Source organism: Streptomyces sp. CB01635, from assembly GCF_002803065.1.
Taxonomy (GTDB): Bacteria; Actinomycetota; Actinomycetes; order Streptomycetales; family Streptomycetaceae; genus Streptomyces.
This window is the reverse complement of the sequence record NZ_NNBL01000002.1, coordinates 342141-399811: the sequence shown is the minus strand read 5'-3', so window position 1 is coordinate 399811 and position 57671 is coordinate 342141. Positions and strand designations below refer to the sequence as shown.

Annotated in this window: 51 protein-coding genes (2 of these 51 cut by a window edge); 39 read left to right on the top strand and 12 right to left on the bottom strand. The window is 71.9% G+C overall.

Annotated features, from left to right (window positions below):
* Together CG723_RS05805 and CG723_RS05800 are read left to right on the top strand one after the other, a co-directional pair.
* Positions 1-450, top strand: the 3' portion of a protein-coding gene (locus tag CG723_RS05805) for a class I SAM-dependent methyltransferase (RefSeq protein WP_100592143.1). Its footprint begins 258 nt before the window's first position; 450 of the gene's 708 nt are visible here — the last part of the coding sequence; the start codon falls outside the window, past its left edge; the stop codon is at positions 448-450.
* A gap of 180 nt (positions 451-630) precedes the next feature.
* The gene (locus CG723_RS05800; RefSeq protein WP_442802530.1) at positions 631-1674 is read left to right on the top strand and encodes a S1C family serine protease; all 1044 of its coding nucleotides are present in this window, start codon (positions 631-633) and stop codon (positions 1672-1674) included.
* 90 nt (positions 1675-1764) lie between these two features.
* Here the strand turns inward: CG723_RS05800 and CG723_RS05795 are convergent, their stop codons facing one another.
* Positions 1765-1983 carry a hypothetical protein gene (locus CG723_RS05795; protein ID WP_100592141.1) on the bottom strand — a complete coding sequence of 73 codons (219 nt, stop codon included), beginning with the start codon at positions 1981-1983 and terminating at the stop codon, positions 1765-1767.
* A 100-nt stretch (positions 1984-2083) separates the two neighbouring features.
* Here CG723_RS05795 and CG723_RS05790 point away from each other — a divergent pair, with 100 nt between their 5' ends.
* Complete coding sequence (locus CG723_RS05790) at positions 2084-3286, top strand: bifunctional adenosylcobinamide kinase/adenosylcobinamide-phosphate guanylyltransferase (protein WP_100592140.1); 1203 nt, start codon at positions 2084-2086, stop codon at positions 3284-3286.
* A gap of 36 nt (positions 3287-3322) precedes the next feature.
* Here CG723_RS05790 and CG723_RS05785 read toward each other — a convergent pair whose 3' ends face one another.
* Positions 3323-4423: a class I SAM-dependent methyltransferase gene (locus tag CG723_RS05785; protein WP_100592139.1), complete on the bottom strand. Its 1101-nt coding sequence runs from the start codon at positions 4421-4423 to the stop codon at positions 3323-3325.
* A 183-nt stretch (positions 4424-4606) separates the two neighbouring features.
* Between CG723_RS05785 and cobT the strand changes: the two genes are divergently transcribed.
* From cobT to CG723_RS46070, 3 genes are all read left to right on the top strand, one after another.
* Positions 4607-5722, top strand: coding sequence for a nicotinate-nucleotide--dimethylbenzimidazole phosphoribosyltransferase (cobT, locus tag CG723_RS05780; protein ID WP_100592138.1), 1116 nt, complete (start codon positions 4607-4609; stop codon positions 5720-5722).
* Positions 5723-5844: 122 nt separating this feature from the next.
* On the top strand, positions 5845-7644 hold the full coding sequence (locus CG723_RS05775) for a phosphatidylglycerol lysyltransferase domain-containing protein (RefSeq protein WP_100592137.1): 1800 nt from the start codon (positions 5845-5847) through the stop codon (positions 7642-7644).
* Entirely contained in the window at positions 7641-8342 is a 702-nt protein-coding gene (locus CG723_RS46070; RefSeq protein WP_159032392.1) for a hypothetical protein, read from the top strand. Before CG723_RS05775 ends, CG723_RS46070 begins: the two co-directional genes overlap by 4 nt.
* Here CG723_RS46070 and CG723_RS05765 read toward each other — a convergent pair.
* The gene (locus CG723_RS05765; RefSeq protein ID WP_100592136.1) at positions 8291-9046 is read right to left on the bottom strand and encodes a hypothetical protein; all 756 of its coding nucleotides are present in this window, start codon (positions 9044-9046) and stop codon (positions 8291-8293) included. The two genes, CG723_RS46070 and CG723_RS05765, sit on opposite strands and share 52 nt — an antisense overlap.
* A gap of 67 nt (positions 9047-9113) precedes the next feature.
* On the opposite strand from CG723_RS05765, the gene CG723_RS05760 reads away from it, so the two are divergent.
* The 9 genes from CG723_RS05760 to CG723_RS05720 all read left to right on the top strand — a co-directional run bounded on the left by CG723_RS05760 (position 9114) and on the right by CG723_RS05720 (position 21377).
* Positions 9114-9896, top strand: a complete 783-nt coding sequence (locus tag CG723_RS05760; protein ID WP_100592135.1) for an adenosylcobinamide-GDP ribazoletransferase — start codon at positions 9114-9116, stop codon at positions 9894-9896.
* Between the two features lie 126 nt (positions 9897-10022).
* Entirely contained in the window at positions 10023-11558 is a 1536-nt protein-coding gene (locus CG723_RS05755) for a leucyl aminopeptidase (protein ID WP_100592134.1), read from the top strand.
* A 282-nt stretch (positions 11559-11840) separates the two neighbouring features.
* The gene (gene lpdA, locus CG723_RS05750; protein ID WP_100592133.1) at positions 11841-13229 is read left to right on the top strand and encodes a dihydrolipoyl dehydrogenase; all 1389 of its coding nucleotides are present in this window, start codon (positions 11841-11843) and stop codon (positions 13227-13229) included.
* 132 nt (positions 13230-13361) lie between these two features.
* Positions 13362-15110 carry a 2-oxoglutarate dehydrogenase, E2 component, dihydrolipoamide succinyltransferase gene (gene sucB, locus CG723_RS05745; protein ID WP_100592132.1) on the top strand — a complete coding sequence of 583 codons (1749 nt, stop codon included), beginning with the start codon at positions 13362-13364 and terminating at the stop codon, positions 15108-15110.
* Positions 15111-15276: 166 nt separating this feature from the next.
* A complete protein-coding gene (locus tag CG723_RS05740; protein ID WP_100592131.1) occupies positions 15277-15900 on the top strand; it encodes a GntR family transcriptional regulator in 624 nt (207 codons plus the stop codon).
* Positions 15901-16183: 283 nt separating this feature from the next.
* On the top strand, positions 16184-18883 hold the full coding sequence (aceE, locus tag CG723_RS05735; protein WP_100592130.1) for a pyruvate dehydrogenase (acetyl-transferring), homodimeric type: 2700 nt from the start codon (positions 16184-16186) through the stop codon (positions 18881-18883).
* A 111-nt stretch (positions 18884-18994) separates the two neighbouring features.
* Complete coding sequence (locus tag CG723_RS05730; RefSeq protein WP_100592129.1) at positions 18995-19753, top strand: VOC family protein; 759 nt, start codon at positions 18995-18997, stop codon at positions 19751-19753.
* 20 nt (positions 19754-19773) lie between these two features.
* Positions 19774-20754 (top strand): helix-turn-helix transcriptional regulator, encoded by a 981-nt coding sequence (locus tag CG723_RS05725; RefSeq protein WP_100592128.1) that lies wholly within the window; start codon positions 19774-19776, stop codon positions 20752-20754.
* A 104-nt stretch (positions 20755-20858) separates the two neighbouring features.
* A complete protein-coding gene (locus CG723_RS05720; protein ID WP_100592127.1) occupies positions 20859-21377 on the top strand; it encodes a DUF4240 domain-containing protein in 519 nt (172 codons plus the stop codon).
* 49 nt (positions 21378-21426) lie between these two features.
* Here CG723_RS05720 and CG723_RS05715 read toward each other — a convergent pair whose 3' ends face one another.
* Positions 21427-22350, bottom strand: a complete 924-nt coding sequence (locus CG723_RS05715; protein WP_100592126.1) for a TIGR01777 family oxidoreductase — start codon at positions 22348-22350, stop codon at positions 21427-21429.
* 63 nt (positions 22351-22413) lie between these two features.
* On the opposite strand from CG723_RS05715, the gene CG723_RS05710 reads away from it, so the two are divergent.
* Together CG723_RS05710 and CG723_RS05705 are read left to right on the top strand one after the other, a co-directional pair.
* Positions 22414-22902: a GNAT family N-acetyltransferase gene (locus tag CG723_RS05710; protein WP_100592125.1), complete on the top strand. Its 489-nt coding sequence runs from the start codon at positions 22414-22416 to the stop codon at positions 22900-22902.
* Positions 22903-22993: 91 nt separating this feature from the next.
* The gene (locus CG723_RS05705; RefSeq protein ID WP_234374161.1) at positions 22994-24112 is read left to right on the top strand and encodes a PP2C family protein-serine/threonine phosphatase; all 1119 of its coding nucleotides are present in this window, start codon (positions 22994-22996) and stop codon (positions 24110-24112) included.
* A 6-nt stretch (positions 24113-24118) separates the two neighbouring features.
* Here the strand turns inward: CG723_RS05705 and CG723_RS05700 are convergent, their stop codons facing one another.
* Positions 24119-24787 carry a TetR/AcrR family transcriptional regulator gene (locus CG723_RS05700; RefSeq protein ID WP_100592123.1) on the bottom strand — a complete coding sequence of 223 codons (669 nt, stop codon included), beginning with the start codon at positions 24785-24787 and terminating at the stop codon, positions 24119-24121.
* Between the two features lie 115 nt (positions 24788-24902).
* Between CG723_RS05700 and CG723_RS05695 the strand changes: the two genes are divergently transcribed.
* From CG723_RS05695 to CG723_RS05675, 5 genes are all read left to right on the top strand, one after another.
* Positions 24903-25706 carry an SDR family NAD(P)-dependent oxidoreductase gene (locus CG723_RS05695; RefSeq protein ID WP_100592122.1) on the top strand — a complete coding sequence of 268 codons (804 nt, stop codon included), beginning with the start codon at positions 24903-24905 and terminating at the stop codon, positions 25704-25706.
* 99 nt (positions 25707-25805) lie between these two features.
* On the top strand, positions 25806-26660 hold the full coding sequence (locus CG723_RS05690) for a peptidoglycan recognition protein family protein (RefSeq protein ID WP_234374160.1): 855 nt from the start codon (positions 25806-25808) through the stop codon (positions 26658-26660).
* Positions 26661-26920: 260 nt separating this feature from the next.
* Positions 26921-28270 (top strand): NAD(P)/FAD-dependent oxidoreductase, encoded by a 1350-nt coding sequence (locus CG723_RS05685; protein ID WP_100592121.1) that lies wholly within the window; start codon positions 26921-26923, stop codon positions 28268-28270.
* Between the two features lie 324 nt (positions 28271-28594).
* Entirely contained in the window at positions 28595-30766 is a 2172-nt protein-coding gene (locus CG723_RS05680) for a family 20 glycosylhydrolase (protein ID WP_234374159.1), read from the top strand.
* On the top strand, positions 30763-33021 hold the full coding sequence (locus tag CG723_RS05675) for an alpha-L-fucosidase (RefSeq protein ID WP_100592119.1): 2259 nt from the start codon (positions 30763-30765) through the stop codon (positions 33019-33021). The genes CG723_RS05680 and CG723_RS05675 overlap by 4 nt, the downstream gene beginning before the upstream one ends.
* A 42-nt stretch (positions 33022-33063) precedes the next feature.
* On the opposite strand, the gene CG723_RS05670 is transcribed toward CG723_RS05675, so the two are convergent.
* The gene (locus tag CG723_RS05670; RefSeq protein WP_100592118.1) at positions 33064-34554 is read right to left on the bottom strand and encodes a regulator; all 1491 of its coding nucleotides are present in this window, start codon (positions 34552-34554) and stop codon (positions 33064-33066) included.
* A 432-nt stretch (positions 34555-34986) separates the two neighbouring features.
* Here CG723_RS05670 and lipB point away from each other — a divergent pair, with 432 nt between their 5' ends.
* From lipB to CG723_RS05650, 4 genes are all read left to right on the top strand, one after another.
* Positions 34987-35838: a lipoyl(octanoyl) transferase LipB gene (lipB, locus tag CG723_RS05665; RefSeq protein ID WP_100592117.1), complete on the top strand. Its 852-nt coding sequence runs from the start codon at positions 34987-34989 to the stop codon at positions 35836-35838.
* A gap of 106 nt (positions 35839-35944) precedes the next feature.
* Entirely contained in the window at positions 35945-36910 is a 966-nt protein-coding gene (locus CG723_RS05660; protein ID WP_100592116.1) for a lipoyl synthase, read from the top strand.
* 259 nt (positions 36911-37169) lie between these two features.
* A complete protein-coding gene (locus CG723_RS05655) occupies positions 37170-37373 on the top strand; it encodes an SCO2195 family GlnR-regulated protein (RefSeq protein WP_100592115.1) in 204 nt (67 codons plus the stop codon).
* 30 nt (positions 37374-37403) lie between these two features.
* Positions 37404-38105: a DUF4191 domain-containing protein gene (locus CG723_RS05650; protein WP_100592114.1), complete on the top strand. Its 702-nt coding sequence runs from the start codon at positions 37404-37406 to the stop codon at positions 38103-38105.
* Positions 38106-38190: 85 nt separating this feature from the next.
* Here the strand turns inward: CG723_RS05650 and CG723_RS05645 are convergent, their stop codons facing one another.
* On the bottom strand, positions 38191-38661 hold the full coding sequence (locus tag CG723_RS05645) for an RDD family protein (RefSeq protein ID WP_100592113.1): 471 nt from the start codon (positions 38659-38661) through the stop codon (positions 38191-38193).
* Positions 38662-38850: 189 nt separating this feature from the next.
* On the opposite strand from CG723_RS05645, the gene glnA reads away from it, so the two are divergent.
* On the top strand, positions 38851-40260 hold the full coding sequence (glnA, locus tag CG723_RS05640; protein WP_100592112.1) for a type I glutamate--ammonia ligase: 1410 nt from the start codon (positions 38851-38853) through the stop codon (positions 40258-40260).
* Between the two features lie 256 nt (positions 40261-40516).
* On the opposite strand, the gene CG723_RS46065 is transcribed toward glnA, so the two are convergent.
* A complete protein-coding gene (locus CG723_RS46065) occupies positions 40517-40840 on the bottom strand; it encodes a hypothetical protein (RefSeq protein ID WP_159032391.1) in 324 nt (107 codons plus the stop codon).
* Between the two features lie 113 nt (positions 40841-40953).
* Between CG723_RS46065 and CG723_RS05635 the strand changes: the two genes are divergently transcribed.
* Positions 40954-41478 (top strand): DUF1269 domain-containing protein, encoded by a 525-nt coding sequence (locus CG723_RS05635; protein ID WP_100592111.1) that lies wholly within the window; start codon positions 40954-40956, stop codon positions 41476-41478.
* 65 nt (positions 41479-41543) lie between these two features.
* On the opposite strand, the gene CG723_RS05630 is transcribed toward CG723_RS05635, so the two are convergent.
* Both CG723_RS05630 and CG723_RS05625 read right to left on the bottom strand, forming a co-directional pair.
* A complete protein-coding gene (locus CG723_RS05630; protein WP_100592110.1) occupies positions 41544-42884 on the bottom strand; it encodes a DUF2252 domain-containing protein in 1341 nt (446 codons plus the stop codon).
* Between the two features lie 37 nt (positions 42885-42921).
* A complete protein-coding gene (locus CG723_RS05625; protein WP_199841664.1) occupies positions 42922-43404 on the bottom strand; it encodes an FxLYD domain-containing protein in 483 nt (160 codons plus the stop codon).
* Positions 43405-43514: 110 nt separating this feature from the next.
* Between CG723_RS05625 and CG723_RS05620 the strand changes: the two genes are divergently transcribed.
* A complete protein-coding gene (locus CG723_RS05620; RefSeq protein ID WP_100592109.1) occupies positions 43515-44750 on the top strand; it encodes a winged helix DNA-binding domain-containing protein in 1236 nt (411 codons plus the stop codon).
* Positions 44751-44812: 62 nt separating this feature from the next.
* Here CG723_RS05620 and CG723_RS05615 read toward each other — a convergent pair whose 3' ends face one another.
* Entirely contained in the window at positions 44813-45091 is a 279-nt protein-coding gene (locus CG723_RS05615; RefSeq protein ID WP_100592108.1) for a hypothetical protein, read from the bottom strand.
* 133 nt (positions 45092-45224) lie between these two features.
* Here CG723_RS05615 and CG723_RS05610 point away from each other — a divergent pair, with 133 nt between their 5' ends.
* The 8 genes from CG723_RS05610 to CG723_RS05575 all read left to right on the top strand — a co-directional run bounded on the left by CG723_RS05610 (position 45225) and on the right by CG723_RS05575 (position 53469).
* Positions 45225-45587: an arsenate reductase family protein gene (locus CG723_RS05610; protein ID WP_100592107.1), complete on the top strand. Its 363-nt coding sequence runs from the start codon at positions 45225-45227 to the stop codon at positions 45585-45587.
* Positions 45588-45730: 143 nt separating this feature from the next.
* A complete protein-coding gene (locus tag CG723_RS05605) occupies positions 45731-46468 on the top strand; it encodes a hypothetical protein (protein WP_100592106.1) in 738 nt (245 codons plus the stop codon).
* A 235-nt stretch (positions 46469-46703) separates the two neighbouring features.
* The gene (glnII, locus tag CG723_RS05600) at positions 46704-47735 is read left to right on the top strand and encodes a glutamine synthetase (protein ID WP_100592105.1); all 1032 of its coding nucleotides are present in this window, start codon (positions 46704-46706) and stop codon (positions 47733-47735) included.
* A 381-nt stretch (positions 47736-48116) separates the two neighbouring features.
* Positions 48117-48734, top strand: a complete 618-nt coding sequence (locus CG723_RS05595) for a winged helix-turn-helix domain-containing protein (RefSeq protein WP_100592104.1) — start codon at positions 48117-48119, stop codon at positions 48732-48734.
* Between the two features lie 102 nt (positions 48735-48836).
* On the top strand, positions 48837-49835 hold the full coding sequence (locus CG723_RS05590) for an NAD-dependent epimerase/dehydratase family protein (protein WP_100592103.1): 999 nt from the start codon (positions 48837-48839) through the stop codon (positions 49833-49835).
* Between the two features lie 122 nt (positions 49836-49957).
* On the top strand, positions 49958-51247 hold the full coding sequence (locus CG723_RS05585; protein ID WP_100592102.1) for a sensor histidine kinase: 1290 nt from the start codon (positions 49958-49960) through the stop codon (positions 51245-51247).
* Positions 51232-51882 carry a response regulator transcription factor gene (locus tag CG723_RS05580; protein ID WP_100592101.1) on the top strand — a complete coding sequence of 217 codons (651 nt, stop codon included), beginning with the start codon at positions 51232-51234 and terminating at the stop codon, positions 51880-51882. The genes CG723_RS05585 and CG723_RS05580 overlap by 16 nt, the downstream gene beginning before the upstream one ends.
* 66 nt (positions 51883-51948) lie before the next feature.
* Positions 51949-53469 (top strand): DUF1996 domain-containing protein, encoded by a 1521-nt coding sequence (locus tag CG723_RS05575; RefSeq protein WP_100592100.1) that lies wholly within the window; start codon positions 51949-51951, stop codon positions 53467-53469.
* A 49-nt stretch (positions 53470-53518) separates the two neighbouring features.
* Here CG723_RS05575 and CG723_RS05570 read toward each other — a convergent pair whose 3' ends face one another.
* Positions 53519-53962: a hypothetical protein gene (locus tag CG723_RS05570; RefSeq protein ID WP_384263701.1), complete on the bottom strand. Its 444-nt coding sequence runs from the start codon at positions 53960-53962 to the stop codon at positions 53519-53521.
* Between the two features lie 114 nt (positions 53963-54076).
* On the opposite strand from CG723_RS05570, the gene CG723_RS05565 reads away from it, so the two are divergent.
* Positions 54077-57181 (top strand): alpha-N-acetylglucosaminidase, encoded by a 3105-nt coding sequence (locus tag CG723_RS05565; RefSeq protein WP_100592099.1) that lies wholly within the window; start codon positions 54077-54079, stop codon positions 57179-57181.
* A 76-nt stretch (positions 57182-57257) separates the two neighbouring features.
* A protein-coding gene (locus tag CG723_RS05560; protein WP_100592098.1) for a tyrosine-protein phosphatase crosses the window boundary here: on the top strand, positions 57258-57671 show its 5' portion. The gene runs 387 nt beyond the window's last position; 414 of the gene's 801 nt are visible here — the first part of the coding sequence; its start codon is at positions 57258-57260; the stop codon falls past the right edge of the window.

Here is a 57671-nt window from a genome sequence, read left to right as displayed (position 1 = left end):
GGCAGCTTCGACGTGGTGCTGTGCCACGGGGTCCTGATGTACGTAGAGGACCCCGACGCGCTGCTCGCGGGCCTGGCGCGGATGCTGGCCCCCGGTGGCCTGCTCTCGCTCCTCGTGCGCAACGGTGACGCGCTCGCCATGCGGCCCGGCCTCGCCGGGGACTGGCAGGCGGCGCTCGGCTCCTTCGACACGGCCTCGTACCGCAACCGGCTCGGGCTCGACGTGCGGGCCGACCGGCTCGGCGCGCTGACCGCCACGCTGGCCGGGATCGGGGCTCCGCTGCACGCCTGGTACGGGGTGCGGGTCTTCACGGACACGGCGGGGGACGACGTGCCCGTGCCGCCGCCCGGCGAGTTCCACACGCTGCTCGCGGCGGAGGAGCGGGCGGGCCGCACGGAGCCGTACCGCCGGGTGGCGGCGCTGCTGCACCTGTGCGGTGTGCGCGGCTGACGGCCCCGTCGCGCCCCCTGTTCGGCGGCCCACCGCAGGCAGGAACAACGGGACGACGGTGACAATCCGGGCATGGATCCTTTCCGTGCCCGTTCCCGTGCCCGCTCTCTTTCCGGTTCCCGTACGCGTGCCCGTCCCACTCGTAGCGGGCGTGCCCGCGTTCTGCGGCTCGCGCTGCCGCTGACCGCCGTCGTCTGCTCGCTGGCCCTGGTCGGCGGCTGCTCCGGGGACGACTCCGCCGGCCCGTCCGACCCGTCGACGAAGCCGTCCGCCACCACGGAGCAGGCCGCGCTCGCCTCCGGCAACGCTCTGCAGGCCGACTACCAGAAGGTGATCAAGGACGTCCTGCCGTCCGTCGTCCAGATCCAGGCCTCGTCCGAGCAGGGCTCCGGGATCGTCTACGACGACAAGGGCCACGTCGTCACCAACGCGCACGTGGTCGGCGACGAGAAGACGTTCAAGGTGACCACGTCCAACAGCGAGACCGAGCTGACCGCGACGCTCGTCTACGCCTACCCCGAGCAGGACCTCGCCGTCATCAAGCTGGACAAGGTGGCCGAGGGGCTCAAGCCGGCGAGGTTCGCGGACTCGTCCAAGGTCGAGGTCGGCCAGATCACCCTGGCGATGGGCTCGCCGCTCGGCCTCTCCTCCAGCGTCACCCAGGGCATCGTCTCGGCGACCGGGCGGACCGTCAGCGAGAACCGCGAGGCCGGCGGGACCGGCGCCACCATCGGGAACATGGTGCAGACGTCCGCGGCGATCAACCCGGGCAACAGCGGCGGCGCCCTCGTCAATCTCGACGGGCAGGTCGTCGGCATCCCGACGCTCGCCGCGACGGACCCCAACATGAGCGGCGGCGCGGCGCCCGGCATCGGGTTCGCGATCCCCTCGTCCATGGTCTCGACGGTCGCCGACCAGGTCATCAAGAAGGGCAAGGTCACGGACTCGGGGCGGGCCGCGCTCGGCATCACGGGCCGTACGGTGCTCGGCAGCTCCTACCAGCCGGACGGGGTCGCCGTCGTGGACGTCGACGACGGCGGGGCCGCGCAGAAGGCCGGGATCCAGTCCGGGGACGTCATCACCCAGGTCGGCGACACAGACGTCAACACGATGGTGTCGCTCGCGGAGGAACTCGCCGCCGACAAGCCCGGCGACAAGGTCTCGGTCGCGTACCTGAGGAACGGGGCCGCTATGACGGCCGAGGTCACGCTCGGCGAGATGTAGGACGGACCTGTCGGGACACGGCGGAAGACAGAAGGGCGGCGACCCGTGCGGGTCGCCGCCCTTCTCGGCGTTGCAAAAGGAGCTGCGGACCTACGCCGGCGCGTCCTCCGCGTGCAGGCCCATCGGGCCGTAGATCACCGCGTCGTCCTCGAAGAGGGTGACCTGGTCGGCGCCGCCTTCCGCGAGGGCCTTCCAGTACTCGCCGATCCACGACTCCGCGTCGCCCTGAGTCGTGAACTCCTCGGGCTGCACCGCCGGCTGGACCTCCGTCCCGTCCGACTTCTCGAACCTCCACGTCCACGCCGCCATGTCAGCCTCCAGGGAGTCAACGGACCAGCTCACAGTCTCACTACTGCCCGGAAGCCTAGCCGGGCGAGCGCCACTCGCGGTGGCGCGGGAGGATCTTCCCGTGGAACTCACTCTGCTCGGCACCGGCGCCCCCACCGGACTGCCCCGCCCGGACTGCCCCTGCGCGGCCTGCGCCACCGCCCTCGGGCCGGTTGGCGCGCGTGCCGCGACCGCGCTCCTGATCGACGGCACGCTGCTGCTCGACCTCACGCCGGGGGCGGCGTTCGCCGCCGCCCGCTCGGGGCACAGCCTCAGCGGTGTACGGCAGGTGCTGCTCTCGCATCCGCACGACGGGCCCCCCGTCGAGGTGCCTGCGGGGCTCGTGTCACCGGTCCGGGTGCCGGACGGGAGCGAGCTGGCGCTGCTGACCGGGCACCGGGTGCGGGCCCTGCCGACGGACTCGCCGGGGACGGGCTACGAGGTGACCGGACCGGACGGCGAGCGGCTGCTGTACCTGCCGCCGGGCGCGGCGCCCGCGGGCTTCGAGGAGGCCGAGCGGCCGTACGAGATGGTGCTCGCCGACATCGTGGACCGCCCCGACGCGGCGGCGAGGCTGCGGGCCGTGGGCGCGATCGGCGCGACGACCGATGTGCTCGCGGTCCACATCGACCACGACGTGCCGCCGGGGCCCGAGCTGACGCGCCGTCTCGCGGCGGCGGGCGCGCGGGCCGTGCCGGACGGGACGACGCTCGTCGTGGGGGCGTACGAGGACGTGCCGGACGTGCCGCGCAGGACGCTGGTCCTCGGCGGGGCCAGGTCGGGGAAGTCGGTCGAGGCCGAGCGGCGCCTGGAGGCGTTCCCGGGCGTGCTGTACGTGGCGACGGGCGGCACGCGGGGCGGGGACACCGAGTGGTCGCAGCGGGTGGCGCTGCACCGTGAGCGGCGCCCGGGCTCCTGGAACACGACGGAGACCTGCGACCTCGTGCCGCTCCTCGCGCAGGACGGACCTCCGCTGCTCATCGACTGCCTGTCGCTGTGGCTGACGTACGCCATGGACGAGGTGCAGGCCTGGGACGACGCGGAGTGGGCGGGCGGCGGGGAGCGGGCGCTGCGGGAGAAGGTCGCGGCGCTGACGGAGGCCGTGCGGAACACCCGTCGCACGGTGGTCGCCGTGTCGAACGAGGTGGGTTCCGGGATCGTCCCGGCCACGGCGTCGGGCCGCCGCTACCGGGACGAACTGGGGCGCCTGAACACGGCGTTCGCAGCCGAGTGCGAACAGGTACTGCTCGTGGTGGCCGGGCAGGTGCTGGTGCTGCGCGGCTGACGCGGGGCGATCGGTCGTGGTTCGGGCAGGGTTCGGTCAGGGCCGCGGGTCCCTGCCGGGCCCTGTGGTGTTCTTGCGGGCGACGATCCGGTAGGCGTTGGAGAAGCGGGTGCGGCCCGCGAGCGGGGCGAGCAGTTGGTCCGCCGCGTAGGCCGCGGCGACGAGGGGCACGGCGGCGTACGTCAGGGCCGTGCGGATCCCGCGCTGGAGCGGGGTCGGGGCCTTGCTGCGCCAGGGGGCGTCGGCACTCGGCAGCCAGTGGCCGAGGAACAGGGCGAGCCCGGCCGTGAGGTCGAGCGGGACGTGCGCCTCGCGGCGGTCGGTCGCGACGACGGTGTAGCCGAGGCGCTCCAGCTCGCGGCGGAGGTTGTCCATCGGGATGAGGTGCAGGTGCTGGGGCTGGAAGTACGACACCCACCACTTGCCGAGCAGCTTCGCGTAGCGGCTCTCGGGGTCGGGGACCTCGATGAGGAGGTGGCCACCGGGGCGCAGGACGGTGCGGGCGGCCTTGAGTTCGTCGCGCGGGTCTGTGGCGTGCTCCAGGTAGTGGAACATGCTCAGCGCGTCGTAGCGTCCCGCGAGGGCGGGGGCGAGTTCGGTGAGGGTGCCGCGGTGGGCCTCCTCGACGCGGCCGGCCCTGCGGCCCTCCTCGACGGCGGCTCCGGCGTCGAGCCCGTCGAAGGCGGTGTACGGGTGGACCTCCTTGGCGGCCGCCGGGAAGTGGCCCTGCCCGGTGGCGACGTCCAGCCAGCTCTCCGGCTCGATGAGGGCCAGCAGGGTGCGGGCTGCGGCGCGGTGACGGCGGGCCGAGTGCCGCGCCGAGTGCTGGGCCTTCAGGAGTCTGGCGGAGTGGCCGGCGTTGAGCCCGTCGTAGAAGTCCCGGTAGTAGAAGGCCAGTCCCTCGGGGGTCAGGCGCGGGTTCTGGAAGGAGTGCGAGCAGGCGCGGCACTGGTCGACGACGAAGCTGCCGGGCTTGTGCTGGAGGAGGTCGGTGGTCCGCAGCCGGGTGCGCAGCCGGCTGGAGCCGCACCAGGGGCAGTCGGTCCTGCGCGGCTCGTGGAACCGGTCGGTGCCCTGGGCGAGTTCGGTGAGATAGGCGGGCCGCCGCTCGGCGACGGCCTCGGTCGTGGGGGTCATCACGAACTCCTGTGGGACGGTCCGAGGGGCGCCACACCACCCTGGGGCGATACGACAATCCGGGGCATCCTGGAACGTAAAGGATCACGGAGAGACCCGCAATGACGCTGCGGATGCGATGCATCGCATGGCGTAACACCACGTCATGCGCCGCGTCGGGGAACGGCCGGTACTGTTCGGCGAATGAGCTCGCTGAATCTCGACGACTTCACCGATCTGATCGAGCGCCCCGACGGCGGGACGCGCCGCGACGCCGAGGAACGCCGTGCCCGCTTCGCGGTGCCGCCCGGCGCGCTCGGCCGCCTCGACGAGCTGGGCGAGTGGCTGTCCGCCGCCCAGGCCGCGGTGCCGGTCAAGCCGCTGGAGCGCCCGCGCGTGGTGCTGTTCGCGGGTGACCACGGGATCGCGGAACTCGGGGTGTCGGCGCGGCCCGCGGGCAGTGCCGCGGAGCTGGTGCGCCAGGCCGTCGAGGGCGGGAGCGCGTCCGCGATCCTCGCGCGGCGCCTGGGTGTTCCGGTGCGGATCGTCGACATGTCGCTGGACTGCGAGCCCGACGAGCTGCCCGCCGAGGTCGTACGGCACCGGGTGCGCAGGTCGTCCGGGCGCATCGACATCGAGGACGCGCTGACGCCCGAGGAGGCGGAGGCCGCGTTCCGCGCGGGCATGGCCGTCGCCGACGAGGAGGCGGACTCCGGCACGGATCTGGTGGTGCTCGGCGATCTCAGCGTGGGCGGGACGACGGCGGCCGCGACGCTGATCGCGGCGCTGTGCGGGACGGACGCGTCCGTGGTGACCGGGCGCGGCGGCTCGCCGATCGACGACCTGGCGTGGATGCGCAAGTGCGCGGCCGTGCGGGACGCCCTGCGGCGGGCCAGGCCCGTACTCGGCGACCAGCTGGCGCTGCTCGGCGCGGTGGGCGGCGCGGACCTCGCCGCCGCGACCGGGTTCCTGCTGCAGAGCGCGGTGCGGCGTACGCCGGTGATCCTGGACGGCGTCGTGTCGGCGGCGTGCGCGCTCGTCGGGCAGCGGATCGCGTTCCGGGCGCCGGACTGGTGGCTGGCCGGCCAGGCGAGCGGGGAGCCCGCGCAGGCGAAGGCGCTGGACCGGATGGCGATGGAGCCGCTGCTCGACCAGGGCGTGACGGTGGGCGAGGGAGCGGGGGCGCTGCTCGCGCTGCCGCTGGTGCAGGCCGCCGCGGCGCTGGCCGCGGAGCTGCCGGAGGCCCCGCAGGCCGCCGACGAGCCGCAGGTCACCGAGGCGGCCGCCGAGGAGCCGGAGACGGCCGACGCGACCGAGTAGGGCACGCGGCACGCTGCTTGACGGCGGGTCACGGCAGGCTTCGGCCCCGCCGCGACCCGCCGTTTCACGTCCCGGCGATGCTCGACCCAGATAGCCAGAAACGCCCCATATGCTCCCTGCTTATGGCAGCTGACCAGACGACCTCGCCACCCGCGCGCCGCACCCACACCTCCACTCCCACCACGAAACGGGCGGCCGCCTTCACCGTCTGGTACCTGCGCGTCGTCACGTTCATCAACTTCCTGAGCGCGGTGTGGGTCTCCCTCGGCCAGGACCTGCAACGGCACAACACCAACGACTACTTCACCCCGTACCTGCTGACGGCCGGCTTCGCGTCCGGGGTCTTCACCTGGTTCCTGGCGATCACGATGCGCCGCCGCAAGCGCGCCGCGTGGATCCTCAACCTCGTACTCAGCGGGCTGTTCCTGCTCCTGTTCATCCTCGTGATGTTCTTCCCCGAGGTGCGCCGCTACGCGCAGAACTGGATCTCGGTCGTCCTGACCGCCGCGTTCGTCGCCGCGCTGCTGCTCGGGCGGCGGGAGTTCTACGCGAAGGGGGACCGCTCGAACCCGAAGCTCGCGGCCGTGGTCGGGGTCGGCGGACTCCTCGTGACGTCCCTGTTCGCGACGTTCCTCGTGACCGTCACCAACCAGGCGCACGACGGGCACCACTCGACGTTCCTGGAGCGCTGGCGCTACGGCACCCTGCGCCTCATCTCGGTCGCCACCGACGAGTCCCGCTACCCCGGCATCACGTCGCCGAACTGGGTCAACGTCGTGATCAACATCCTGAGCACCCTCCTCCTGCTCGCCGTCGCGTACGCCGCGTTCCGCTCCCGCAAGGCCGTCGACCCGATCACCCCCGACGACGAGGCGAAGCTGCGCGCGCTGCTCGACAAGGACGGCGACCGCGACTCGCTCGGCTACTTCGCGCTGCGCCGGGAGAAGAGCGTCGTGTGGTCGCCGACCGGCAAGGCGGCCGTCGCGTACCGCGTCGTCGGCGGGGTCTCGCTCGCCTCGGGCGATCCGATCGGCGACCCCGAGGCCTGGCCGGGCGCGATCGACCCCTGGCTCATGGAGGCGCGCGAACACGGCTGGATCCCGGCCGTGATGGGCGCGAGCGAGGAGGCGGGCACCATCTACGCGCGGCACGGCCTCGACGCCCTCGAACTCGGCGACGAAGCCATCGTCGAGATCGGCGCCCGGGGCGGAGCCCCTGATCAGGGCTTCACGCTGGAGGGGCGGGCCATGCGCACCGTCCGGCAGGCCTACAACCGGGTCAAACGCGCGGGTTACGAGGTGCGGATCCGGCGCCACGAGGACATTCCCGCCGACGAGATGACGTACCTGCTCCAGCGCGCCGACGACTGGCGCGACGGGGCGACCGAGCGCGGCTTCTCGATGGCGCTCGGCCGGCTCGGCGACCCGGGCGACGGGCGCTGCGTGATGCTCGAATGCACCGACGGGAAAGGTGAGTTGAAGGCGGTACTCTCGTTCGTCCCGTGGGGGCCCGAGGGGCTCTCGCTCGATCTGATGCGGCGCGACAGGGACTCCGAGAACGGGCTGATGGAGTTCATGGTCATCGAACTGCTCCAGCGGGCCGAGGAGATCGGGATCACGCAGGTGTCGCTCAACTTCGCGATGTTCCGGTCCGTCTTCGAACGTGGCTCGCGGCTCGGCGCGGGCCCGGTGCTGCGCCTGTGGCGCTCGCTGCTCAGCTTCTTCTCACGGTGGTGGCAGATCGAATCCCTCTACCGGGCCAACGCGAAGTACCGGCCCATCTGGGAGCCCCGCTTCCTGCTCTTCGAGAAGAGCGCCGACCTGCCGCGGATCGGCCTCGCCTCCGCGCGCGCCGAGGGCTTTCTGGAGGCGCCGGGCCTGCCGAACTGGATGCACCGCAGACATCTGGAGCCGCACCCGTGAGATCCCCGGCCGCCCTGGCCCGCGCCGAGTGGGGCCCGCTGTGGTCGACGGTGCGCCGGGGGCTCGTCGACAGGAAGCGGCGGGCGGCGCCGATGACGCTCGGGGCGGTCTGCCTCACGGCCTTGTTCCAGTACGTCCAGAACCAGTCCTGGGGTTACCGATTCGTGCAGGACGTCGGCTCCGTGCGGGCCGAGGACCCGCTGTGGCTGTCCCTGCTGCGCACCCCGCTGTCCCTCTTCGTGCCGGCGCTCGACCTGCCCGTATGGGGCGCCCTGGCACAGATCCTGCTCGTGTTCGGCATCGCGGAGATCTGCCTCGGCCGGTGGGTCACGCTCGCCATCGGATACGTCACCACACTCGTCGGCACCCTCTACGCCCGCCTGGCCATCGCGCTCGGCCCCGACGGACCGCTCGGCCTGCCCGCCTCTGACGCGCGGATCGTCGACAACGGCCCGTCGGCGGCGGTCGTCGGGCTCGCCATCTACGTGTGCTGGCGCTATCGCGCCCGGCGCACGGCGGTCGTGGTGATCGCCCTCATGGTGATCGAGGCGGCCGTGAAACCGAACCTCGCGGGCAAGGAACATCTGGCGGCGATCAGCGCGGTCGCCCTGGTCGTCGTGGCGCGCTGGGCGCTGGACGCCGTGCGTCACCGGGGCGTTGAGCGCTCCGGGTCGGGTGTGCCGCCGATCAGGTCCTGAAAGCCCCGGCTCATCCTCGACCAGCGCCGGTCGTGCCGGTAGGCCCGCAGCCGCGATCTCGCCCTGGCCTTCGGGCGCCGCCGGTACCAGCGCTTCGCCCACGCCGATCCGGGCCGCGCGAGCCTGATGGCCCCGAACAGCGCGACGAACGGTACGAGTACGCCCACGACCGCGAGCCGGGGCTTCCCCTTGAACATGGCCAGCACCACGAACAAGAGGTTCACCAGGACCGTGAGGATCGCGGTGCCGCGCCCCTGCTCCTCCTGTCCCGACACGTCGTTCACGCCGAGCGGCGAGAAGCCGCTGAGGACGAGCAGCCCGAGCGCCGCCGCGAGGACCACCACCTCGACGCTCTGTCGGCCCTGCTCGGTCCAGTAGACGTCGGCGAGGTGCAGGATCAGGGCGAACTCGTCGAGGACCAGGCCCGCGCCGATCCCGAAGATCACCGCGCAGATCGAGGCGGTGACGCCGTGCCGCCCACTGCCGACCGCGCCGAACCCGCCGATGACGGTGAGGATCACGCCGGGCACCACGTGGTGGATGTGCATGCCGCCCGGGGTGACGTTGCGGAACGGCCCGCGCCCGGCGCGGATGAGGCGCGTGACCGTACGGGTCACGGCGAAGGTCAGCAGGAACGCGGCGAGAGCGAGCAGCAGTGGCAGCTTCCCCGGCTCGCCGATGTTCCGGTACCACCAGTCACCCATGCGGCCATCCTGCCGCCGGGGCCCGGGCGCCGCCCGCTGTGCTGGGCCCCCCGGGTAGCCTGCCGGGATGCCCGCAACCCCGGCCGACGGCCTCCGCTTCGCCTTCGGCACCCTCACCGTGCTCCCGGTCAAGGTCACCCGCTGGGACCGCGACGCGGCCCGCGCCGGAATGCTCTGCGCCCCCGTCGCCGGGCTCGTCGTGGGCCTGGCCGCCGCCGCGCTCGGCGGGCTCCTGACGCTGCTCGGCGCTGGTCCGCTGCTCGCGGCCGTGGCGAGCGTGAGCGTCCCGGCCGCGCTGACCCGGGGACTGCACCTGGACGGGCTCGCCGACACCGCCGACGGCCTCGGCAGCGGCAAGCCGGCCGAGGACGCGCTGCGCATCATGAAGCAGTCGGACATCGGCCCGTTCGGCGTCATCACGCTCGTGCTCGCGCTCCTCGCCCAGGTCGCCGCGCTCGCCGAGCTGTACGCGGATTCGTGGGCGCGCGGCGCGCTCGCTGCCGTCGTCTCGGCACTCACCGCCCGGCTCGCGCTCACGCTGGCCTCGCGCACCGGTGTCCCGCCGGCCCGGCCCGAGGGCCTGGGCGCGGCCGTCGCCGGAACGGTGCCCGTGCGCGGGGCGCTGCTCGCCGCCGCCGTCACCGTGTGCGCCGCCGGGGCCGCGGGCGCCGTCACCGGCTCGGCGTACGGCGCCGTGCGCGGCGCGGCGGCCGCCGTCCTCGCCTGCTGCGCGGCCGAACTCCTGCTGCGCCACTGCGTGCGCCGCTTCGGCGGAGTGACCGGCGACGTCTTCGGCGGCGTCGCCGAGACCACCGCCACCGCCGCCCTCGTCGTCCTCACTTTCGGCTGACACGGCCGCGGTCACATACCGCGCAGCGCACCCTCGCGCCCACGGGCGTAGGCTCCCCAAGGGGCCATACACCCCACGGCCCGTCAGAACTCGTTCAGACACCATGAAAGTAGGGACCTCACCACCGTGACTGCTCTGACTCTCAGCACCGCCGCCGCGTCCGGCCTGCGTGCTGACGCGATCGTCGTCGGTGTGGCGAAGGGTGCTGCATCCAAGTCCGGAGTGCTCGTCGTCGCCCCCGGCGCGGAGGCCGTGGACAAGGCCTACGACGGCAAGCTCGCCGCCGTCCTGGAGACCCTCGGCGCCTCTGGCGGTGAGGGTGAGGTGACGAAGCTCCCCGCCCCCTCCGGCTTCAAGGCCCCGGTCGTCCTGGCGGTCGGTCTCGGCCCGGTGCCGGAGAAGGACGAGTCGTACGACGCGGAGGCCCTGCGCCGCGCCGCCGGTGCCGCCGCCCGCACGCTGGCCGGTGCGAAGAAGGCCGCGTTCGCGCTGCCCGTCGGGGACCCGGGTGACGCGGGAGCGATCGCGGAGGGCGCGCTGCTCGGCGCGTACTCCTTCGACGCCTACAAGGAGTCGGCCCAGGAGGGCAAGGACAACGGCAAGGCGCCGCTCGGCGAGATCGCCCTGCTCGGAGCCAAGCCCCGCGACAAGGCGTTCAAGGCCGCCGTGGAGCGCGCCCTCGCCGTGACCGAGGAGCTCAACCGCGCCCGCGACCTGGTCAACACCCCGCCGAACGACCTGACCCCGGAGGCCTTCGCCGCCGTCGCCTCGGCCGCGGCCAAGGAGCACGGCATCAAGGTGCAGGTCCTCGACGAGAAGGCGCTCGTCAAGGGCGGCTTCGGCGGCATCCTCGGCGTCGGCGCCGGCTCGGAGGCCCCGCCGCGCCTGGTGAAGCTCTCCTACACGTCGTCGAAGGCGGACAAGCACCTCGCCTTCGTCGGCAAGGGCATCACGTACGACTCGGGCGGCATCTCCCTCAAGCCGGCCGGTCACAACGAGACGATGAAGTGCGACATGGCCGGCGCCGCCGCCGTGTTCGCCGCCGTCGTCGCCTCGGCCCGTCTCGGTCTTGACGTGAACGTCACCGGCTGGCTGGCGCTCGCCGAGAACATGCCGTCGGGCTCCGCCACCCGCCCCGGCGACGTCCTTCGCATGTACTCCGGCAAGACCGTCGAGGTCCTGAACACGGACGCCGAGGGCCGCCTGGTCCTGGCCGACGCCATCGCCAAGGCCTCCGAGGAGACCCCGGACGCGATCGTCGACGTCGCCACGCTGACCGGCGCGATGGTGCTGGCGCTCGGCAACCGCACGTTCGGCATCATGGCGAACGACGACGCTTTCCGTACGTCGATCCACGAGGTCGCCGAGGAGGTCGGCGAGCCGTCCTGGCCGATGCCGCTCCCCGCCGACCTGCGCAAGGGCATGGACTCCGCCACCGCCGACATCGCCAACATGGGCGAGCGCATGGGCGGCGGCCTGGTGGCCGGCCTCTTCCTCCAGGAGTTCGTCGGCGAGGGCATCACGTGGGCCCACCTCGACATCGCGGGCCCGGCCTTCAACGAGGCCGGCCCGTCCGGCTACACGCCCAAGGGCGGCACCGGTTCCGCGGTCCGTACGCTGGTGCGCCTCGCGGAGCGCACGGCCGCCGGTGACCTCGGCTGACGCAGAGCGGCACGCTTGACGGTCCCCGGGTGCGAAGGCACCCGGGGACCGTTCGCTTTCGACGAAATCCGCAGCTTCCCGGACCCCCTCACCCGGGTTTCAGGTGTAACCGCCGTCTCACCCCCGGGCCCGGCGTCCCGTCCGCCGTCGACAAGTGCGAGGATGGGTCCTTGGCAGGACAGGGCCCCCACCACAGGGCCGAAGCATAAAAAGCGGCCGGACACCAGCCGCCGCCCGGTCACTGCAGACCGGCGTACGGCGCACATGCATGGAGGACGTGACGTGGCGAACGACGCCAGCACTGTTTTCGACCTAGTGATCCTCGGCGGTGGCAGTGGCGGTTACGCCGCGGCCCTGCGCGGAGCGCAGCTGGGCCTGGACGTCGCCCTGATCGAGAAGAACAAGCTCGGGGGCACCTGCCTGCACAACGGCTGCATCCCGACGAAGGCCCTGCTGCACGCCGGCGAGATCGCCGACCAGGCGCGCGAGGCTGACCAGTTCGGTGTCAAGGCCTCCTTCGAGGGCATCGACATCGCGGGCGTCCACAAGTACAAGGACGACGTGATCTCCGGCCTGTACAAGGGCCTGCAGGGGCTCGTCGCCTCCCGCAAGGTGACGTACATCGAGGGCGAGGGCCGCCTGTCGTCCCCGACCTCCGTGGACGTGAACGGCCAGCGCGTCCAGGGCCGTCACGTGCTCCTCGCGACCGGCTCCGTGCCGAAGTCGCTGCCGGGCCTGGAGATCGACGGCAACCGCATCATCTCCTCGGACCACGCGCTGAAGCTGGACCGCGTCCCGCAGTCCGCGATCATCCTGGGCGGCGGCGTCATCGGCGTCGAGTTCGCCTCGGCATGGAAGTCCTTCGGCACCGACGTCACCGTCGTCGAGGGCCTCAAGCACCTCGTCCCGGTCGAGGACGAGAACAGCTCCAAGCTTCTTGAGCGCGCGTTCCGCAAGCGCGGCATCAAGTTCAACCTCGGCACCTTCTTCGAGAAGGCCGAGTACACGCAGGACGGCGTCCGCGTGACCCTCGCCGACGGCAAGACCTTCGAGGCCGAGGTCCTCCTGGTCGCCATCGGCCGCGGCCCGGTCTCGGCCGGTCTCGGTTACGAGGAGCAAGGCGTCGCGATGGACCGCGGCTACGTCCTGGTCGACGAGTACATGCAGACCAACGTGCCGACCGTCTCGGCCGTCGGTGACCTCGTCCCGACGCTCCAGCTCGCGCACGTCGGCTTCGCCGAGGGCATCCTGGTGGCGGAGCGCCTGGCCGGTCTCAAGACCGTCCCGATCGACTACGACGGCGTGCCGAAGGTGACGTACTGCCACCCCGAGGTCGCCTCCGTCGGTATCACCGAGGCCAAGGCCAAGGAGATCTACGGTGCGGACAAGGTCGTCGCTCTGAAGTACAACCTCGCGGGCAACGGCAAGTCCAAGATCCTCAAGACCGCGGGCGAGATCAAGCTCGTCCAGGTCAAGGACGGTGCCGTGGTCGGCGTCCACATGGTCGGCGACCGTATGGGCGAGCAGGTCGGCGAAGCCCAGCTGATCTACAACTGGGAAGCGCTGCCCGCCGAGGTCGCCCAGCTCATCCACGCCCACCCGACGCAGAACGAGGCCCTCGGAGAGGCCCACCTGGCCCTCGCGGGCAAGCCGCTGCACTCGCACGACTAGGTCAGGCCGCAGGCTGGACCCAGTCGTCCCTGTCGTCCCCTGGGCGCGACGACCGACCACAGACTTCCGCACTTCCCCAAGCTCTCAACATCGCTCGAGCAGGGGAGACCCCACTAAGGAGCAACAGAAACCATGTCGGTTTCCGTATCCCTTCCGGCGCTCGGTGAGAGTGTCACCGAGGGCACCGTCACCCGCTGGCTGAAGGCCGAGGGCGAGCGCGTCGAGGTCGACGAGCCGCTGCTCGAGGTCTCGACCGACAAGGTCGACACCGAGATCCCCTCGCCCGCCGCCGGCATCCTGGCCTCCATCAAGGTCGCCGAGGACGAGACCGTCGAGGTCGGCGCCGAGCTGGCCGTCATCGACGACGGCACGGGCGCGCCCGCCGCCGCCCCGGCTCCGGCCGCTGCCGAGGCCCCGGCCCCGGCCGCCGCTCCGGCCCCCGTCGCCGAGGCCCCCGCGGCCCCGGCCGCCGCCCCGGCTGCTCCGGCCGCCCCCGCCGGTGCCGCTTCCGGCACCGACGTCGTGCTGCCCGCTCTCGGCGAGTCCGTCACCGAGGGCACCGTCACCCGCTGGCTGAAGGAGGTCGGCGAGGAGGTCGCGGAGGACGAGCCCCTGCTCGAGGTCTCAACGGACAAGGTCGACACCGAGATCCCCTCCCCGGTCGCCGGCGTTCTCCTGGAGATCTCCGTCGCCGAGGACGAGACCGCCGAGGTCGGCGCCAAGCTGGCCGTCATCGGTGCTCCCGGTGCCGCTCCGGCCGCCGCTCCTGCTCCGGCTGCTCCGGCTCCGGCCGCCGCTCCGGCCCCCGCCGCTCCCGCTCCCGCGGCTCCGGCTCCCGCGGCTCCGGCCCCGGTTGCCGCTCCGGCCCCGGCTGCTCCGGCCGCCCCGGCTCCGGTCGCCGCTCCCGCTCCGGTCGCCCCCGCTGCCCCGGCCCCCGCCGCGGTCTCCGGTGACGACGGCGCGTACGTGACCCCGCTGGTGCGCAAGCTCGCGTCGGAGAACGGCGTGGACCTGGGCACCGTCAAGGGCACCGGCGTCGGTGGCCGTATCCGCAAGCAGGACGTCATCGCGGCCGCCGAGGCCGCGAAGGCCGCCCCGGCCCCCGCCGCCGCTGCTGCTCCGGCCGCCGCGAAGGCCCCGGCCCTGGAGGTCTCTCCCCTCCGCGGCCAGACGGTCAAGATGACCCGCATGCGCAAGGTCATCGGCGACAACATGATGAAGGCCCTGCACTCGCAGGCCCAGCTGACCTCGGTCGTCGAGGTCGACATCACCAAGCTGATGAAGCTGCGCGCCAAGGCGAAGGACGCGTTCGCGGCCCGTGAGGGCGTCAAGCTCTCCCCGATGCCGTTCTTCGTCAAGGCCGCCGCCCAGGCGCTGAAGGCCCACCCGGTCGTCAACGCCCGGATCAACGACGACGAAGGCACCATCACGTACTTCGACTCGGAGAACATCGGCATCGCCGTTGACGCCGAGAAGGGTCTGATGACGCCGGTCATCAAGGGCGCGGGCGACCTGAACATCGCCGGCATCTCGAAGAAGACCGCCGAGCTGGCCGGCAAGGCCCGCGGTGGCGGCCTCACGCCGGACGACATGTCCGGCGCGACCTTCACGATCTCCAACACGGGCTCGCGCGGTGCGCTCTTCGACACCGTCATCGTGCCGCCGAACCAGGCCGCGATCCTGGGCATCGGCGCCACGGTGAAGCGTCCGGTCGTCATCAACCACCCGGACCTCGGCGAGACCATCGCCGTCCGGGACATGACGTTCCTGTCGCTCTCCTACGACCACCGTCTGGTGGACGGCGCGGACGCCGCCCGCTACCTGACCACGGTCAAGGCGATCCTGGAGGCCGGCGAGTTCGAGGTCGAGCTCGGCCTGTAACTCTCGTCTCATCAGTGCGTACGCCCCCGTCCGGAGTCTTCCGGACGGGGGCGCCGCCGTATTGTCTAGAGGTCAACGCACCTTGGGGCCTGCCCGCCCGTCGCCCGACCACCGCCCCTCAATGAGGCCCTTCGGGCCGCACCTTCCCATCGCTGGAGGAGCCACCATGACCGCGCCCGTCGTCCACTCGCTGCGCGAACAGATCCGCGAGCACATCGTCGAGGGGATCGTCAGCGGGCGCTGGAAGCCGGGCGAGCGCATCGTGGAGCGCCGCATCGCCACGGAGCTGGAGGTCAGCCAGACGCCCGTGCGGGAGGCCCTGCGGGAGCTGGAGAGCCTGCGTCTGATCGAGTCCGCTCCCAACAAGGGCGTCCGGGTGCGGAATCTGACGGCCGCCGACCTGGAGGAGAGCTACCCGGTCAGGGCCGGTCTCGAGGCCATCGCGGCGGAGCTGGCGGCCGGCAAGCTGGCCGAGGACTGCTCGGCCCTCGAACCCCATGTGGCGGCCCTCTACCGCGCCGACCAGGAGGCCGACGGGACGGGCCAGGTACGGCACACGGTCGCCTTCCACCGCGAACTGGTGCGTGCCGCGGGGAACTCCGTACTGCTGCACACCTGGGAGGGCCTCGGCATCGAGGTGTTCACGGCCCTGTCGATCCGGTGGCTCGGCACGGTCCAGCAGTCGTACGCGGAGGAGCACGAGGCGCTCGTGGCCGCGTTCCGGCGCCGGGATCCGGCGATCGCCGAGCTGGTGAAGGCGCACGTGCTCGGCTGCGCCCCGCGCGCCTGAGCCACACCCCGCTCAGACGTCGTCGCGGCACCCTCCCACCTGCGAGAATTCGCCGTACCGCCTTCGAAAACAAGGCACCCGGTGCCCCGTTCAATGGCACCGGATGCCCACTTTCTCCGTCTGAGGAAGTTTTCTCCTTCAACCCTTTGATCGATCATCGATCAGGGAGTTAGAGTCGCCGACGGGTCTCCACCAGAGACCCACGCCCTGTCCTGCCAAAGACCTAGGGCACCCCCACCCTTTCCGCTAAGGGAACCCCCCTCCGACTCAGGAAGGCGGCGCAATGACCGACCCCTCCGCAATCCAGCCGAGCGAGCTCGACCAGCTCCCGGACCGCGACCCCGAGGAGACCGCCGAATGGCAGGCCTCCCTGGACGCCGTTACCAAGGCGGCCGGGCCGCACCGTGCCGCGTACCTGATGCGCCGCACGCTGGAGCGCGCCGAGGGCTCAGGCCTGGCGCTGCCGAAGCTCCTCGAGACCGACTACGTCAACACCATCCCGACCGCCGCAGAGCCGGCGATCGAGGGTGACGAGGCGCTGGAACTGAAGATCGCCGCGTGGAACCGCTGGAACGCGGCCGCGATGGTGACCCGTGGCTCCAAGTACGGCGTCGGCGGCCACATCGCCACGTTCGCCTCGGCGGCCTGGCTCTACGAGACCGGCTTCAACCACTTCTTCAAGGGGAAGGAGGGCGACGGCTCCGGTGACCAGCTGTACATCCAGGGCCACGCCTCCCCCGGCATCTACGCCCGCGCCTTCCTCGACGGCCGCCTGAGCGAGCAGCAGCTCGACCACTTCCGCCAGGAGTCCGGCGGCGACGGCCTGCCGTCGTATCCGCACCCGCGGCGCCTGCCCTGGCTGTGGGAGTTCCCGACCGTCTCCATGGGCCTCGGCCCGCTGTCGGCGATCTACCAGGCGCGGTTCAACCGCTACCTCACCAACCGCAAGATCAAGGACGTCTCCGCCTCGCACGTGTGGGCGTTCCTCGGTGACGGCGAGATGGACGAGCCCGAGGCCACCGCGGCCCTGGCGCTCGCCTCGCGTGAGGGTCTGGACAACCTGACCTTCGTCATCAACTGCAACCTGCAGCGCCTCGACGGCCCGGTCCGCGCCAACTTCCGCGTGGTCCAGGAGCTGGAGGCGCAGTTCCGCGGCGCCGGCTGGAACGTCATCAAGACGCTCTGGGGCTCCGCCTGGGACGAGCTGTTCCAGCTCGACACGACCGGCGCGCTCGTGCGCCGGCTGCGCGAGGTGCCGGACGCCCAGTTCCAGACGTACGCGACGCGCGACGCCGCGTACATCCGCGAGCACTTCTTCGGCTCCGAGCCCGCGCTCGTCGAGCTGGGCCGGCTGCTCACGGACGACAAGATCGCCGAGTGCTTCAAGGTCTCGCGCGGCGGCCACGAGCCCCGCAAGGTGTACGCGGCCTACCGTGCGGCCCTGTCGCACGCGGGCGCGCCGACCGTGATCCTGGTCCAGACGGTCAAGGGCTTCACGCTCGGCAAGGGCTTCGAGTCCAAGAACGCCAACCACCAGATGAAGAAGCTGACGGTGGACGAGTTCAAGGACATGCGTGACCTCCTTGAACTGCCCATCTCCGACAGCCAGTTCGTCGACGGCCAGGTCCCCTACGGCCACCCGGGCGCCGACTCCCCCGAGGTCCGCTACCTCCAGGAGCGCCGCGCGGCCCTCGGCGGCCCCGCCCCGGCCCGCCGCACGCACGCGATCGCCCCGCTGCCGGCCCCGGCCGACAAGGCGTTCGCGTCCTTCGACAAGGGCTCAGGATCGCAGTCCGTGGCCACGACCATGGCGTTCGTACGCCTGGTCAAGGACCTCGTACGCGACAAGGAGACCGGCAAGCGCTGGGTGCCGATCGTCCCGGACGAGGCGCGCACCTTCGGCATGGAGTCGCTGTTCCCGTCGCTCGGCATCTACTCCCCCAAGGGGCAGACGTACGAGCCGGTCGACCGCGACCAGCTGATGTACTACAAGGAAGCCACGGACGGCCAGATCCTCAACGAGGGCATCACCGAGGCCGGCTCCATGGCGGACTTCATCGCCGCCGCCAGCGCGTACTCCACGCACGGCGAGGCGATGATCCCCTTCTACATCTTCTACTCGATGTTCGGCTGGCAGCGCACGGCCGACCAGATGTGGCAGCTCGGCGACCAGCTGGGCCGCGGCTTCCTGGTGGGTGCCACCGCGGGCCGTACGACGCTGACGGGTGAGGGTCTGCAGCACGCGGACGGTCACTCGCCGGTCATCGCGGCGACCAACCCGGCCGCGCTGTCCTACGACCCGGCGTTCGCGTACGAGATCGGCGCGATCGTCAAGGACGGTCTGCGCCGCATGTACGGCGAGGCGGCCCCGGGCGAGGACCGAGACGTCTTCTACTACCTGACGGTCTACAACGAGCCGATGCCGCAGCCGGCCAAGCCCGCGGGCGTGGACGAGGGCATCCTCAAGGGCCTCTACCGCTTCAACACCGCCGAGTCGGCCGGGGTGAACGTCGCGGCCGCCAACGCCCCGCGCATCCAGCTGCTCGGTTCGGGCACGGCGATCCACTGGGCCCTCGAGGCGCAGAAACTGCTGGCCGAGGAGTGGGGTGTCGCCGCCGACGTGTGGTCCGCGACCTCCTGGACCGAGCTGCGCCGCGACGCCCTGGAGGCGGACGAGGCGATCCTGCGCGGCGAGGAGCGCACTCCCTACATCCGTACGGCGCTCGACGGCGCCCAGGGCCCGGTCCTCGCGGTCTCCGACTACATGCGCCAGGTCCCCGACCAGATCGCGCAGTGGGTCGAGCAGGACTACTCCTCGCTCGGTGCGGACGGCTTCGGTCTCTCCGACACCCGTGAGGCGGCCCGCCGCCACTTCGGCATCGACGCGCAGTCGATCGTCGTCGCGGCCCTGGCCCAGCTCGCCCGCCGCGGCGAGGTCAATGCCTCGGCCGTGAAGGAGGCGCGCGAGCGCTACGGCCTGTAGTCCCTTGTCATGCGTGCCCCGTCCCGATTGCCGGGGCGGGGCACGCGTGCGTGAATGAGGAGGAGTCCGCAGGAGTTCCAGGGGGGCGCCGTTCAGGGGAGAAGTACGTCCATGAAGATCTCCAAAACCCCATCAGCCCCCTGCTGGGCGGACCTCTCCACGCCCGACAGCGACGCGGCCCGGCTCTTCTACGAGGGTCTCCTCGGCTGGCACAGCGAAGTGGCGCAGGACTACGGCATCTTCAGGTCCGGCGGCGAGCCGGTCGCCGGCTTCGCCCCGGCCACCAACCCGAAGGAACCGTCGGTGTGGCTGCCGTACTACCAGTCGGCCGGGGTCGACGCCGTCATCGCGCGCGTGAAGGGCAACGGCGGCTCGGTGGTCACGGGTCCGCGGACCATCGAGGAGGACGGCGTCTTCGCGGTCTGCCAGGACCCCGCGGGGGCCGCGTTCGGCCTGTGGCAGCCGATCACGAACACGGGGTTCGGCGTGGTGAACGCGCCGGGGAGTTTCTGCTGGTTCGAGCTCCTGACCCGCGATCCGGACGGGTCCAAGGACTTCTACCAGTCCGTACTGGGCTGGGGCGCGAAGCGGCACCCCTACGGAGGCGGCGGCAGTTACACCGAGTGGAGCGTCGACGACGAGCCCTTCGGCGGGATGCTCGACACGGCGTCGGACTCGTTCCCCAAGGATCTGCCCGCGCACTGGATGGTGTACATCGCCGTCGGGGACACCGACGCGACGGCGGCTCGCTGCAAGCAACTCGGCGGGCAGATCCTGGTGCACCCGACGTCCATCGAGCCGGGCCGGTTCGCGGTGCTCGCCGATCCGCAGGGCGCCTCGTTCGCGGTCATCACGTACACCCCGCGCTGAAGGGCCCGCATCATGGGCGTATGCGAGCTGCCCGCCTGATCAAGATGGTGTTGTTGCTCCAGTCCCGGCCGTCGATGACGGCGGGTGAGCTGGCGCGCGAGCTGGAGGTCTCGGAGCGGACCGTGACGCGGGACGCGCAGGCGCTGTCCGAGGCGGGCGTGCCGGTGTACGCGGACCGGGGCAGGGCGGGCGGGTACCGGCTGATCGGCGGGTACCGGACGCGGCTGACGGGTCTGGCGCGCGGTGAGGCGGAGGCCCTGTTCCTGTCCGGAGTGCCGGGCGCGCTGCGGGAGATGGGCTTGGAAGACGCGGCGTCGGCCGCGCGGCTGAAGGTGTCGGCGGCGCTGCTGCCTTCGCTGCGGGACGCCTCGCGGACGGCGGCACAGCGGTTCCACCTGGACGCGCCGGGCTGGTTCCAGGAGCCGCGGACGCCCGAGCTGCTGCCGGCGGTGGCGGACGCGGTGTGGGACGACCGGGTGGTGCGCGCCCGCTACCGGCGTGACGAGGCGGGGAGCTCGCGGGAGGTGGTGCGGGAGCTGGAGCCGTACGGGCTCGTCCTGAAGGCGGGTGTCTGGTATCTGTGCGCCCGCGTCGCCGGCGGGACCCACCGGGTGTACCGGATCGACCGGTTCACCGGCGTCGAGGCGGGCGGGGAACGCTTCGTACGGGACCAGGAGTTCGATCTGCCGGGGTTCTGGGAGGAGCGGGCGGAGGAGTTCGCGCGGTCCATCCTGCGCGCGGAGGTCGTCCTGCGGCTGTCCCCCGCGGGACTGCGGCAGCTTCCGTACGCGATCGAGCCCGCGTCCGTGCGTGCGGCGCGGGAGTCGGCGGGCGAGCCGGACGAGGAGGGGTGGGTGACGGTGACTCTGCCGGTCGAGTCGGAGGACGTCGCGTACGGGCAGCTGTTCGGGCTCGGGCCCGAGGCGGAGGTCGTCGCTCCCGCCGCGCTGCGTGATCGCTTCGCAGAAGCGGCACGGCGGATGGGCGACCGCTACCGGTGAGCCGCCGGGCGCCGTGCCCTCGGCATGTGCGCGCATAACGAAACGGCGCGGCTCCGGCACCTCGGCGTGCGTCCCCGACCCCCAAGGCAGATGCTTGTCCCGTGATGGACGAGACGGAGTTCTGGGAGATCGTGGACAGCACCCGCGAGGCCGCCGAGGGCGACCCCGAGGACCAGGCCGAGCTGCTCGTCGACCGGCTGCTCCAGGCCGACCCCGACGCGGTGCTCGACTTCGCCCGTCACTTCGAGTCCCGCTACCACCGCGCCTACCGCTGGGACCTGTGGGGCGCCGCGTGGGTACTGCTCGGCGGCGCGAGCGACGACGCGTTCGACTACTTCCGCTGCTGGCTGATCGGCCAGGGCAGGGAGGTGTTCGAGGGCGCGCTGCACGAGCCGGACTCGCTCGCCGATCTGCTGGGGGACTTCGACGAGGAGATCGACGGGGACGGCGAGGAGCTCGGCTACGCGGCTGACGAGGCGTACGAGGAGCTGACCGGGGCGGTGGCGCCCGATCTCGGCATTCCGGCCGGGCCCGCGGAGCCGGAGGGCACGCCGTTCGACTTCGAGAACACGGCGGAGCTGCAGCGGCTGTATCCGAAGCTCTCGGAGCGCTTCGGGTCGTAGGAGGAGTAGGGAACGTAGGGGTCGTAGGGGTCGTATGCCTTCGGCCGGTTCACTTCCCGGCCGCCCGGATCGACTCCTCGATGCCGGGGAACGCGAACGTGAAGCCGGACTCCAGGAGCCGGGTCGGCACGGCCCGCGTGCTGCCGAGGACGTCGCCCGCCATCTCGCCGAGGACCAGGCGCAGGACGGGGGCGGGCGCCGTGAACAGCGTGGGGCGGTTCAGCACGCGCCCCATCGCGGCGGTCACCTCGCGGTTCGTGACGGGGTGCGGGGCGGTGAGGTTCACCGGGCCGGACAGCTCCTCCGTGTCGATGATGTGGCGCAGGGCCGCGATCTCGTCGTGGAGCGCGATGTACGACCAGTACTGGCGGCCGTCGCCCAGGCGTCCGCCGAGACCGGCCAGGTACAGCGGGAAGAGCCGCGCCCAGGCCCCGCCCGCGCGGGACACGACGAGCCCGGACCGCGCGAACACCGTGCGGATTCCGGCCTCTTGCGCGGGCGCCGCGGCCTCCTCCCACTCCACGCACAGCTGCGGCAGGAAGCCGTCCCCGGGCGGCGCGCTCTCGTCGACGGCGCGCGTGCCGGTCTCGCCGTAGTAGCCGACGGCGCTGCCGTTGACGAAGACGCGGGGAGGCTGTTCGAGCGTGGCGACGGCCTCGGCGAGCGTCGCGGTGCCGAGGACCCGGCTGTCGCGGATCTTCCGCTTGTACTCGTCGGTCCAGCGGTGGTCGCCCACGCCCGCGGCGGCGAAGTTGAGGACGGCGTCGCACCCGCAGAGCCCGGCCGCGTCGACCGACCCCCGCTCCGGGTCCCAGCGGACCTCGTCCGCGGCGGCCGGTTCCCTGCGGACCAGGCGGACGACGTCGTGCCCGTCGGCGCGCAGGGACCGGGTCAGCGCCGAACCGATGAGTCCGGAGGCACCGGCGACGGCGAACCGGGAGCGTCGTGCGGGTGCGGAATCGCTCTGCGTCATGGGTCCATCCTGCCGCGTGAAACGCGCGGCGGCCGGTCGTGGGCCGGTCGTACAGTGACCCCCATGCCACAGCCGCACATACGTCTCGCCCGGCTCGACGACGAGGACGGACTCGCCCGGCTCGACCGCGCGGCCTGGTCCACGCTGCACGCCGTCCAGCCGGAGCCGCTGCCGCCGTACGACCCGTTCTTCTCGGAGCGGTTCGGGCCGCGGGACCATCTGGTCGCGGAGTGCGACGGGCGGCTCGCGGGTTACGTACGCATCGCCTATCCCACCTCGCTCGCCGCCAACACCCATGTGCGGCAGATCCAGGGCCTCGCGGTCGCCGCGGAGGCGCGGGGCACCGGGGTCGGCCGGGCGCTGGTCCGCGCGGCGGTGGAGCACGCCCGCAAGGCCGGGGCGCGCCGCATGACGCTGCGGGTGCTCGGGCACAACGCTCCGGCGCGGGCGCTGTACGAGTCCGAGGGGTTCACGGTCGAGGGCGTCCTGCCGGAGGAGTTCCTGCTCGACGGGAAGTACGTGGACGACATCCTGATGGGCCAGGCCCTGTGAGCGGGGCACAGGAGTTCTGACGGACCCGCCCGGCGTGCGGTGACGGCCCTCCCGTAGGAGCGTGAAGGGGTCCATGGGAAGGAGCCCGCCGATGACCGGGGCGTTGTCGCGTCGCCGGGACGGCGAGGAGCGGGCCTGGCTCCGCGGGGCACCGCCGCCGCGCTGGGTGCGATGGCTGCCGGTCGGGCTCCTCGCCGCCCTGTGCCTGGCCCAGCTGGTCACCGAAGAGAAGCTGGACCTCGGTTTCCTGCTGGGGGCGGTCCCGCCGCTGGCCGCCCTCACCTACGGCCCCGCCGCCACGGCACTGCTCGGCGGCACCGTGATCGTCCTGCTGAACGTGCCCTTCATGAACCTCGGGCACCCCGGCAACAGCGACGTGCTCACGGTCTCCTTCGTGGCGCTGCTCAGCGTGCTGATCGGCTGGGTCCGCAGCCGGCGCGACGCCCAGCTCGTCACCGTGCGCACGGTCGCCGAGGCGGCGCAGTTCGCCGTCCTTCCGCCGCTGCGCGACCGGGTCGGCACGGTGCGCTGCGCGGGCCTGTACCGGGCGGCCGAGCGCGGGACGCTGGTCGGCGGTGACCTCTTCGACGTGCGCAGGGGGCCGGCCGGGGTACGGGCCGTGATCGGTGATGTGCAGGGCCACGGTCTGTCCGCGGTCGCCACGGTGGCGGGGCTGCTCGGCGCGTTCCGTGAGGCCGTGCTCGACCAGTCGGACCTAAAGGGGGTCGCGGCGCGGCTCGACCGCAGGCTCGTGGTCGACTCGGCCGAGGACGAGCACGCCGAGCTGTTCGCGACCGCGCTGTTGCTCGAGTTCCCCGACGACTCCCCGGTGGTACGGGCCGTTTCGTGCGGCCATCCGCGGCCGCTGCTCCTGCGCGGGCAGGAGGTCATCGAGCTGCCGGTGCCGTCCGGGGCGCCGCTCGGGCTCGGGATCGCGGGCCTCGCGCCGCTCGAGCAGCTCACGGTGCGGCTGCGGCCGGGCGACCGGCTGCTCGGCCTGACGGACGGACTGATCGAGGCGCGGGACCCGTCCGGTGCCTTCTACCCGCTCAGGGAGCGCCTGGGCCGGTTCAGCGAGGACGACCCGGCGGAGCTGACGGACGCGCTGTGGCGGGACGTGGTCCGGTTCGCGGGCACGGTACGGGACGATCTGACGCTGCTCGTGTTCGCGCCGGAGATCGCCCCGGAGGACGACCCGGAGGACGACTGACGGCCCCTATCGGGCCCCGCCCCGGCCTGCCCCCAACAGGCTGATCCCGCCCGTCAGTTCCCGCAGGCAGCGGAGCGCGAGGACCGCCGGGGAGCCGGTCGCGCCCGTCGCGGGGGCGTCGGTGGCGGCCCAGGCCTCCAGAGCGATCCGGATGGCGTCGGTGGCCGCGGCGGCGGCGAGCCGTACGTCGAGGGGGTCCGCCTCCTCGCCCGCGAGCCGGGTCAGGACCGGCACGAGGCGCTCCTCCGACTCCTGGTTGACCCGGTACCAGACGGCCCGCAGCGCGGCGTCGTCCTGGGCCGCGCGCAGGAGTCCCCTGGTCGTCTCCAACTGTTCGGGGCCGTGGTCGCCGGGGGCGGAGAGCGTGGCGGTGACGGCCGTCTCCAGAGTGACGCGCAGGTCCGTGCCGGGTTCGGCGTCCTCCAGGAGGGCGCGCCAGGCGTCGCCACCCGCGGCGAGGAGCGGGCCGACCGCGTCCTGCTTGCCCCGGAAGTAGCGGTAGAAGGTGCGCAGCGCGACGCCCGCCCGCTGGGCGATGTCCTCGGCCGTCGTGCCGTCGGGTCCGTGCTCGGCGAAGAGTCCGGCGGCGGCGCGGGCGATGTCCAGCTGGGTGGCGGCCTTGCGCCGCTCGGTCAGGGAGGGCTGCGGACTGCGCTGATCCTTCGTGGGGCTCACCGGGGAAGCCTATGCGTCCGGAACAAGTCTGCACGTTCTGACGTTATGGCAAATCGTGCCACTTAGGCGTACGGTGGACAGCGAATCGTCGTGAGAAAGTGAAGTGGAGCAGCGCATGAGCCCGAACCTGAACCGCTACGAAGGCCGTCGCGTACTCGTCACCGGCGGTGGCTCCGGCATCGGCCAGGCCACCGTGCTGCGGGTCCTCGCCGAGGGCGCCCGCGCGGTCGCCGCCGACGTCAGCGAGGCGGGCCTGAAGGACACCGTCGAGAAGGCGACCGCCGCGGGCTGCGCGGACCGGCTGACCACGGTCGTCGTGAACGTCGCGGACGAGGCCTCCGTGCGCGCGGGCGTCGCCACCGCCGTCGAGGCGCTCGGCGGCCTGGACGTGCTGGTGAACGCGGCCGGCATCCTGCGCTCCTCGCACACCCACGAGACGTCGCTCGCCGACTTCAACCAGGTGCTCCAGATCAACCTGGCGGGCACGTTCCTGATGATCCGCGACTCGATCCCGGCGCTCCTCGCCGGTGACGGGGCCGCCGTCATCAACTTCAGCTCGACGTCGGCCACGTTCGCCCACCCCTACATGGCGGCGTACGCGGCGAGCAAGGGCGGCATCCAGTCCATGACGCACGCCCTGGCGAGCGAGTACAGCAAGCAGGGCATCCGGTTCACGGCCGTGCAGCCCGGATCCATCTCCTCCGGCATGACCGACGGCTCCGGCGCCAGCCGGCAGAGCAGCGGCCCCGGCCTGCCCGAGGACGCCGACATGAGCCTGTTCATGAAGCTGGCGCCGGCGATAGGCCAGGGCTTCGCGGGGCCGGAGAGCGTGGCGTCCGTCGTCGCGATGCTCGGCTCGGAGGACGGCGGATTCATCACCGGCACCGAGGTCAGGGTCGACGGCGGCACGCACTTCTGATCTGCGGCGAAGGCGGGTCTGACCTGCGGCGCGCCGGCGATCACTCGCATGGCTCACCATGCGGGGCGAGCCCCGGGCGCGTGGTGGAGAGTGTCACGTATGCGCGTCTTCCGTATGACGTTGTGGTGCGCTCCGGCGGCCACGGCCTTCGGCCTGCTGCTGATGTGTGCCGTGACCGTCGGGCCCGGGGACGGCGGTTCAGCGGCGAGGTCGGGCCGGGCGGCGGGCCCCACTGCCACCGACCGGGCCGCGCCGGCGCTGCCGCCGGCCGCCGTACCGGTGCGCCGGCCGCCGGTACTGTCGTCGGCCGCCCTACGGGTGCGCCGGCCGGTCAACCGTCGGCACACCGCCGCGCTGCCCCGGATCGTGCCGCGAGCCGACTGGCTGGCGGATGCCGCCTACCGCAGGCCGCCCGCCCGGTACGCCGACCGCGTCACGGCAGTCTTCATCCACCACACGGACTCGCCGAACGTCTACGACTGCGCCGACACGCCCCGCATCATCCGCTATCTGTACGCGGGCCAGGCGGGCGGCCGGAACTGGGACGACATCGGCTACAACTTCCTCGTCGACAGGTGCGGCACGATCTACGAGGGCCGGGCGGGCGGCGTCGACAAGGCGGTCGTGGGGGCGCACGCCCAGGGCTTCAACCAGGGCACGGCGGGCATCGCCGCCATCGGCACCTTCACCGCGGGCACCCCGGTGCCGCCTTCCATGACGAAGTCCATCGCAGCGCTCTCCGCCTGGAAGCTGGGCCTGGCGAACATCGACCCGCGCTCCCGCGTCCGCCTCACCTCGACGAACAGCCTCAGCCGCTTCCGCAAGGGCAGGACGGCCGAGTTCAACGCCATCGCCGCGCACCGGGACGAGTACGAGACGTACTGCCCGGGCCAGGCCCTGATGGCCGAGCTCCCGGAGATCAGGCAGCGGGCGGCGGCGCTCCAGGGGCGGTAGGGCTTCGTTCGGATCAGGCTGGGCTCGCGTCCGGCGGCCCCGGGCGCCCCCCGTGCGACCGTGCCCGGGCTACGCGCGACTCCCTCGGCCGGGGCCCGGACCTACCCTCGACGGACTCGGGTACAGCCCGGGTGTTCGGAGCCGTACGCGGGTTCGCCGGGGGGTAGGACGCCTTCGGAGCCCGCCTGCGTGCGCCGGCCTGACGGCCCGGGGTACGTACGACGGCTCCCACCAGCCGCACAACCGCCAGGGAGGCGCACGTGCCTGAGCCCGCACAGCACGCGGACGTCGTCATCGTGGGAGCCGGGGTCGCGGGACTCCTGGCCGCCCACCGCCTGACCAGGGCGGGCGTTCCCACCCTGGTCCTGGAGGCCGGCCCCTGTGTGGGCGGCCGCATGTCCACCGAGAAGGTCGACGGGTTCCGGCTCGACCGGATCGGCCGACTCCTGTGCACCTCGTACCCCGAACTACGCCGCACCCCGGGCCTGGACGCCCTCGTCCTGCGCCCCTTCTCGCCCGGGGTCCTGGTGCACAGCGACGGCCGCCGCCATCGCGCCGGGGAGCTCCCGGCCTCACGGCGCGCAAGGGGCGCACTCACGACGGCACGCGCCCTCGCGAGCGCCCCCAGGGTGCCCCGTCCCCGCGCCGCCGCCAGGAGCCCGCGCCCGACCGCCCCGCTCGGCAGCCCCCTCGACCACGCCCGGCTCGCCAGGTCGCTGGCCCGCCTCGCCGGGACACCGGTCCCCCGTCTCCTCGCGCGGCCCGAACTACCCACCGCCGACGCCCTGATGGGCCGCGGACTGCCGGCCCGCACCCTCGACGGGTTTGTGCGCCCCCTCCTGTCGGCGCTCCTGTGCGACCCGGACCTGACCTCGTCGAGCCGGTGCGCCGACCTCGCCCTGCTCGCCTACGCGCGCGGCCGCCTCTGCGTCCCCGAGGGCGGCGCCGACGCGCTGCCCGAGCTGCTCGCCGCCGGACTCCCGCCGGGCACGGTCCGCACCGGCGTGCGCGTCAGGGCCATCTCCGCGAATTCGGTGACGACCGAGGAACACGGTGAACTCCGGTGCCGGGCAACACTGTTGGCGACCGGGGCACGCGCCGCGGCCGGGCTGCTCCCGGGCCTGCGGCTGCCGGAGTTCCACCCCGTCACGGTCGTCCACCACGCGGTCCCCGAGCCGCCGCTCACCGACCCGGCGCTGCTCCTCGACGCCGACCGGCTCGGCCCCGTCGCGTACTCCGCGGTGATCAGCCAGGTCGACCCGACGCGCGCCCCGGCCGGCCGCGCGCTGGTCTCCTCCACGGTCCTCGGCCCACCGCCGCCCGAGCGCGAACTGCGGGCCCAACTGGCCGCCCTCTACGGCACGTCGACCTCCGACTGGGAGACCCTCGCGGTCCACCACGACCCGGAGGCGGTGCCCGCGATGCCGGCCCCGCACGACCTGCGCCGCCCGGTGCGGCTCCTTCACGGGCTCTATGTGTGCGGCGACCACCGCGGCACGAGCACGGTGCAGGGCGCCCTCCACTCGGGCCGCCGCGCCGCGCACGCGATCCTCACGGACCTGGGCGTCCGACTGGCCCCGACGGCGGGCATGGTGCCGGCCGCGGCCTGATGGACCCGCACGGCCGACCCGTACGCCCCGAACCGCACAGGCACAGCACAGCCCCACCCCAGCTCAGCGACAGCTCAGCGACAGGAGACCTCCCAGCCGCCCTCACCACACATCCGACCTCTACAGGTCCCCCATACGCGCCCGTCTCCGTGGCACCTTCCGGAGGCGGGCGCCCTCATTTCCCCGCGCGCACCCTTGCCACCACAACAACTCCCCTTTACGGTCCCCACGTCCGCACCCTTGTCCCTGGAGGCCGCAGTGCGAAGAACGGCGTCAGCCCTGCTGTTCGTCCTAGCCCTTGTCACCGGATTCATCGGAGCTGTAGTGCCGTCGTCAGCAGCCCAGCCGGAGGAGCCGTCCCCCGAACCGCTCGCCGGGCAGCCGTCCGTGGTCCCCCGCCCCGCCGACTGGACGTCCCTCGGCGGCACCGTCGCGATCACCCACCGCACCCGCGTCCTGGTCGACCCGCGCGCCCGCGCCGAGACGTCCGAGCCGTCCGGCCGCGCCGAGTTCCCCGGCCCCGCCCGCCAGAGCGTGCAGCAGCTCGCCGCCCAGCTGCGCACGGAAATCGATCAGGTATCCGGCATCGAGCCGCGCATCGCGAGCGACGTGGCCCACGCCGGGCCCGGCGACATCGTCCTCGGCCTCGCCGACGACCGTGAACTCGGCGCCGAGGGCTACCGGTTCGACAGCTCGGACGGCGCCGTCCGCATCCGGGCCGCCTCCACACACGGCCTCTTCTACGGCACCCGCACCCTGCTCCAGCTCCTGCGCTCCACGGCCGACGAGCACCGCACGCTCCCCCGGGCCCGCGCCACCGACGTCCCCACACAGGCGATCCGCATGGTCCACCTCGACGCGGGCCGCAAGTACTGGAAGATCCCGTACCTGGAGAACCTGATCCGCAGGATGGGCGACCAGAAGCTGAACACGCTCATGCTGCACCTCTCCGAGTCGGAGGGCTTCCGCCTGTACAGCCCGAAGTTCCCGGGCCTCGCGGACCCCGACCACAGCTACAGCCGCGCCGACATCGAGCACCTCAAGGCGTTCGCGGCCCGCCACCACGTACAGCTGATGCCGGGCCTGGAGATCCCCGGCCACGCGACGGCGATCAGCGACGCGTTCGGCATCGGCTTCGGATCGGGGACGAACCCCTGCACGGCCGCGCACACGCACTCGCACCTCACGCCCGACTGGATCATCGACATGACCAGCGAGAAGGCGGTGGCGAAGACGAAGCAGATCGTCGACGAGTTCGCCGGCTGGTTCGACGCGCCGCTGTTCTCGATCGGCGGCGAGGAGGTGCCGGGCCAGCTCGCCGACTGCCCCCGCGTACAGGACTACTTGGCCGCCTCCCCCGATGTGTCGACGCTCGGCGACCTCCTCAACCGGTACATCAACACCCTGGACGACGTGATCGCCTCGCACGGCAAGCGCACCGCCGTCTACAACGGCTCGGAGCACCTGGCCGCGCCCCAGCAGACCGTCCACGGCCCGGTCGTCTTCATCACCTGGGAGGGCACGGGCGCCGAGCCCGCCGTGCCGGGCCACGACGAGATCGCCATCGGCCCGTTCTACGACACCCCGAACAACTACCACCACCTGTACCCGAACGAGCCCTGGATGTACGACAGCTGGACCGTCAGCACGGCGCCCGACATGCTCGGCTCCGGTCTGACCAACTGGGCCGACTACAACTTCTGGGCCGACGACGCGTACTTCGAGCAGTCGATGGCCGGCGCCCGGGCGATCCTCGCGGACCGCGCCTGGAACGGCACGGCGACCCCGGACACCCTGGCCGACTTCCGGGCCCGCGCGGCTCTCATCGGCGGCCCGCCCGGCATCACAACCACGCCCGTGGAGCCGCGGGTGAACGACGGCCGGCCTAGCCACCACTGGACCTTCGACCCGGCCGCGTACCCGAAGGGCTGGACGTACGCGGGCAGCCCCGGCAACACGATCTTCGCCGAGGACACGGCGGGTGACCTGCCGGGCACGTCGTACATCATCAACAACCCGGCGCCGGTGACCGACGGCGTGCGCGGGCAGGCGTGGCGCTTCGACTCGGACCGGGACGGTGTCGGCTTCGGCGGCATGGACGTCGCCGAGCCGTGGACGGTGTCGGTGCAGGTCCGCCCCACGGCCCGCACCGCGGACCAGGTCCTGCTCAGCTCGAAGGCGGGCGCGCTCAAGCTCATGCAGTACGGCACGGGCAAGGTCGGCTTCACCCGGTACGGCTCGGCCGACCTCAGCTTCGACTACACGCTGCCGCTGGACCGCTGGACCCGGCTCACCTGGGTGGCGACCCCGGGTCACACCACGCTCTACGCGGACGGGGAGCGGGTCGGCACGGTCGACGCGTCGATCCCCCTGCCCCTGCGCTCGATCGGCACGGAGAAGGTGAGCCTCCGCGGCGACCTCGACGAACTCACCACCTGGGACGAGCCGTTGACGGCCGGCAGGATCGCCGGCCTGTCCGGGAAGGACACCAAGTGACACACCTCAGACCACGCCCCGCGCGAAACGCCCGGCGCCGCGCCTGTGCCGCCGTCCTCACGGCAGCCTGCGCCGCGCTGCTCGGCCTGCCCGCGACGGGCGGCCCCGCGGCCGCCCAGGACGCACCCCCGGCCAAGGACTACGAGCCCACGCTCGACTCCCTCAACAGCCATCCGACGCCGAGCTGGTTCGACGACGACAAGTTCGGCATCTTCATCCACTGGGGCGCGTACTCCGTGCCCGCCTGGGGCCCGCGCGGCAGCTACGCCGAGTGGTACTGGGCGTACATGAACGACGCGGGCAGCCCCACCAACCAGCACCACAAGGACACGTACGGCACGGCCGCGAACTACGACGACTTCATCGGGCAGTGGAAGGCGGAGAAGTACGACCCCGACGCCTGGGTGAAGCTCTTCAAGGACGCCGGCGCCAAGTACTTCGTGCTGACGTCCAAGCACCACGAGGGTGTGGCGCTGTGGGACTCGAAGGTCAGCGGGCGCGACACCGTCGACCTGGGGCCGCACCGCGACCTGGCGGGCGACCTGTTCAAGGCGGCGCGCAAGGAGAAGGGCCTCAAGGCCGGCTTCTACTACTCGCTCTATGAGTGGAACAACCCCTCGTACACCGGCCGTCCGGTCACCAACCCGTACACGGGCGCCCCCGTCCCGTACACCGGGGCTCCCGCGGTCAAGGACTACGTGGCCGACTACATGGCGCCCCAGATGCGGGAGCTGATCGACCAGTACGACCCGGACCTGCTGTGGTGCGACGGGCAGTGGGAGAAGCCGGCGTCCTACTGGAAGACCGCCCCCGTCCTCGCCGACTACTACAACCGGGCGAAGAACCGGAAGCATCCCAAGGAGGTGGCGGTCGCCAACCGCTGCAAGATCGACACGGGCGCCCTCGACTCCACCGAACTCGACTTCCAGACCCCCGAGTACACGGTCAAGTCGGAGATCGACCCGAACAAGTGGGAGGCCAGCCGCGGCATCGCGCACTCCTACGGCTACAACCAGAACGAGCCGGAGGAGGACTACCTCACCTCCGACCAGCTCGTCGACTCGCTCAGCGACATCGTCAGCAAGAACGGCAACCTGCTGCTCGACGTCGGGCCGCGCGGGGACGGCACGATCCCCGAGCTCCAGCAGCAGCGCCTGATGGACATCGGCGCCTGGCTGAAGACCAACGGCGAGGCCGTGTACGGCACCACGTACTGGCACCACGCCGAGGAGCCGAGCTCCGACGACACCGTCCGCTACACGGTCAAGGACGGCGCCCTGTACGCCACCGCTCTGAAATGGCCCGGCGAACAGCTGACGCTCGGCGCCGACACCCCGGTGAGGAAGGGCACGCGCATCTCCCTGCTCGGCTCGGACGCGGGACCGCTCACGTGGCACAAGGACGACCGGGGCCGGGTCGTGGTGGACACCCCCGCCGAGACCGGCAAGTACGCCTACGTCTTCAAGATCGAGACCCCCGGCGTGCACAGCCTGGCCCGCACCCGCACCGAGCTGCCGAAGGAGCTGAACCCCGGCCGCACCGCCGACGGCACGCTCACCGTCACCAACACCTCCCGCAAGAAGGCGCCCGGCACCCAGGTGACCATCGGCGCCCCGGACGGGTGGACGGTGACCCCGAAGGCGGCCGGCGTTCCGCCGCAGGGCCCCGGCGCCTCTACCGAGGTGCCGTTCGAGGTGACCCCGCCGCGGTCCGCGAAGCCCGGCTCGTACGAGCTGCCGATCACCCTGCGGCACGCGGGGATGACGGTCACCACGACCGTGAAGGCGACGGTCGCCGCGGAGAACCTGGCGCTCGGCAAGAGCGCCACGCAGAAGTCCACCGCCTGGGACGCCCCGGCCTCGCGTGCCGTCGACGGCAACACGGACGGCACATTCGGCGCGGGTTCCGTCAGCCACACCGCGGAGCCCTCGAACCAGGCATGGTGGCAGGTCGACCTCGGCGCGAAGGCCGACCTGAGCAGCGTCGACATCTGGAACCGCACCGACTGCTGCGCCGAGCGCCTGTCCGACTTCTGGGTCCTCACCTCGGACTCCCCGATCACCGCGGACAGTCTCGACGAGGCCCGCAAGAGCCCCGGCGTGACGGCCGTACGGGTCGCGGATCAGGCGGGCAAGCCGTCGAACGTGGCGCTGCCGTCCGGGACGACGGGCCGCTATGTGCGCGTACAGCTGGAGTCCGCGGCCGACCCGCTGTCCCTGGCGGAGGTGCAGGTGCGCGGGAGCGCTCAGCCGTAGTCGGCCGGCGGGCAGGGGCGGATGCGCACCACCCCCGTCCCGTCAGTGGCTGAGGGCGGCGATGCGGTCCCGGTATCCGCGTACCGGGGCCGCGTCGCGGTAGGGCTCCAGGCGGCGCTCGAACTCCCGCACGTACTCGTGCGCCCGCACGGAGCGCATCTCGGAGGCGGCCTGCGCGGCCTCGGCGCCGAGTGTGCACGCCTGGTCCAGCTCGCCGAGCCCGAGCCGCGCGGAGGCAAGCACCACCCGGCAGAACAGCCTGCTGCGCGCGAAGCCGGGCGCCCGCAGCTGGAGCGAGCGCTCCGCGTGCTGGGCGGCCGCGCGGTACTGCTGGAGATCCCGGTGGCAGTGCCCGAACTCGTCGGCCAGCTGCGCCTCGTCGAAGAACCGCGCCCAGTGCGGCACGTCGTCCCCGGTCCGCACCGCCTCCAGGGTCCGCTCGGCCCGCACCAGCGACGCCGTGCACGCGCGCACCTCGCCGAGCACGCCGTGCCCGCGCGCCTCGGCCGCGTGCAGCAGCGCCTGCACGGCGGGCGGCGCCGAGGAGCCCGCGCCCTGCTGCGCGACCCGGGCCAGCTGGACGGCCTCGCGCCCGTGCCCGAGATAGACGGCCTGGCGGCTCATCGTGACCAGGACGTACGACCCGTACATCCTGTCCCCCGCCGCCTGCGAGAGCCGCAGGGCCTGCACGAAGTACCGCTGCGCGAGCCCGTGCGCGGCGATGTCGTACGAGGTCCAGCCGGCGAGCCGGGTCAGATCGGCGGTGGCCGCGAAGAGCCGCCGGCCGGTCTGCTCCCCGTAGGTGCCCCGCAGCATCGGCTCGGCCTCGTGCTCCAGGTAGCGCACGAGCGCCTGGCGGGCGTGGCCTCCGCCGTACGCCTGGTCGAGAGAGCGGAAGAGTTCGCCGACGGAGCGCAGGGCCGCGATGTCTCCGGCGGTGACGCGCTGGCCGGGCCCGCGCTCGGCGTGGCCGCGCTGCCGGGGCAAGGGGGGCGGCCCCGGTTCGAGCCCGGCCGTGAGCTTGGCGGGGGCCCGCCCCTGGGCGGGGATCCGTACACCGCCGGGACCGCCGTGGTCCCCGTGGGCGACGCGGTCGTCGGCCCGCCCGATCAGCCAGTCCCGGCTCGGCACGACGAGCCCCGCCGGGGTGAAAGCGATCTTGCGGAGCTCGGCATGGCTGCCCGAGTCCTTGCGCCACAGGCCGCTGACGATGTCGACGGCCTCCTCGGGCGAGGCGGCGAACTCCAGGCCCGCGTAGACCGGGGAGCAGGCGTCGAGCCCCAGGTCCTGGGCGGAGAGCCGGCGCCCCAGGCGCCGGGTGAACACCTCGGCGATCAGTGCGGGTGTGGTGCCGCGGGGCTGCTGGCCGCGCAGCCAGCGCGTCACGGATGTCTTGTCGTAGCGCAGGTCGAGACCGTGCTCCAGACCGAGCTGATCGACGCGGCGGGCGAGGCCGGCATTGGAGAACCCCGCCTCCGCGATGAGCGCGGCTAGCTGGCGGTTGGGCGTGCGCTGCGGAGGTCGTTCCGTCATGCTGTGCGATTGCCTTCCGGGCCCTAGGAAGCCGTAGAGGGGGGCCATGGTGCGCCCCCCTCTGCACTGCTCCCACATGGAACGGCGCGAATTTGACGTCCTTCCCCGCAAGCGGAGAACTCCTGCCGTCCCGCTCGCACGGGACCTCGGTGGGTTCCTGCTTCACAGGCTCTGCCGGACCGGAGTCCGGTCTTACACAGCCTCCACAAGCCTGACTTCCCGCCCGCCGGGCGGTAGGTCCACAAGCGGCTCCCGCTCACGGACGGCGCCGAAGTTATCACGCAGCGCGCACGGGTTCCCCTGATCAGACCAGCAGGCACCCCCTTTCATCCGATCGTGTGAGGATTGCCCGAACGGCTGGCGCGGAGGCCCTGGTCGTACAGTGGCGGGGCGCGACATGTGCACGCTGAAGGTTCTAGGGAGGCACTGACCGTGAATGAGTTGCGGTTCGTCCGCTTGGGTTTCGGAGCGGACTCGGTCGACTACCAGGACGCCTGGGACGAGCAGCGCCGTGTGCACGCCGCCCGTTTCGCCGACGAGGCCCCCGACACGTGCCTGCTTCTCGAACACCCGCCGGTCTACACCGCGGGCCGCCGCACCGCGCCCGAGGAGCGCCCGCTGGACGGCACCCCCGTCGTGGACGTGGACCGGGGCGGCAAGATCACCTGGCACGGCCCGGGCCAGCTCGTCGGCTACCCGATCCAGAAGCTGCCCCGCCCCGTGGACGTGGTCGCGCACCTGCGCCGCCTCGAAGACGCGATGATCGCGGTCTGCGCCGAGTTCGGCGTGGAGACGTCCCGCGTGGAGGGCCGGGCCGGCGTGTGGGTGCTCGGAGACGCCAAGGACTCGGCCGAGCGCCCCAGGCTCGGTGGCCTGTCCCTGGACTTCGACCCCCGGGTGAACGACTCCGAGTTCGACCCGCGTCTCAACGGCCCGGAGTACGCGCCGTCGAACGCGGGCCAGCGCCGCGAGGACCGGAAGATCTGCGCCATGGGCATCCGCGTCGCCAAGGGCGTCACGATGCACGGCTTCGCGCTGAACGTGAATCCGGACACCTCGAACTTCGACAAGATCATCCCCTGCGGCATCCGCGACGCGGGCGTCACCTCGCTCTCGTACGAGCTGGGCCGCGAGGTCACGATCGACGAGGTGCTGCCGGTCGCCGAGCGCCACCTGCGCGACGTCCTGGAGAACGCGGCCCTCGCCCCGCGCGTCATCGAGAAGGCGCCCGAGCGGGAGCCCGACAAGGCCAGCGCGCAGGAGCCCGACAAGGCCACCGCCTGAGCGGGAATGCACCCCGAAGGCCAGAGGTTGGCCACACGTAAGGCCCATCAAGACCACGGGCGTACCCTGAGGTACGCCGAAGAATCAAAGCTGTAGGGAGCCGGTCGTGTCCGCAGTCGCACCCGACGGACGCAAGATGCTGCGCCTGGAGGTCCGCAACAGCCAGACCCCCATCGAGCGCAAGCCCGAGTGGATCAAGACCCGGGCGAAAATGGGTCCCGAGTACACGAAGATGCAGGGCCTCGTGAAGAGCGAGGGCCTGCACACGGTCTGCCAGGAGGCGGGCTGTCCGAACATCTACGAGTGCTGGGAAGACCGCGAGGCCACCTTCCTCATCGGCGGCGACCAGTGCACGCGGCGCTGCGACTTCTGCCAGATCGACACGGGCAAGCCCGAGGCACTGGACCGTGACGAGCCCCGCCGCGTCGGCGAGTCCGTCGTCACGATGGACCTGAACTACGCCACGATCACCGGCGTCGCGCGCGACGACCTGGAGGACGGCGGCGCCTGGCTGTACGCGGAGACCGTGCGCCAGATCCACGCCATGACGGCGGAGCGCGCCGAGGGCTACACCAAGGTCGAGCTGCTCATCCCCGACTTCAACGCCGACCCGGACCAGCTGGCCGAGGTCTTCTCGTCCCGCCCCGAGGTTCTCGGGCACAACGTCGAGACGGTGCCGCGCATCTTCAAGCGGATCCGCCCCGGCTTCCGGTACGAGCGCTCCCTCGAGGTCATCACGAAGGCCCGCGAGGCCGGCCTGGTCACCAAGTCCAACCTGATCCTGGGCATGGGCGAGGAGCGCGCCGAGGTCAGCGAGGCGCTGCGCCAGCTGCACGAAGCGGGCACCGAGCTCATCACCATCACCCAGTACCTGCGTCCGACGCCGCGGCACCACCCCGTCGAGCGCTGGGTGAAGCCGGCCGAGTTCGTGGAGCTGAAGGAGGAGGCCGAGCAGATCGGTTTCTCCGGCGTCATGTCCGGCCCGCTGGTCCGCTCCTCGTACCGCGCCGGACGCCTCTACCAGATGGCGGTCGAGAAGCGCGGCGCGTACGTGGCCTCGCAGGCGGTCTGATCGACTCGCACCCGCACGGCCCGCCAGCCGTGTGAAATCACGCACAAGCAGCTACCGGCCAGTAATGGCCGAGAGAACGCGGCCCTGACAGTCCCCGCAGATGGGGGCACCGTCAGGGCCGCGTCATCGTTCGGCCCTCCCCCATCAAGGCTTCATAGGCGTTTGACCCTTCGGTCACGCCCTGGTAACACCAATCAGTGACGCTGTACTCACGCCACGTACACCCGTAGTCAGAGCCGCTCCCGAGGGGGACCTCCCAATGCAGGCCGCGCCCGTTCGCGCCACCGCCATCCCGACCTTCACCGACGCCCTGCGCGCGGTCGAGTCGCTGCTCATGAGCAGCGGACAGCGCACCGCACGCCGCAACGCCTGGACCTCCGTGCTCGAGGACCGCCGCCGCGCCAAGGACCGGGTGGAGGCTCAGCGGGTGCTCGAGGAGGCTGTGGCCGCCCGCACGTCGTAGCCACTTGCCCGGACACGTAGACTTCAAGGCATGGCGAGGAAGGAAACCGCAGCGGACGCTGCGAACCCCGGGCGACTCAAGCAGATCGCTCTGACCTTTAAGATGACCCGCAAGGCCGATCCGATGATCGCTCTTGTACTCGCGGCTGTGGGAATCGTCACCTTTGGTGTGTTCCTCGCGATCGGATTCTTGATCGGTCACCCGGTATATCTCGGAATTCTCGGCTTCCTGCTCGCCTTCCTCGCGATGGCGATCGTCTTCGGACGCCGTGCCGAGCGAGCAGCCTTCGGGCAGATGGAGGGTCAGCCCGGCGCGGCTGCCGCGGTACTCGACAACATCGGCCGTGGCTGGACCACGACCCCGGCCGTGGCGATGAACCGCAGCCAGGACGTCGTCCACCGGGCGGTCGGCAAGGCAGGCATCGTCCTGGTCGCCGAGGGCAACCCGAACCGGGTGAAGACGCTGCTGGCGGCCGAGAAGCGGAAGATGGCCCGCATCGTCTCCGACGTGCCGGTCAACGACATCCTCGTCGGTAACGGCGAGGGCCAGGTGCCGCTCAAGAAGCTCCGCACGACGATGCTCAAGCTCCCCCGCGTTCTCACGGGCCCGCAGGTCACGACGACCAACGACCGCCTCCGGGCGATGGGCGACCTGATGAGCAACATGCCGCTCCCCAAGGGCCCGATGCCCAAGGGCATGCGGATGCCGCGCGGTGGCGGCAAGGGACGCTGACCCTTCTACTACGACGGATGAGGCCCCGGAACCGATCGGTTCCGGGGCCTCATCCGTCGTAGTGGGTCTGCAGTGATGGCCCGGGTCAGGCGCGGACCTGGACCGCGCGGGCCAGGCGGTCGTGCAGGCCGCGGCCGTCACGGTCCCAGATCAGGGCGGGGACGGCGACGCACAGGAGCAGCGTGCGGACCAGGACGCGGCCGAGGCCGAGGCGGCCGGAGCCGTCCTGCGCGACGACGCGCAGCCCCATGATCCGCTTGCCCGGCGTGAAGCCGACCGTGCCGACGGTGAGCAGGCCGAGGACGAAGAAGATCCCGAGGGCCCAGTTCCCCGTCGCCTGGTTGTAGCCGTGTGTGAGGAGCCCGTATGCGATCAGCATGCACAGGGCCCAGTCGATGGCGAGGGCGGCCATGCGCCTGCCGGGGCGGGCGATGGAGCCCGGCCCCTGCTCGGGCAGCCCCAGCTGCTCACCGCGGTACCCGAACTCGACACCCGCGTCCTCCGCGGCCGCGCGCGGCCCGGAGAGCCACGATCCGATTGCTTGCCTGTTGTCCACCCGTCCACGGTACTGCGCTCGGCCACCCGGCCCGCTCCGGCCCCCGCCCCGGTTAACTTCGGCGAAACAAATGGGTCATGCTTGAGAAATCCCCCGTCCCTATGGTCGGGTCCCAGCGTGTGCCACCGCACTGGCCGCACCACCGAGCTGCAACCCCGCCCCTCCCCGGGTGGGAGTAGGAGGAGTTGGATGTTCCAGAACGCCGATGACGCCAAGAAGTTCATCGCGGACGAGGACGTCAAGTTCGTCGACGTCCGGTTCTGCGACCTGCCGGGTGTGATGCAGCACTTCACGGTGCCGGCCGCGGCGTTCGACCCCACCGAGGAGCTGGCCTTCGACGGATCCTCGATCCGGGGTTTCCAGGCCATCCACGAGTCCGACATGGCGCTCCGCGCCGACCTGTCCACCGCGCGCGTCGACCCCTTCCGCCGCGACAAGACGGTCAACATCAACTTCTTCATCCACGACCCGATCACGGGCGAGCAGTACTCCCGTGACCCGCGTAACGTCGCGAAGAAGGCCGAGGCGTACCTGGCCTCCACCGGCATCGCCGACACCGCGTACTTCGGCCCCGAGGCCGAGTTCTACGTCTTCGACTCGGTCCGCTTCGAGACCTCCGCGAACCGCTCGGTCTACGAGATCGACTCCGAGGCCGGCGCCTGGAACACCGGTTCGGAGGAGAACAACCGCGGCTACAAGGTCCGCTACAAGGGCGGTTACTTCCCGACCCCGCCGGTCGACCACTTCGCCGACCTGCGCGCGGAGATCTCCCTCGAGCTGGACAAGAACGGCCTCCAGGTCGAGCGCCAGCACCACGAGGTCGGCACGGCCGGCCAGGCGGAGATCAACTACAAGTTCAACACGCTGCTCGCCGCGGCCGACGACCTGATGCTCTTCAAGTACATCGTGAAGAACGTCGCGTGGCGCAACAACAAGACCGCGACCTTCATGCCGAAGCCGATCTTCGGTGACAACGGCTCGGGCATGCACGTCCACCAGTCCCTGTGGGCGAACGGCGACCCGCTCTTCTACGACGAGCAGGGCTACGCGGGCCTCTCGGACATGGCGCGCTACTACATCGGCGGCATCCTGAAGCACGCCCCGTCGCTGCTCGCCTTCACGAACCCGACGGTGAACTCGTACCACCGCCTGGTCCCGGGCTTCGAGGCGCCGGTCAACATGGTCTACTCGCAGCGCAACCGCTCCGCCGCGATGCGTATCCCGATCACGGGCTCGAACCCGAAGGCCAAGCGCGTCGAGTTCCGCGCGCCGGACCCGTCCTCGAACCCGTACCTCGCCTTCTCGGCCCTCCTGATGGCCGGCCTCGACGGCGTGAAGAACAAGATCGAGCCGGCCGAGCCGATCGACAAGGACCTGTACGAGCTGGCTCCCGAGGAGCACGCGAACGTCCAGCAGGTTCCGACCTCGCTCCCCGCGGTCCTCGACGCCCTCGAGGCGGACCACGAGTACCTTCTGGCCGGCGGTGTCTTCACCCCCGACCTGATCGAGACGTGGGTCGACTACAAGCGCACGAACGAGATCGCCCCGATCCAGCTCCGCCCGCACCCGCACGAGTTCGAGCTGTACTTCGACATCTAAGAACGCCACAGGTCAGAGCGGGCTTCCGCTCTCCTGGGCCGTCTGTGGGCCGTCGGCCGTGCTCTTCCGCTTCCGGAAGGCACGGCCGACGGCCTTTCTGTGGGTACCGCTCAGGCCCCGACGGGCGCGGTCCCGCCGCCCGAACGTCGAAGGCTCCTCGGAACGGCCCTTTGCCAGACGCTCCTTGCACGACATGCGGACGGGATGGGCCCATCTACGGGGGACTGAAAATCTGCGACCGCGCCACCGCAGGCGATCAGTCGCTCGCACCTTCCGGGCTCCATTCCTGGTGAGGGGTGGCGGCCCTTTCCTGTGCGTTCGAGACGCGCGGAGGTGGGAGCGGGGGATGGGGTGGGGGCGGGGGGAGAGGGCGCTTCGCCGCTCGCGGTGGGAACAGGGCTGCGGGGAACAGGAAGCCGAGCGCGGCTGCCGTGGCGGCTCCGAGCAGCGCGGACCACAGGACGTCCCAGTCGGCGCCGGATTCGAAGAGCTGCGCCAGCCCTGCCACAAGGAGTCCGGAGCCGCTCATCAGGAGTGCCACTCGTCGTCGGCGGCGCAGGCCTTGTCCGTTGCTGTTCATGGACCGCAGCCTGGCGCCCGTCGCCTCCCGGCGGAAGGGCGGCTTCGTTCTGCGCACTGCCACAAACGCTCATAAACTCGGGCGAAGTTGCACAGACTTCCGAGGAGTGCCGTATGAGCAATCTGTTCGTCGTCGCCTACAACGACCTCGCCACGGCCAATCAGGTGCGCGAGAAAATGCTCGATCTGGCCAAGCAGCACCTCGTCGAGCTCGAGGACATCGTGGTCGTCGAGCGGCGCGAGGACGGGAAGATCAAGCTGCATCAGGCCGTGAACTACACGGCGACGGGTGCGGCCGGCGGGGCCTTGTGGGGCGGTGTCATCGGGCTGCTCTTCCTCGTGCCGCTGCTCGGTGCGGCCGTCGGTGCCGCGGCCGGGGCCGCCGGTGGTGCCGCGACCGACACCGGCATCAACGACGACTTCATGAAGGAGCTGAGCCAGAACCTTCAGCCCGGTGCCGCCGCGCTGTTCGTCCTGGTGAAGCAGGCCGCCCCGGACAAGGTCATCCCCCAGATCGCGTCGTTCGGCGGTCAGCTCGTCCAGACCTCGCTGAGCAACGAGGAGGAGGAGCAGTTGCGGGCGGCGCTGAAGGCGGCCAAGGGTGAGGCGGCGGCACAGGAGGCCTCGAACGGGGCCTGACACATCCATCCGTACGGTCCTGTCGGTACGGCCGCTCCCGTCCGGGGGCGGCCGTACCGGCGTTCTCAGACGCCCGGAGCGATCGTGATCAGGCCCTCCGACGCCGCCCTGCGCAGGGCCGTGTGGTCGGTGGCGTTCTGGTCGGTGTAGCGCAGCGCGAAGTCGGCCACGGCGCGGTCGAAGATGTCGGCGCGGCCGAGGTAGCCGGAGATGGCGATGCGGTCGCCCGAGCGGGCGTGGGCGCGGGCCAGTGCGGTGCCGCACAGTTCGGCGTAGGCGCGCAGATCGTCCGGGCCTAGGCCTGCGACGTCGGCGGCGCCCTTCATGTCGCGCAGCTGACGCCAGTAGAAGGCGCGGCCCTGAGGGCCGGTCATCCAGCCGAGGAAGATGTCACCGGAGGCCTGGAGCAGGCGCTGGCCCGCGACGACGCGGTGGCCCGGGTGCACGTACGGGCCGTGCGGCTGGTATTCCTCGATGACGGACCGGGTGGCCTCCTTGATCTGGAGGAACAGCGGGTCGTCGGCGTCGCGCCCTTCGAGCAGCACGACGAAGCAGCGGGTGCCGACGCTGCCGACGCCGACGACCTTGCGGGCGGCCTCGACGAAGCGGTAGCGGTCGAGGAGGCGGCGGCGTTCCTCGGCGAGGGTGGAGCGGTAGTCGCCGAAGAGTTTGCGCACCGTGGCCGTGTCGGGGGTGCTCGCCGGTTCGAGGAGCGGCGGGTCCCGAACGATGCGGCGGCGCCCGTCGACGACCTCGGTGAGCTTGCCCAGCGCGTGGAGGCTGGTGCGGCGGGTGGCGTGGGCGAGGGTCGCCTGGACGCGGCGTCGGCTGCGGCCGGAGCGGATGAGGGGCAGCAACTGGTGCGCATTGATGTGCTCGTACCAGACGGCGAGTTCGCCCATCTCGGAGAGCCGGCGCATCGCGGTGCGGTACGCGGCGGCGGCCGCACGGGCCGATCTGAGGGCCTGGGTGTCGGTGTGCCCGTTGTCGCGGGCGGCGACGGCCACGCTCGCGGCCAGCCGCTTCACGTCCCATTCGAAGGGGCCCGGGCTGGTCTCGTCGAAGTCGTTGACGTCGAAGAGCAGGGACCGTTCCGGCGACGCGAAGAGGCCGAAGTTCAACAGGTGGGCGTCGCCGCAGAGTTGGACGGTGAGGCCGGTGGCGCGCTGGGTGGCCAGGTCACCGGTCATGACGGCGGCGGCGCCGCGCAGGAACGCGAACGGGGAGGCCGCCATCCGCCCGTACCGGATGGGCAGCAGTTCGGCGACGCGGTCGGCCGCCTGGCGTTCCAGTACGACGACGGGGTCGGTGCGGTCGGCGGAGGGGATCCACGCCCCGTGCGAGGAGCGTGACGCGCGTTTGCGGGCCTCCTTGCCCAGGGCCGCCCGGGCCTGGGGGGTGGTCATGCGGCACCGTCCGCGTGGCCTGCGGGGGCGGTCACGGCTAGTGCCGTAGCGCTCTGCCGACGTCCGCTTTCACGTCGCCGGTGAGGGTGCGGTTGCTGCGGGCCGTCGCCTTCCTGGACTTGCCCTTGTCCACGTCGTCGACCGTGACCACGACCGTGTCGAGGAGGTTGCCGCCGCTGTCGCGGAAGTTGACCTGTACCGCGTACGACGCCTGGGAGTCCGAGGTGTTGGTGGCGGTGACAGGGACCGTGATCCGGTCGCCGTCCTTCGCCACGTCGCCGAGGCCGATGTCGCCCTTGGCGTTCACGCCGCCCTTGACGCGGTCCAGTTCTTCCTGCGCCTTCGCGGTGGCGGAGGCGACCACGTCACCGCCCCGGGACGCCACGGACGACGCGGCGGACGCCGCCTTGGACACCGTGTCGGAGGGGCTGGTGTCGCTGTCCGAGCAGCCGGCCGCCGCGAGCAGCGCCGCCGCCACGAGCAGCCCGGCCCCCGCGCCCCGTATGCCATGTCCCGACATCACGCCTCCCGCTGCCCGTTCCGCTGCCGTCACCTCAGTGAAGGCGGCCGGGGCCCGGGCGGCATGCCGAGTACGGCAAACAGGTGAAGGGGCCAGAGGGCCCGGGCAGGATGGGGGCACGGTCGGACGAACAGCCCTGGGAGGTCCTTGTGAGTGGTCGGCGGCGGCACATCGGGGCGCCGGAGCGGCGGGCCAGGCTCGCGGCCGGGCAGCGGCTCGCGCCCGCCGCGCGGGCCGGCTCCGCCGAGGAGGTCGCCGGGTCGCTCGTGGCACTGCACGGCACGGACCCGGCCACCGTGTATCTGGCGGTGGGCGCGCGCCTGCGGGACCCGTCGAAGACGGTCGCCGACGTGGAGCGCGCCCTGTATACGGACCGCTCCCTGGTGCGGATGCACGGCATGCGGCACACGGTGTTCGTGTTCCCCGCCACGCTCACCGCGGTGGTGCACGCGTCGACGGGTGTGGCGGTCGCCGCGCGGGAGCGCGCCTCCTTCGTCAAGCACCTGGAGGCGGGCAGCGAGCACGACGCGGCGTGGCTCGCGGACGTCGAGGCGGGCACGCTGGCGGCGATCGGGGCCCGCGGCGAGGCGACCGCGGCGGAACTCGCCGAGGACGAGCCGCGGTTGCGTACGCAGCTGCTGTACGCGCCGGGCAAGAAGTACGAGGCGTGGCAGTCGATCTCGACGCGGCTGCTGCGGGTCCTCGGCATGGAGGGGCGCGTCGTGCGCGGGCGGCCCCGCGGGTCGTGGACGTCCAGCCAGTTCAGATGGGCGCTCATGCCCGCGCATCCCGAACTCCCCGTGGCCGAGGCCCAGTCGGAGCTGCTCCGGCGCCGGCTCGGCTCGTGCGGTCCGGCCACGGAGGCCGATCTGAAGTGGTGGACGGGATGGAAGGTCACCGACGTACGCAGGGCGCTCGCGGCCGTCGGGGCGGTCGAGGTGGAGCTGGACGAGGGAGCCGGGTTCGTGCTCCCCGACGCCGTCGAGCCCGTCACCGCCGACACCGAGCCGTGGGCGGCCCTGCTCCCCGGTCTCGACCCGAGCCCGATGGGCTGGCAGCAGCGCGACTGGTACCTGCCGCCGGAGCTGCGCGCGCCGCTCTTCGACGGGGCGGGCAACATCGGCCCGACCGTGTGGTGGGACGGGCGGATCGCCGGCGGGTGGGCGCAGGGAAGGGACGGCGTCGTCCGGTGGCGGCTGCTCGCGGACGTCGGCCGGGAGGGCGCGGCCGCCGTCGAGGCGTCGGCCGCGAGGCTCCAGGAGTGGGTGGGCGAGGCGCGGGTCACCCCCCGCTTCCGTACACCTCTGGAGAAGGAGCTGGCGGGCCCGGCCCCGGCCAGGAAGTGAGCGAACTGCCGTGCGCCGCGCGCCCGTTGAGCTGGACAACGGGCGGGCGGCGCACGTGGCTGTCAGCGGCTGTAGCGCATCAGCGCGCGCACCATGTGGCAGGTGGTGTCCGACGGCGGATGGATACCGACGCGCTCCGCCGTGCTCCGTATCGTCCGGTTGTGGGCCTGGTTCGGGAGGTAGACGCCCGAGTCGAGCAGGGCGATCGCGAGGCGCATGGCCTTGAGGCGGCGGTTGTGCGTGATGTACCAGTCACGCGGCCGTCCCGCGGGCAGGGCCTTCTTCGCGAGTGGCTTGCAGGGCAGGTCGATCAGCATCGGTGCGGCAGCGGGCACAGACATCCTCCTGTCGCGGGAGGGAGACCTTCCGAGGCTCTCCGCGGCCCCGGGCGCTCCCTCGAACACTGCCTCAATTCTACTGCCGGGCACTGACAATAGCCGCTGGCCACAAGGCCTTTCCCGTACCTTTGGCCCCATGGAAATCTGGATCAACCCCGCCTGTTCGAAGTGCCGCAGCGCGCTGTCCCTGCTCGACGCGGAGGGAGCCGACTACACGGTGCGGCGCTACCTGGAGGACGTGCCGTCCGAGGACGACATCCGCGCCGTTCTGGAGCGGCTCGGGCTGGAGCCGTGGGACATCACACGGACGCAGGAGGCCGACGCGAAGGAGCTCGGCCTGAAGGACTGGGCGCGGGACGCGGGTGCGCGCGACCGGTGGATCGCGGCGCTCTCCGCACACCCGAAGCTCATCCAGCGGCCGATCATCACGGCGGAGGACGGTACGGCCGTGGTGGCGCGCAGCGAGGACGCGGTCCGGGACGCGCTCGGACGCCACTGAGACGCGAGGGGCTCACCCGCGGTCCCAACTCTCGTGTGACGTACGTTACTTGAGCTTCCCCTGGGTCAGTTGAGTTCCGCCCTCCAGTTACCCGTACGTAAAGGTGCGCGCACCGACGTTCGTAACGACGACAGGAGGCGGACATGTCCCGCAGGAGAAGGATGGGCCCCCGGAAGAAGGCCGCGCTCGCCGTGAGCGCGGCCCTCGTCGCCGGTGGGGCGGCTTTCGCTCTCGCGAGTACGGGCAATGCGGCGCCGGTCGCGCAGAACGCCCAGGTCTGCCAGGGCCTGGAGACCGCGATCGCCAACAACCAGAAGTTCATCGACGGGCAGCGGGCCGCCCCGGACGCGCAGTCCGAGGCCCGCATCGCCAACCGGGAAGCGGTCATCGCGGAGATCCGGCGCAAGGAGGCGGCATCCGGCTGCGAGGCCGGGGACGGGGCGCAGGCCGGAGCCGGGGCCGATGACGCCGCCGGAGCGGGAGCCGGTGCTGATGACGCCGCCGGCGCCGGTTCCGATGATGCGGCCGGCGGCATGGAGACGGTGACCGCCGCACCGCCGGACACCGTCACCGCCGAACCCGATCCCACGGACGCGGCCGGCGGCGCCGGTGACGCAGGAGGGGACGCCGCCGGCGAGCAGGTCTGTGCCGGTTCGACCGTGACGCTGTCCGGTGAGGGCGGCGCGCCCGCCGCGTCCAGCGGACAGTTCCCCGCCGGGACGAAGCTCAAGGTCACCAACCTGGACAACGGCAAGTCCACGTCCGTCGAGGTCACATCCGTCTCCGGAAGCTGCGTCCTGCTGAACAACTCGGCGTTCGAGCAGGTCCGCGAACCGGGCAAATTCCTCATCCGCAACGCACGTATAGAGAAGGTGGGCTGACCTCACAGGCCCACCGGGCCTACGGCCCCGGCCCGCGCGCGTGCCCCCATGACGTGCGCGGGCCGGGGCCGTCCGGCGAAACGTGACTCCGGCCACAGAGGGGCCCGGGTAACACGGGGTTCACATATGGGCAACGGACGGGAAATCCCCTGTTGACAGTCTGCGGAGCAGCACACCGAGGCGCCGCACCCGCACATGACTGCGCCGTACAGACCCACCCGAAGGATGTGGCCCCGTGACGTTCAAGGCTGAGTACATTTGGATCGACGGCACCCAGCCGACGGCCAAGCTCCGTTCGAAGACGAAGATCATCGCGGGTTCCGCGCCGGCGCTCGAAGAGCTGCCGATCTGGGGCTTCGACGGTTCGAGCACCAGCCAGGCCAAGGGCCACGCCTCCGACCGCGTGCTGCGTCCCGTCGCCTCCTACCCGGACCCGATCCGCGGCGGCGACGACATCCTCGTCATGTGCGAGGTCCTGAACATCGACATGACGCCGCACGAGTCCAACACGCGTGCCGCGCTCGCCGAGGTCGCGGAGCAGTTCGCCGCGCAGGAGTCGATCTTCGGCATCGAGCAGGAGTACACGTTCTTCGAGGGCGAGCGCCCGCTCGGCTTCCCCGTGGGCGGCTTCCCGGCCGCGCAGGGCGGCTACTACTGCGGTGTCGGCGCGGACGAGATCTTCGGCCGTGACGTCGTCGAGGCGCACCTGGACAACTGCCTCAAGGCGGGCCTCGGGATCTCCGGCATCAACGCCGAGGTCATGCCCGGCCAGTGGGAGTTCCAGGTCGGCCCGCTCGCCCCGCTCGAGGTCTCCGACCAGCTGTGGGTGGCCCGCTGGCTGCTGTACCGCACCGCCGAGGACTTCAACATCTCCGCGACCCTCGACCCGAAGCCGGTCAAGGGCGACTGGAACGGCGCCGGCGCGCACACCAACTTCTCCACGAAGGCGATGCGCGAGGGTTACGAGGCGATCATCACCGCGTGCGAGTCGCTCGGCGAGGGCTCGAAGCCGATGGACCACGTCAAGAACTACGGCGCGGGCATCGACGACCGTCTGACGGGTCTGCACGAGACCGCCCCGTGGAACGAGTACAGCTACGGCGTCTCCGACCGCGGTGCCTCGGTCCGCATCCCGTGGCAGGTCGAGAAGGACGGCAAGGGCTACATCGAGGACCGCCGTCCGAACGCGAACGTCGACCCGTACGTCGTGACGCGCCTGATCGTCGACACCTGCTGCACCGCTCTGGAGAAGGCCGGTCAGGTCTGATCCGCGGCACCTGATTCCCGAAGGGCGCCCACCGGTCCGGTGGGCGCCCTTCGCGTCGCCGCGCACCTCGGACAGCGTCAAGTTCACGCCAAGGTGCCGTCCGACCGGTGAGAGGGGGGTCCTGCCCCGCGACCCCGTCTGCTTCAATGGAGCCATGGCCAGCTTCCACAACACCGCGACGGGTCGCCACGACCTCGAGCCCTTCTGGCCTTCCCGTCAGCACCACGACTTCGACCGGGTGTGTTGCCGCGCGGAGAACGCGCAGGCCCTATAAAGCCGGTCCACCCCGGCGTTCGGCCCGCGCGCACGACGTAGGTCCTTCTGCGACCTCGCAGTTCTCGACGATCTCGATGACTCCTCGCGCGAAAGAGTTGACCACTCATGGCGAACACCCGTTCCTTCACCACCGCTTCCTCTGCGACCTCCGCCCCCTCCCCCGCCGTCTCCGGCCGCCACCGGCTGCGCGCCGTCGACCGGGACGAGGTGGTCGACGTCACGGACTTCCTGCCGCCGGGCGCGACCTGGCTGCCCGCTCCCCCGCACACCCTGCCCACGCTGCCGGGCCGGCCCCCGATGATCGGCTACCTGGTCCTCGTACCGGCGGACCAGCAGCCGCTGCTCCCGGTGCCCGACGAGCCCGGGCGGCGGCCCGAAGCGGCGCCGCAGGACAGCGACACCGCCATCACCGCCACCGCCACCGCCACCGACGCGCTCGTCCGCATCGACGGCACACAGCGCACCGCGCAGGTGAACGGGCGCCAACTCGACCTGACCTACCTGGAGTTCGAGCTGCTCGCGCACCTCGTCGCGCATCCGCACCGGGTGCACACCCGCGACCAGCTCGTGACCACGGTGTGGGGCTACGGGCACGTGGGCGACGGACGGACGGTCGACGTCCATGTCGCGCGGCTGCGGCGCAAGCTCGGGGCCGAGCACCGTCAGGTGATCCAGACGGTGCGGCGGGTGGGCTACAAGTACGCCCCGCCGGCCGCGCGTTGACCGTCAAGCGGAGCGCCGTCCGCCGGCCGTCGCCGGCCGAACAGTTCTCCCACGGGCAGAAACGGATTCCCTGACGCGTCCCGAGCAGGCAGAGTCACCGGCATGAAACTTCTGGTACTCGGCGGTACGGAATTCGTGGGGCGCGCAGTGGTGGAGGCCGCGGTCGCCAGGTCCTGGGACGTGACGGTCTTCCACCGCGGGCAGCACGCGGCGCCCGAAGGGGTGCGGTCCCTGCACGGGGACCGCACCGCGGACGGCGGGCTCGCCGCGCTCGCGGAGAGCGAGAGCGAGTGGGACGTCGTCGTGGACACCTGGGGGGCGGCGCCCCGCGCGGTCCGCGACTCCGCCCGGCTGCTCGCAGGGCGCGCGGGCCGCTACGTATACGTGTCGACCTCGTCCGTGTACACGTGGGCGCCCCCGCCCGGCTACACCGAGGACGCCCCGGTCGTCGACGGTGCCTCGCCCGACGCGGAACGGACGGACTACGCGCGGGACAAGCGGGGCGGTGAGCTCGCGGCGGTCGAAGCGTTCGGCGCCGGGCGTGCGCTGCTCGTGCGGTGCGGGCTGATCCTCGGCCCGTACGAGAACATCGGCCGGCTCCCGTGGTGGCTGGGGCGGATCGCGCGGGGCGGCCCCGTGCTCGCACCCGGCCCCCGCGAACTGCCGCTCCAGTACATCGACGTACGCGACCTCGCCGCCTGGGTCCTCGATGCGGCACAGGCCGGACTGAGCGGCCCGTACACCGTGATCAGCCCCTCCGGGCACACGACCATGGGCGGGCTGCTCGACGCCTGCATCCGGGCCACCGGGGGCGATGCCGACCTGCGCTGGACCGCTCCCGAGGTGATCGCCGCTGCGGGTATCGAGCCGTGGATGCAGCTGCCGGTGTGGGTGCCGCCGGGCAGTGACATGCATGCCGCGCTGCACAGCGGTGACGTGGCGAAGGCGGTCGCGGCCGGGCTGCGCTGCCGGCCCGTCGAGGAGACCGTCGCCGACACCTGGGCCTGGCTGGAGTCCATCGGCGGGAAGGCCCCGCAGCGCCCGGACCGGCCGGTGCTCGGCCTCGACCCGGCGACGGAGGCGAAGGTCCTGGCGGGCTGAAGCCAGGGGGCCTTGGGGGTGGTGCCAGATACACCCCCGGACGGGTGCCCGGCCCCATGCCCCGTACGGCCCCGGCCGGGGAGACTGGGGGCGTACGGGTCGGGCGGTGGACGGAGAGCGGGATGGACGCGTCGAGTGCGTTCGGCGGGCGGGCGCGCCGCGCCCTGGTGGCGGGGGCGCGTGGCCTCGCGCTCGCAGTCGTGGGGTTCGCCGGCTCGCTCACCCTCTTCGTGCTGTCCGTCCTGTCGATCGTGTTCATCGTCCTGGGTGTCGGCGTACTCACCACTCCTGCCGTGCTCTCCCTGGTCAGGTCCTGGGCGAACCGTCGGCGCGTCCTCGCCGCCGAGTGGTACGGGATCCGCGTCCCGGCGCTGTACCGGCCCTTCCCCGCCGACGTCCGGACCGGACTCGTCGGGCAGGCGGAGCGCTGCCGGCTGATGCTCGGTGACCCGGCGACATGGCGGGACCTGCTGTGGCTGCTCGTCGACATGACGGCCGGGTTCGTGACCGCGCTCCTGCCGGCCGCGGTCGTCTTCTACCCGCTGGAGGGGTACGCCCTCGCGGCCGGCCTGTGGCGGGTCTTCACGGACGGCACGTACGTCGGCTGGTGGTACGGGTTCGTGCCCATCAGCGGCCAGGGCTCCGCGTTCGAGGCCGCCGGCCTCGCCAACGCACTCCTCGTGGCCGGTTACTTCACGGCCCCTGCGCTGCTGCGCGCCCACTTCCAGCTGACCCGGGCCGTCCTCACCCCGGACGAGGGCGAACTGGCCGCCCGCGTCGAGGTGTTGACGCAGACGCGGCGCGACGCGGTCGACACCTCGGCCGCGGAGCTGCGCCGCATCGAGCGCGACCTGCACGACGGCGCGCAGGCCCGCCTCGTCGCCATGGGCATGGACCTCGGCACGATCGAGACGCTGATCGAGAAGAACCCGCAGAAGGCCAAGGAGCTGCTCGCGCAGGCCCGCAGGTCCTCCGCCGACGCCCTCACCGAGCTGCGCGACCTGGTCCGCGGCATCCATCCGCCGGTCCTCGCCGAGCGCGGCCTCGGTGACGCGGTGCAGGCGCTCGCGCTGCGGCTGCCGGTCGCCACCGACGTCGACGTGGACCTGCCGGGCCGCGCCGAGGCGCCCGTCGAGTCGGCGGCGTACTTCGCCGTCAGCGAGGTCCTCACGAACGCCGTCAAGCACTCGGGGGCCGACCGCATCTGGGTCGACGTGCACCACACCGGGGCGACGGGCATGCTGCGGATCGCCGTCACCGACAACGGCAAGGGCGGGGCGAGAATCGGGGCGGGGTCGGGGCTGAGCGGGATCGAGCGCCGGCTCGGTACATTCGACGGCGTCCTCGCCGTCAGCTCCCCCGCGGGCGGTCCGACCATGGTGACGATGGAGCTTCCTTGCGCGTTGTCCTAGCCGAAGATCTCTTCCTGCTCCGCGACGGCCTGGTGCGGATGCTGGAGGCGTACGACTTCGAGGTCGCCGCGGCCGTCGAGAGCGGGCCCGAACTGACCAAGGCGCTGGCCGAGTTGGAGCCGGACGTCGCGGTCGTCGACGTACGGCTGCCGCCCTCGCACACGGACGAGGGGCTGCAGTGTGCGCTGGCCGCGCGGCGGGCGCGGCCAGGGCTGCCGGTCCTCGTCCTGTCGCAGCACGTGGAACAGCTGTACGCGCGCGAGCTGCTCGCCGACGGGAACGGCGGGATCGGCTATCTGCTGAAGGACCGGGTGTTCGACGCGGACCAGTTCATCGACGCGGTGCGCCGGGTCGCCGCGGGCGGGACCGCGATGGACCCGCAGGTGATCAAGCAGCTCCTCTCGCGGCGGGCCGCCGACGCGCCGCTCGGCGGTCTGACACCGCGCGAAATGGAGGTTCTGGAACTCATGGCGCAGGGCCGGTCGAATGCGGCCATCGCGGGCCAACTCGTCGTCACGGAACGGGCGATCGCGAAACACACCTCCAATATCTTTCTGAAGCTGGGACTTCCGGTGTCGGACGACGACAACCGGCGGGTTCTCGCCGTCATCGCCTATCTGGATCAGGTCCGTTGAGATTCCGCCGGGAAATCACCGGTGCTCTCTTTGAACAAGGGGCCCGTGTGTTGCGTACGTAGCTCCATGGGACGCACATCACGAAAACGGCGCTCGTCACTCGCGACGCGCATGACGGTCGCGTCGGCCGCACTGCTCCTGGGTGGAGGAGGGCTGGTCGCGGTGAACGTCTACGCGTCCGCCCACGAGGAGAACCCGGCGCAGCGCGGCGACGGCGCGCAGCAGCAACAGCAGCAGGTCGCCACCATCGACTGCCCCGACGTGGGCAACGGGCTCTCCGACGTGCCGGACGCCGCGCGGTCGGAGGTCGACGGCGAACTGGCCACGATGGACAGCCAGATCACCGAGTCGTACCAGCGCCTCGCGGCCTCGCGGGACGCGGCGGCGCGGGATCCGGAGTTCGTACAGAACAGCATTCTGCAGCCGTTGAAGGAGCGGCGTTCGACCCTCATCGACCGGATCGGCCTGGAGATCAGCCGGGCCGGCGGCACGGCCCCCGAGGGCATGAAGGACCTCGCGGCCTGCACGGCCAGGTCGGCCGGCACCGACGGCAGCCCCCCGGCCGGCTCCGCCGCACCGTCCGCGCCCGCGGACGGCGGTCAGGCAGACGGCGGCCAACAGGACGGCGGCCAGCAAGGAGACGGCGGTCAGCAGGGTGGCGGACAGGACGGCGGGCAGGGCGGCGGTCAGCAGAACGGCAACGGCCCCGACGCCTCCGACTTCGTCGACATCAACTCCGTCCAGCCCAACGTGAAGACGCCGCCCAGCCAGCGGGCCGCCTCCCGCGGCACGTTCACCACGAAATGCGGGCGGAACGAGAACGGCAAGTTCAATCCCGACAACGTCATCGTGGCGCCCGGTGTGAGCAATGGCGCGCACCATATGCACGACTACGTGGGAAATCAGGCGAACGACGCTTTCGCCAGTGACGACGATCTTGCGAATGGCGACACGAGCTGTCGCAATCAGGGTGACAAGTCGACCTATTACTGGCCTGTTCTGCGCCTCCAGAACGGAAAGGACGAGAACGACGCGCAGGCCGACGGCGGCGGCAAGGACCAGAATGTCGGCGAGATCCAGACACCTGCCTCGGTCACGCTGAAGTTCGTGGGAAATCCGACCGGCAAGGTCGTCGCCATGCCGCGGTTCCTGCGCATCATCACCGGTGACGCCAAGGCCTTCACCAACGGCGACGCGAACGCGAACGCGTCCTGGAGCTGCACCGGCTTCGAGGATCGCCAGCTCAAGGACAAGTACCCGATCTGCCCCGAGGGCAGCAAGGTCGTGCGGTCGTTCAAGTTCCAGAGCTGCTGGGACGGGCGCAACACCGACAGCGCCAACCACCGTACGCACGTGGCCTTCGCCGACCCGGCCAGCGGCGCCTGCCCGCAGGGCTTCCAGGCGATCCCCCAGCTGCAGCAGCGCATCGTGTACGACGTCCCGCCCGGCCCCGGCTTCGCCGTCGACTCGTTCCCCGAGCAGCTGCACAAGCCCGTGACCGACCACGGCGACTTCATCAACGTCTTCGACGAGGGCCTGATGAAGCGCGTCGCGAACTGCATCAACCGGGGTCAGCGCTGTACCTGACGGCCTGACCCCCCGTCGACTGCTGCGCGGTCGGCTCGCGCGGTGACCGTCAGTGCCCGGAGTGCCCGTCCTCCTCGTGACCCCCGCCACCGCTACTCCCCGAGTGGTGCGAGGAGGACTTCTCCACGGTCCCGCCGAGCCGGCCGCGCAGCGCTGTGACCGCCTTGTCGGCGCCGACGGCGATCCAGCGGCGGCCGATCAGATACGTGCCGCCGTAGTCGTCGGCCTGGTCGAGCCACTCGGCCTGGCCGCGGTCGGTGGCGAAGGTGGCGAGGATGTAGCGGTCCCGGCCGTCGCCGCAGGTGGCCTGGCGCAGCTCGTCGGCGTCCGTCTGGATGTCGGGCCTGCACCTCGCCTTGGCGGCGAGCTGTTCCAGGCTGCCGGTCGCGGTCTTCGGCACGCCGTCGGCGCTCGATCCGCAGCCGGTCAGGACCGCCAGCGAGACCATCGCCCCGGTCGCCCATATGCGCCGCATGCGTCGCGTCATTCCCATCGTTTCCTTCCGTCCCGTGCGGCGACACGAATTCGCCAGCTCCGTGCACAGCGTTGAGCAAGGGGGGTCACAGGGTTACCGTGCGCCGCACCATCCGACGCAGGGGGCACACCTATGACCGCACCGTCGCGACGTTCCGTCCTCGGCACCGCCGGCGCCATCGGCCTGGGAGCCGCCGCAGGGTTCCCCGTCACGGCTCACGCCGCCGAGGGCCCTGCCTTCGATACGGCTCCCGTACGCTCCGCACTCAACAGACTGCTCCCGGGTCACGCGGACCAGTTCCGTCTCAGGTTCCTCTCCCCGCAGGACGGCGGCGACCGGTTCCGGGTGACGGGCACGCGGGGGAGCGTCGAAGTGGCCGGCACGACACCGGCCGTGATGCTCACGGGAGTTCACTGGTATCTCAAGTACGTCTGCGGGGCCCACATCGCGTGGAACGGCAGCCAGCTCGACCTGCCGAAGACCCTGCCGGCGCCCCCGCGCCCGCTGGAGAGATCCACCGCACTCCCCCACCGGTTCGCCCTCAACGACACGAACGACGGCTACACCGCGCCGTACGCGGACTGGCCGTACTGGGAGCGGATGATCGACGTCCTCGCGCTGCACGGGTGCAACGAGGTCCTCGTCATCGCGGGTACGGAGGCCGTGTACGAGCGCGTCCTGAAGGACTTCGGGTACAGCGACGCGGAGTCGCGCGCCTGGCTGCCGGCGCCCACGCACCAGCCGTGGTGGCTCCTGCAGAACCTGTCGGGGTACGGCGGACCGCTGTCGCCCGAACTCATCGCGAAGCGCGTCGAGCTGGGCCGCAGGATCACGGACAGGCTGCGCGAGCTCGGCATGTCGCCCGTGTTCCCCGGCTACTACGGGCACGTCCCCCACGGCTTCGTGGAGCGCAACGGCGGCGACGCGCACATCGTTCCGCAGGGCACCTGGCACGGCTTCGACCGGCCCGACTGGCTCGACCCGCGCACTCAGTCCTTCGCCGACGTCGCCGCCTCCTTCTACGGACATCAGCGGGACCTGTTCGGCGCGGCCGGGCACTTCAAGATGGACCTGCTGCACGAGGGCGGCACAGCCGGTGACGTGCCCGTGCCGGACGCGGCGCGCGGCGTCGAGAAGGCCCTGCAGAAGGCGCACCCGGGAGCCACGTGGGTGATTCTCGGCTGGGAGGCCAACCCGCTGCCCGCGCTCATCGACGCGATCGACAAGAAGCGCATGCTGATCGTCGACGGCGTCTGTGACCGCTTCACGACCGTCACCGACCGCGAGAAGGACTGGGGCGGCACGCCCTACGCCTTCGGCACGATCCCGAACTTCGGCGGGCGGACCACCATCGGCGCCCGCGCGCACATCTGGAACGAGAAGTTCTTCGCGTGGCGCGACAAGCCGGGCAGCGCGCTCGCCGGCACGGCCTTCATGCCGGAGGGCACCGACCGCGACCCGGCCGCCTTCGAGCTGTTCTCCGAACTCGCCTGGACCGAGGGCAAGGTGGACCGGGCGGCCTGGTTCTCCGGGTACGCCGATTTCCGTTACGGAGTCCGGGACGCGGACGCGCGGGCCGCCTGGCGCGCCCTGCACGACACCGCGTACCAGCACACGGCGGTGGAGCGCAGCGACGCGCACGACTCGCTGTTCTGTGCCCGTCCCGACCTGGCCGCGAACCGGGCCGCCGAGTACGCGCCCCGCGCCCTGGCCTACGACCCGGGCCGCTTCGACGCGGCCCTGAGCGGGCTGCTCGGCGTGGCCGGCGGACTGCGGAGCTCCGCCGCGTACAAGTACGACCTGGTGGACGTGGCGCGGCAGGCGCTCGCGCACCGCTCGCGTCAGCTCCTGCCGCAGCTGCGGGCCGCGTACGCGAGGAAGGACCGGGACGCCTTCCGGCGCCTGGCGACGCTGTGGCTGAAGCTGATGCGGCTGTCCGACGACGTGACGGGAACGCATCCGGCGTTCCTGCTCGGGCCGTGGATCGACGACGCGCGGCGGCTCGCGACGAGCGACGCCGAGCGCGCCGAGTTCGAGCGCACGGCGAAGGTGCTCATCACGGTGTGGGGCGACCGCGCCACGTCCGACCCGGGGAGCCTGCACGAGTACGCCAACCGCGAGTGGCACGGCCTGATGTCCGACTTCTACGTGCCGCGCTGGCAGAAGTGGCTGGACGCCCTGGAGGACGCGCTGGCCACGGGGTCGGCGCCCGCGGCCGTCGACTGGTTCGCGTTCGAGGAGCCGTGGACCGTGGAGCGCAAGGACTATCCGCTGCGGCCCATCGGGGACGCGTACAAGACGGCCACGCGCGTACGTGACGTGCTCGCGCGGGCGCCCTACCAGGGCTCGCTGACCGTCACCGCCCAGCCGACGGTGTTCCCTCCCGGCGGGCACGCGCGCGTGGAGGCCGCTTTCCGCAACGTCAACGGGCTGCGGGCAACCGGGCGCGTGGACTTCACGCTGTCCGGCATCGATGCCGCGCCCGAGGGCTCCACGTCCCTGGGGAGCGTCGCGCCCGCGGGCACGGGCACGGTCCGCTGGCAGGCGAGCGCTCCCGGCACGCCCCTGGACCGGCCGCTGCGCCCGCTGCCGTACGAGCTCACCGTGCGGTACGGGCCACAGGGCGAGGACCGGGTGACGTCGGTCCACGCGGGGACGCTCTTCGAGGCCGGGCCGCTCGACGGCGCCTGGCGGACCGTCACCGACAATGCCGCCGTCTTCGGGCAGCTGGGTGACCGGTACGCGATCGACGGGGCGGGCGCCGACCTGTGGAAGGGAACCACGGAGTTCGGCTCGGCGTACCGCGAGGGCGCCTTCACGGACGGGTCGTCGGCTGAGGTCACGGTGACCGCGCAGGCCGCCACGGGCCCGTGGGCGCGGGCCGGCCTCATCGTCCGCAACTCCCTGGCGGCGCCCGGCTCCCCGGGCTTCCTGAACCTCTCCGCGACGCCGTCCAACGGGGTCGTGCTGTCGTACGACACGAACGGGGACGGCACGCTCGACACGTACCGGCGCATCACCGGGATCAAGGCGCCGGTCGCGCTGAGGCTGACCCGGTCCGGCGGCTCGTACACGGGTGAGTGCTCGACGGACGACGGGGCGACCTGGCGGACCGTCGCGACCGTGGCGGTGCCGGGGGTGGCTACGACGCAGGACGTGGGGCTGTTCATGACGGCGACGAACGGGGGCGGCGGGGCGCGCGGCACCGTGGAGTTCGGGGGCTGGCAGCTCGGGTAGCAGCGGGCCCTGGGCCAGAATGGGCGGGACATAAGCCGTGAATCCGGTCACGGCTGTGACATCTGGAGTCCCGCCCATGCCCGCGATCCCCGCCACCACCGTCGCCAACCTCCGTGACCTCGGCGGGATCCCGCTGCCCGGCGGACGCACCGTACACCCGGGCCTCGCCCTGCGGTCCGGGCAGCTCGACCGGCTCGACCCCGCAACCGATCCGGCGTTCGCCGCGCTCGGCATCCACACGATCGTCGACTTCCGCACCAACGGCGAGCGCGCCTCCTACCCCGACCACGTCCCGGACGGCGTCCATGTCCTGGTCGCGGACGCGCTCGCCGACAAGATCGCCCAGACCGGGGCCGCGCCCGCCGCCGCGCAGCTCAAGCATGTCCTGTCCGACCCGGCGCTCGCCGACGAGAAGCTCGGCGGCGGGCGCGCCGAGTCGCTCTTCGCCGACACCTACCGCGCCCTCGTCTCCACGAAGTCCGCGCGGGCC

Bases quoted from the DNA above. Each gene is read 5' to 3' on its own strand.
- CG723_RS05795 (WP_100592141.1), bottom strand. From the start codon at position 1,983: ATGGCGGCGTGGACGTGGAGGTTCGAGAAGTCGGACGGGACGGAGGTC.
- CG723_RS05785 (WP_100592139.1), bottom strand. From the start codon at position 4,423: ATGACCCCCACGACCGAGGCCGTCGCCGAGCGGCGGCCCGCCTATCTC.
- cobT (WP_100592138.1), top strand. From the start codon at position 4,607: ATGAGCTCGCTGAATCTCGACGACTTCACCGATCTGATCGAGCGCCCC.
- CG723_RS05775 (WP_100592137.1), top strand. From the start codon at position 5,845: ATGGCAGCTGACCAGACGACCTCGCCACCCGCGCGCCGCACCCACACC.
- CG723_RS05765 (WP_100592136.1), bottom strand. From the start codon at position 9,046: ATGGGTGACTGGTGGTACCGGAACATCGGCGAGCCGGGGAAGCTGCCA.
- CG723_RS05760 (WP_100592135.1), top strand. From the start codon at position 9,114: ATGCCCGCAACCCCGGCCGACGGCCTCCGCTTCGCCTTCGGCACCCTC.
- sucB (WP_100592132.1), top strand. From the start codon at position 13,362: ATGTCGGTTTCCGTATCCCTTCCGGCGCTCGGTGAGAGTGTCACCGAG.
- CG723_RS05740 (WP_100592131.1), top strand. From the start codon at position 15,277: ATGACCGCGCCCGTCGTCCACTCGCTGCGCGAACAGATCCGCGAGCAC.
- aceE (WP_100592130.1), top strand. From the start codon at position 16,184: ATGACCGACCCCTCCGCAATCCAGCCGAGCGAGCTCGACCAGCTCCCG.
- CG723_RS05730 (WP_100592129.1), top strand. From the start codon at position 18,995: ATGAAGATCTCCAAAACCCCATCAGCCCCCTGCTGGGCGGACCTCTCC.
- CG723_RS05725 (WP_100592128.1), top strand. From the start codon at position 19,774: ATGCGAGCTGCCCGCCTGATCAAGATGGTGTTGTTGCTCCAGTCCCGG.
- CG723_RS05720 (WP_100592127.1), top strand. From the start codon at position 20,859: ATGGACGAGACGGAGTTCTGGGAGATCGTGGACAGCACCCGCGAGGCC.
- CG723_RS05715 (WP_100592126.1), bottom strand. From the start codon at position 22,350: ATGACGCAGAGCGATTCCGCACCCGCACGACGCTCCCGGTTCGCCGTC.
- CG723_RS05710 (WP_100592125.1), top strand. From the start codon at position 22,414: ATGCCACAGCCGCACATACGTCTCGCCCGGCTCGACGACGAGGACGGA.
- CG723_RS05705 (WP_234374161.1), top strand. From the start codon at position 22,994: ATGACCGGGGCGTTGTCGCGTCGCCGGGACGGCGAGGAGCGGGCCTGG.
- CG723_RS05695 (WP_100592122.1), top strand. From the start codon at position 24,903: ATGAGCCCGAACCTGAACCGCTACGAAGGCCGTCGCGTACTCGTCACC.
- CG723_RS05690 (WP_234374160.1), top strand. From the start codon at position 25,806: ATGCGCGTCTTCCGTATGACGTTGTGGTGCGCTCCGGCGGCCACGGCC.
- CG723_RS05670 (WP_100592118.1), bottom strand. From the start codon at position 34,554: ATGACGGAACGACCTCCGCAGCGCACGCCCAACCGCCAGCTAGCCGCG.
- CG723_RS05655 (WP_100592115.1), top strand. From the start codon at position 37,170: ATGCAGGCCGCGCCCGTTCGCGCCACCGCCATCCCGACCTTCACCGAC.
- CG723_RS05650 (WP_100592114.1), top strand. From the start codon at position 37,404: ATGGCGAGGAAGGAAACCGCAGCGGACGCTGCGAACCCCGGGCGACTC.
- glnA (WP_100592112.1), top strand. From the start codon at position 38,851: ATGTTCCAGAACGCCGATGACGCCAAGAAGTTCATCGCGGACGAGGAC.
- CG723_RS46065 (WP_159032391.1), bottom strand. From the start codon at position 40,840: ATGAACAGCAACGGACAAGGCCTGCGCCGCCGACGACGAGTGGCACTC.
- CG723_RS05635 (WP_100592111.1), top strand. From the start codon at position 40,954: ATGAGCAATCTGTTCGTCGTCGCCTACAACGACCTCGCCACGGCCAAT.
- CG723_RS05630 (WP_100592110.1), bottom strand. From the start codon at position 42,884: ATGACCACCCCCCAGGCCCGGGCGGCCCTGGGCAAGGAGGCCCGCAAA.
- CG723_RS05625 (WP_199841664.1), bottom strand. From the start codon at position 43,404: ATGTCGGGACATGGCATACGGGGCGCGGGGGCCGGGCTGCTCGTGGCG.
- CG723_RS05620 (WP_100592109.1), top strand. From the start codon at position 43,515: ATGGGGGCACGGTCGGACGAACAGCCCTGGGAGGTCCTTGTGAGTGGT.
- CG723_RS05615 (WP_100592108.1), bottom strand. From the start codon at position 45,091: ATGTCTGTGCCCGCTGCCGCACCGATGCTGATCGACCTGCCCTGCAAG.
- CG723_RS05610 (WP_100592107.1), top strand. From the start codon at position 45,225: ATGGAAATCTGGATCAACCCCGCCTGTTCGAAGTGCCGCAGCGCGCTG.
- CG723_RS05605 (WP_100592106.1), top strand. From the start codon at position 45,731: ATGTCCCGCAGGAGAAGGATGGGCCCCCGGAAGAAGGCCGCGCTCGCC.
- CG723_RS05595 (WP_100592104.1), top strand. From the start codon at position 48,117: ATGGCGAACACCCGTTCCTTCACCACCGCTTCCTCTGCGACCTCCGCC.
- CG723_RS05590 (WP_100592103.1), top strand. From the start codon at position 48,837: ATGAAACTTCTGGTACTCGGCGGTACGGAATTCGTGGGGCGCGCAGTG.
- CG723_RS05585 (WP_100592102.1), top strand. From the start codon at position 49,958: ATGGACGCGTCGAGTGCGTTCGGCGGGCGGGCGCGCCGCGCCCTGGTG.
- CG723_RS05575 (WP_100592100.1), top strand. From the start codon at position 51,949: ATGGGACGCACATCACGAAAACGGCGCTCGTCACTCGCGACGCGCATG.
- CG723_RS05570 (WP_384263701.1), bottom strand. From the start codon at position 53,962: ATGGGAATGACGCGACGCATGCGGCGCATATGGGCGACCGGGGCGATG.
- CG723_RS05565 (WP_100592099.1), top strand. From the start codon at position 54,077: ATGACCGCACCGTCGCGACGTTCCGTCCTCGGCACCGCCGGCGCCATC.